Source organism: Ferrovibrio sp. GW821-FHT12F09 (assembly GCF_058806775.1).
This window is the reverse complement of record NZ_JBXAPZ010000002.1, coordinates 1416674-1474344: the sequence shown is the minus strand read 5'-3', so window position 1 is coordinate 1474344 and position 57671 is coordinate 1416674. Positions and strand designations below refer to the sequence as shown.

Annotated in this window: 48 protein-coding genes (1 of these 48 cut by a window edge); 30 read left to right on the top strand and 18 right to left on the bottom strand. The window is 57.2% G+C overall.

Annotated features, from left to right (window positions below):
• The first annotated feature begins 34 nt into the window (after positions 1 to 34).
• From AC1ROB_RS20165 to AC1ROB_RS20075, 19 genes are all read left to right on the top strand, one after another.
• Positions 35 to 892, top strand: a complete 858-nt coding sequence (locus AC1ROB_RS20165; RefSeq protein WP_492969311.1) for a glycoside hydrolase family protein — start codon at positions 35 to 37, stop codon at positions 890 to 892.
• Between the two features lie 145 nt (positions 893 to 1037).
• Positions 1038 to 2324 carry a glycosyltransferase gene (locus tag AC1ROB_RS20160; protein WP_492969312.1) on the top strand — a complete coding sequence of 429 codons (1287 nt, stop codon included), beginning with the start codon at positions 1038 to 1040 and terminating at the stop codon, positions 2322 to 2324.
• Between the two features lie 60 nt (positions 2325 to 2384).
• Positions 2385 to 3998 (top strand): radical SAM/SPASM domain-containing protein, encoded by a 1614-nt coding sequence (locus AC1ROB_RS20155; RefSeq protein WP_492969313.1) that lies wholly within the window; start codon positions 2385 to 2387, stop codon positions 3996 to 3998.
• A gap of 5 nt (positions 3999 to 4003) precedes the next feature.
• On the top strand, positions 4004 to 5224 hold the full coding sequence (locus AC1ROB_RS20150) for an ABC transporter ATP-binding protein (RefSeq protein WP_492969314.1): 1221 nt from the start codon (positions 4004 to 4006) through the stop codon (positions 5222 to 5224).
• Positions 5224 to 6420, top strand: coding sequence for an ABC transporter ATP-binding protein (locus AC1ROB_RS20145; RefSeq protein ID WP_492969315.1), 1197 nt, complete (start codon positions 5224 to 5226; stop codon positions 6418 to 6420). The genes AC1ROB_RS20150 and AC1ROB_RS20145 overlap by 1 nt, the downstream gene beginning before the upstream one ends.
• Before the next feature lie 62 nt (positions 6421 to 6482).
• Positions 6483 to 7196 (top strand): ABC transporter permease, encoded by a 714-nt coding sequence (locus AC1ROB_RS20140; RefSeq protein WP_492969316.1) that lies wholly within the window; start codon positions 6483 to 6485, stop codon positions 7194 to 7196.
• Positions 7196 to 8413: a hypothetical protein gene (locus tag AC1ROB_RS20135; RefSeq protein ID WP_492969317.1), complete on the top strand. Its 1218-nt coding sequence runs from the start codon at positions 7196 to 7198 to the stop codon at positions 8411 to 8413. Before AC1ROB_RS20140 ends, AC1ROB_RS20135 begins: the two co-directional genes overlap by 1 nt.
• A complete protein-coding gene (locus tag AC1ROB_RS20130) occupies positions 8397 to 10574 on the top strand; it encodes a methyltransferase domain-containing protein (RefSeq protein WP_492969318.1) in 2178 nt (725 codons plus the stop codon). Before AC1ROB_RS20135 ends, AC1ROB_RS20130 begins: the two co-directional genes overlap by 17 nt.
• 19 nt (positions 10575 to 10593) lie before the next feature.
• Entirely contained in the window at positions 10594 to 11724 is a 1131-nt protein-coding gene (locus AC1ROB_RS20125) for a DegT/DnrJ/EryC1/StrS family aminotransferase (RefSeq protein WP_492969319.1), read from the top strand.
• A gap of 15 nt (positions 11725 to 11739) precedes the next feature.
• The gene (locus AC1ROB_RS20120) at positions 11740 to 12636 is read left to right on the top strand and encodes a class I SAM-dependent methyltransferase (protein WP_492969320.1); all 897 of its coding nucleotides are present in this window, start codon (positions 11740 to 11742) and stop codon (positions 12634 to 12636) included.
• 16 nt (positions 12637 to 12652) lie between these two features.
• Positions 12653 to 14287 (top strand): glycosyltransferase family 4 protein, encoded by a 1635-nt coding sequence (locus AC1ROB_RS20115; protein WP_492969321.1) that lies wholly within the window; start codon positions 12653 to 12655, stop codon positions 14285 to 14287.
• Complete coding sequence (locus AC1ROB_RS20110; RefSeq protein WP_492969322.1) at positions 14288 to 14980, top strand: polysaccharide deacetylase family protein; 693 nt, start codon at positions 14288 to 14290, stop codon at positions 14978 to 14980. It begins immediately after the preceding gene.
• Entirely contained in the window at positions 14967 to 15938 is a 972-nt protein-coding gene (locus AC1ROB_RS20105; protein WP_492969323.1) for a methionyl-tRNA formyltransferase, read from the top strand. The genes AC1ROB_RS20110 and AC1ROB_RS20105 overlap by 14 nt, the downstream gene beginning before the upstream one ends.
• Before the next feature lie 11 nt (positions 15939 to 15949).
• Positions 15950 to 16867 (top strand): NAD-dependent epimerase/dehydratase family protein, encoded by a 918-nt coding sequence (locus AC1ROB_RS20100; RefSeq protein ID WP_492969324.1) that lies wholly within the window; start codon positions 15950 to 15952, stop codon positions 16865 to 16867.
• A gap of 197 nt (positions 16868 to 17064) precedes the next feature.
• A complete protein-coding gene (locus tag AC1ROB_RS20095; RefSeq protein WP_492969325.1) occupies positions 17065 to 18108 on the top strand; it encodes a glycosyltransferase family protein in 1044 nt (347 codons plus the stop codon).
• A gap of 6 nt (positions 18109 to 18114) precedes the next feature.
• Positions 18115 to 19212 carry a glycosyltransferase gene (locus tag AC1ROB_RS20090; RefSeq protein ID WP_492969326.1) on the top strand — a complete coding sequence of 366 codons (1098 nt, stop codon included), beginning with the start codon at positions 18115 to 18117 and terminating at the stop codon, positions 19210 to 19212.
• Positions 19213 to 19214: 2 nt separating this feature from the next.
• A complete protein-coding gene (gene asnB, locus AC1ROB_RS20085; protein ID WP_492969327.1) occupies positions 19215 to 21134 on the top strand; it encodes an asparagine synthase (glutamine-hydrolyzing) in 1920 nt (639 codons plus the stop codon).
• Positions 21134 to 22273, top strand: a complete 1140-nt coding sequence (locus AC1ROB_RS20080) for a glycosyltransferase family 4 protein (RefSeq protein WP_492969328.1) — start codon at positions 21134 to 21136, stop codon at positions 22271 to 22273. Before asnB ends, AC1ROB_RS20080 begins: the two co-directional genes overlap by 1 nt.
• 918 nt (positions 22274 to 23191) lie before the next feature.
• Entirely contained in the window at positions 23192 to 23593 is a 402-nt protein-coding gene (locus AC1ROB_RS20075; protein ID WP_492969329.1) for a RidA family protein, read from the top strand.
• A gap of 3 nt (positions 23594 to 23596) precedes the next feature.
• Here AC1ROB_RS20075 and AC1ROB_RS20070 read toward each other — a convergent pair whose 3' ends face one another.
• From AC1ROB_RS20070 to AC1ROB_RS20025, 10 genes are all read right to left on the bottom strand, one after another.
• On the bottom strand, positions 23597 to 24526 hold the full coding sequence (locus AC1ROB_RS20070; protein ID WP_492969330.1) for an ABC transporter permease: 930 nt from the start codon (positions 24524 to 24526) through the stop codon (positions 23597 to 23599).
• Position 24527: 1 nt separating this feature from the next.
• Positions 24528 to 25592, bottom strand: a complete 1065-nt coding sequence (locus AC1ROB_RS20065; protein ID WP_492969331.1) for an ABC transporter permease — start codon at positions 25590 to 25592, stop codon at positions 24528 to 24530.
• Positions 25589 to 27121 carry an ABC transporter ATP-binding protein gene (locus AC1ROB_RS20060; protein WP_492969332.1) on the bottom strand — a complete coding sequence of 511 codons (1533 nt, stop codon included), beginning with the start codon at positions 27119 to 27121 and terminating at the stop codon, positions 25589 to 25591. The genes AC1ROB_RS20065 and AC1ROB_RS20060 overlap by 4 nt, the downstream gene beginning before the upstream one ends.
• A 10-nt stretch (positions 27122 to 27131) precedes the next feature.
• The gene (locus tag AC1ROB_RS20055; protein ID WP_492969333.1) at positions 27132 to 28169 is read right to left on the bottom strand and encodes a BMP family protein; all 1038 of its coding nucleotides are present in this window, start codon (positions 28167 to 28169) and stop codon (positions 27132 to 27134) included.
• Between the two features lie 94 nt (positions 28170 to 28263).
• A complete protein-coding gene (gene atzD, locus AC1ROB_RS20050) occupies positions 28264 to 29391 on the bottom strand; it encodes a cyanuric acid amidohydrolase (RefSeq protein WP_492969334.1) in 1128 nt (375 codons plus the stop codon).
• Positions 29388 to 30422 (bottom strand): isopenicillin N synthase family dioxygenase, encoded by a 1035-nt coding sequence (locus AC1ROB_RS20045; RefSeq protein ID WP_492969335.1) that lies wholly within the window; start codon positions 30420 to 30422, stop codon positions 29388 to 29390. Before AC1ROB_RS20045 ends, atzD begins: the two co-directional genes overlap by 4 nt.
• A 107-nt stretch (positions 30423 to 30529) precedes the next feature.
• Positions 30530 to 31435, bottom strand: coding sequence for a LysR family transcriptional regulator (locus AC1ROB_RS20040; protein ID WP_492969336.1), 906 nt, complete (start codon positions 31433 to 31435; stop codon positions 30530 to 30532).
• A gap of 131 nt (positions 31436 to 31566) precedes the next feature.
• Positions 31567 to 33651 carry a response regulator gene (locus AC1ROB_RS20035; protein ID WP_492969337.1) on the bottom strand — a complete coding sequence of 695 codons (2085 nt, stop codon included), beginning with the start codon at positions 33649 to 33651 and terminating at the stop codon, positions 31567 to 31569.
• Positions 33652 to 33660: 9 nt separating this feature from the next.
• The gene (locus AC1ROB_RS20030; RefSeq protein ID WP_493031533.1) at positions 33661 to 39447 is read right to left on the bottom strand and encodes a hybrid sensor histidine kinase/response regulator; all 5787 of its coding nucleotides are present in this window, start codon (positions 39445 to 39447) and stop codon (positions 33661 to 33663) included.
• A 134-nt stretch (positions 39448 to 39581) separates the two neighbouring features.
• Positions 39582 to 39782 carry a hypothetical protein gene (locus tag AC1ROB_RS20025; protein WP_492969340.1) on the bottom strand — a complete coding sequence of 67 codons (201 nt, stop codon included), beginning with the start codon at positions 39780 to 39782 and terminating at the stop codon, positions 39582 to 39584.
• On the opposite strand from AC1ROB_RS20025, the gene AC1ROB_RS20020 reads away from it, so the two are divergent.
• The 9 genes from AC1ROB_RS20020 to pyk all read left to right on the top strand — a co-directional run bounded on the left by AC1ROB_RS20020 (position 39781) and on the right by pyk (position 48102).
• On the top strand, positions 39781 to 40203 hold the full coding sequence (locus AC1ROB_RS20020) for a response regulator transcription factor (protein ID WP_492969341.1): 423 nt from the start codon (positions 39781 to 39783) through the stop codon (positions 40201 to 40203). The two genes, AC1ROB_RS20025 and AC1ROB_RS20020, sit on opposite strands and share 2 nt — an antisense overlap.
• A 535-nt stretch (positions 40204 to 40738) precedes the next feature.
• Positions 40739 to 41080 carry an amino acid synthesis family protein gene (locus AC1ROB_RS20015; RefSeq protein ID WP_492969342.1) on the top strand — a complete coding sequence of 114 codons (342 nt, stop codon included), beginning with the start codon at positions 40739 to 40741 and terminating at the stop codon, positions 41078 to 41080.
• A 56-nt stretch (positions 41081 to 41136) separates the two neighbouring features.
• On the top strand, positions 41137 to 41322 hold the full coding sequence (locus AC1ROB_RS20010; protein ID WP_492969343.1) for an amino acid synthesis family protein: 186 nt from the start codon (positions 41137 to 41139) through the stop codon (positions 41320 to 41322).
• A gap of 680 nt (positions 41323 to 42002) precedes the next feature.
• The gene (locus AC1ROB_RS20005; protein WP_492969344.1) at positions 42003 to 42977 is read left to right on the top strand and encodes a Gfo/Idh/MocA family protein; all 975 of its coding nucleotides are present in this window, start codon (positions 42003 to 42005) and stop codon (positions 42975 to 42977) included.
• Between the two features lie 11 nt (positions 42978 to 42988).
• Positions 42989 to 43552 carry an acyltransferase gene (locus tag AC1ROB_RS20000; protein ID WP_492969345.1) on the top strand — a complete coding sequence of 188 codons (564 nt, stop codon included), beginning with the start codon at positions 42989 to 42991 and terminating at the stop codon, positions 43550 to 43552.
• Positions 43553 to 43792: 240 nt separating this feature from the next.
• Positions 43793 to 45028, top strand: a complete 1236-nt coding sequence (locus AC1ROB_RS19995; protein WP_492969346.1) for a cation:proton antiporter — start codon at positions 43793 to 43795, stop codon at positions 45026 to 45028.
• Positions 45029 to 45060: 32 nt separating this feature from the next.
• The gene (locus AC1ROB_RS19990) at positions 45061 to 45597 is read left to right on the top strand and encodes an adenylyl-sulfate kinase (protein WP_492969347.1); all 537 of its coding nucleotides are present in this window, start codon (positions 45061 to 45063) and stop codon (positions 45595 to 45597) included.
• Positions 45594 to 46670 (top strand): sulfate adenylyltransferase, encoded by a 1077-nt coding sequence (sat, locus tag AC1ROB_RS19985; protein WP_492969348.1) that lies wholly within the window; start codon positions 45594 to 45596, stop codon positions 46668 to 46670. Before AC1ROB_RS19990 ends, sat begins: the two co-directional genes overlap by 4 nt.
• Position 46671: 1 nt before the next feature.
• Positions 46672 to 48102, top strand: coding sequence for a pyruvate kinase (pyk, locus tag AC1ROB_RS19980; RefSeq protein WP_492969349.1), 1431 nt, complete (start codon positions 46672 to 46674; stop codon positions 48100 to 48102).
• Positions 48103 to 48261: 159 nt separating this feature from the next.
• Here the strand turns inward: pyk and AC1ROB_RS19975 are convergent, their stop codons facing one another.
• The 5 genes from AC1ROB_RS19975 to AC1ROB_RS19955 form a co-directional block, all read right to left on the bottom strand.
• Positions 48262 to 49326 carry a putative sugar O-methyltransferase gene (locus AC1ROB_RS19975; protein ID WP_492969350.1) on the bottom strand — a complete coding sequence of 355 codons (1065 nt, stop codon included), beginning with the start codon at positions 49324 to 49326 and terminating at the stop codon, positions 48262 to 48264.
• A gap of 105 nt (positions 49327 to 49431) precedes the next feature.
• Positions 49432 to 51117 (bottom strand): asparagine synthase-related protein, encoded by a 1686-nt coding sequence (locus AC1ROB_RS19970; protein WP_492969351.1) that lies wholly within the window; start codon positions 51115 to 51117, stop codon positions 49432 to 49434.
• Complete coding sequence (locus AC1ROB_RS19965) at positions 51095 to 51337, bottom strand: acyl carrier protein (RefSeq protein ID WP_492969352.1); 243 nt, start codon at positions 51335 to 51337, stop codon at positions 51095 to 51097. The genes AC1ROB_RS19970 and AC1ROB_RS19965 overlap by 23 nt, the downstream gene beginning before the upstream one ends.
• Positions 51338 to 51355: 18 nt before the next feature.
• On the bottom strand, positions 51356 to 52351 hold the full coding sequence (locus AC1ROB_RS19960) for a ketoacyl-ACP synthase III (protein WP_492969353.1): 996 nt from the start codon (positions 52349 to 52351) through the stop codon (positions 51356 to 51358).
• Between the two features lie 11 nt (positions 52352 to 52362).
• Entirely contained in the window at positions 52363 to 52992 is a 630-nt protein-coding gene (locus AC1ROB_RS19955; RefSeq protein ID WP_492969354.1) for a hypothetical protein, read from the bottom strand.
• A gap of 298 nt (positions 52993 to 53290) precedes the next feature.
• On the opposite strand from AC1ROB_RS19955, the gene AC1ROB_RS19950 reads away from it, so the two are divergent.
• Positions 53291 to 54031: a hypothetical protein gene (locus AC1ROB_RS19950; protein WP_492969355.1), complete on the top strand. Its 741-nt coding sequence runs from the start codon at positions 53291 to 53293 to the stop codon at positions 54029 to 54031.
• A gap of 17 nt (positions 54032 to 54048) precedes the next feature.
• Here AC1ROB_RS19950 and AC1ROB_RS19945 read toward each other — a convergent pair whose 3' ends face one another.
• The 3 genes from AC1ROB_RS19945 to AC1ROB_RS19935 all read right to left on the bottom strand — a co-directional run bounded on the left by AC1ROB_RS19945 (position 54049) and on the right by AC1ROB_RS19935 (position 57449).
• Entirely contained in the window at positions 54049 to 55407 is a 1359-nt protein-coding gene (locus AC1ROB_RS19945; RefSeq protein WP_492969356.1) for a DUF7033 domain-containing protein, read from the bottom strand.
• Positions 55408 to 55506: 99 nt separating this feature from the next.
• Positions 55507 to 56430, bottom strand: a complete 924-nt coding sequence (locus tag AC1ROB_RS19940) for an aldo/keto reductase (protein WP_492969357.1) — start codon at positions 56428 to 56430, stop codon at positions 55507 to 55509.
• Positions 56430 to 57449 carry an SDR family NAD(P)-dependent oxidoreductase gene (locus AC1ROB_RS19935; protein WP_492969358.1) on the bottom strand — a complete coding sequence of 340 codons (1020 nt, stop codon included), beginning with the start codon at positions 57447 to 57449 and terminating at the stop codon, positions 56430 to 56432. The genes AC1ROB_RS19940 and AC1ROB_RS19935 overlap by 1 nt, the downstream gene beginning before the upstream one ends.
• 95 nt (positions 57450 to 57544) lie before the next feature.
• Here AC1ROB_RS19935 and AC1ROB_RS19930 point away from each other — a divergent pair, with 95 nt between their 5' ends.
• Positions 57545 to 57671, top strand: partial view of a DegT/DnrJ/EryC1/StrS family aminotransferase gene (locus tag AC1ROB_RS19930; protein WP_492969359.1) — the start only. Its footprint extends 1046 nt past the window's final position; 127 of the gene's 1173 nt are visible here — the first part of the coding sequence; its start codon is at positions 57545 to 57547; the stop codon falls past the right edge of the window.

The following is a 57671-nucleotide window of genomic DNA, read 5'->3' as shown; positions in this document are numbered from 1 at the left end:
CCGGATATTCCATGCGGTAGGGCAGAAGGCCTGGATGGCATCGCATTCAGCCTGCCCGGTGGCGCTCCACCTACAGAGGGATCGGTATCGCCTCTACTTTGGAACGCGTGATTGTGGCAATCACCCGCGGATTGGCTGGGTAGAATTCGACCTTTCTGAACCCGAGAAGATGCTGGCTATAGCAGAATCGCCGGCGCTTGGTCGAGGAGCACCGGGCTTCTTTGATGACAACGGAGTCTACCCGGGTTGCATTCTTAGTGTCGACGGTGTCCTTCAGCTTTACTACATGGGCCGTTGCAATTTTGAATCACCACGCTACGGAATGGCGATCGGACTGGCGGAAAGCAGGGATGGGGGAGCGACATTCTCGCGAATTAGCAGCGCCCCGATATTAGATCGCGGCTTTCACGACCCATCTATGGTTTCAACACCCTGGGTAATGCGTAGCGCAGCTGAATGGCGGATGTGGTATTTATCCGGACTTGGCTGGGACGCCACCGGAACCAATTCTTCGTATCATATTAAATACGCATTTTCAGCAGACGGCGTTCAATGGCAACGCCAAGGCCACGTCGCGATTGATTTCCTCGACGGCGAAAACAATATTGCCAGTCCGACCGTAGTGCGCGATGACAGCGGTTGGCGTATGTGGTTTTGCACTATGACAAAGCAAGGATATCGCATTTGTATGGCTACATCTGACGACGGCAATATCTGGCAGCGGTCAGATGTAGGCGGTCTGGAGCCTGGAGGGGAGGAGTGGGAAAACGAAAGCGTCGCTTATCCGCATGCCTTCCTTCATGGTGATAATCTGTACATGCTCTATAGCGGCAACGACTTTGGCCGAGGGGGGATTGGCCTGGCTGTGTGGCAGGTGGGAAAGTCTTCGTGACGGAAAAAGCGATATTCGATGGCAGTATGCTCGGATCAGCAGGCCATACGGAATCTTTGCAGCTAGGATTCTCCGGATTTGAACCGATGCAAGTACATATGAATACGCTCGACACTCTTAAATGCACCTGGGGTTTCGACGAAGAATGAAGTTTGGTTTTTATGGCGGCATGGCAAACAACATGTATGTCATGGCTGGCATTATGGCGAGTTCTGGCCTGGATGTCTGTTTCATACGAGATTGTACGGATCGCTTCGCCTTCAGTCAGCCGGCTTGGCATGACGTCTGGGCTTCGCTGCCATATGCCGATGTCCCTGCATCTGGTGGTTGGTCATGGGCGCGGTGGAGTAAATGGGAGCAGGATAACGGCTGGATCGCGCCGGAATGGCTCTTGGATATTCGAAATTCGTCGTCAACGCGACCGTCTCATACGGTGCCTAATTTCGGTGCCGAGCATTGGCCCGAAATCATTGATGCGATGACGGATTGTGACGGCTTGGTTGTCTGCGGCGTTGAAGGTGCGATGTGCGCCGCTCTGTCGGGGCGTCCTTTTGTTATCATTCCCCATGGCGGGGATATCCGAATTGCGGCCGGTCTGGCTCGGTTTGGCAGATCTGCGAATCTCTACCAGCGTTGGTTCGGAACGCCAGAAGAGAAATTGATACGAAAGGCATACAAGCAAGCGGTGGCCGTCTGCACCAATGGGCCATTACGTCTTGGAGGGCACCTGGACCGTAACGGGCGAAGTTTTTCCGATCTGCTTCCGCTATCCCGTTTCATCAGGTTTGGCCTGCCTGTAGTTCAATACGAACGGCCCACGCATGGTGAGCGACGTGCATTGCTGGATAAGACACTGCAGCGGCTGAATCTACCACCCGTAACGGCCGATTTAGTGATCTTTGTACCTTCGCGTGTGGACTATCTTTGGAAAGGGCAGGACCGTTTGGCCGAGGCGTTAGCGACATTCGCGGCGAACGGTCGAATACATGCGATATTCTCAGGTTGGGGTGTTGACTTTGAAAGCCTGCGTCAGCTTATGGTGAATAGCCCTGCGACATTCTTGCCGTGTGCACTTTCGCATCCGGCGTTGATCGATTTCTACCGCAGCAGTGATCTAATTGTTGATCAGTTTATGTTGGGCCATTACGGCACAGCCGCAACCGAGGCCATGGCCTGTGGAGCGCCGGTTATGATGTGGTGTGATGAAACGGAATATCGGAAAAATGGCTGGTCGTTACCCCCAATTTTGAACTGCCGGACAGTAGATGACATCCGGCAAGGTTTACAAAGCGCGTTGAATAATGGTCTGGATTTGGAGTGTTTGGGTAGACAAAGTCAGTCTTGGGTGGCGGACCTGCATGGAGCGGCTACTGTCAGTGGGCAGTTACGCGATATTTTTGTGAATGCTCCCTACAATCGCCGACTACAGTAAAATCCGATGCTGATCTGTACTGTTGTTTAGCTATTCATCTCCGGCTGAGAGAGCACCGTTATGTATATTCTGCTGAACGCACAAGATTCATCCCCCGATCGTATTCGGTTGCGGGCACAGGCAGATGGCTATGAGTTCATGCACGCTCCTGGTATCCCGCTGGCGGAAGCGTTGACCCAGGTGCCCGAAAGTCGCCGACACGAGCCGACCATTGTCGTGGATTATCCTGTTGCCGATAGTCGCGACCTAGAGGTGATATTCAGTTTCGCTGCGCATGTTCGTGAGACGGTCGGGCAGTGGTATTATGCGCCGCGGCCGAACTCTTTTCTTGATGTCGAGCGCGCAAGTTTGGTGGGCTTTCACAAGGTTCCCAGCGCTCTATTCTCATCTGCACGGCCTGGCAGTCGTGCGATGCGGCTGTTGCGCGAAATATACAGAAGCGCGCCGGGCTGGAGCCAATCGGTTCTCTATGCGATCGGGAAACCTATTCTGGACCGATTACGGAGTATCAGAGATAAAAAGCTCGCCGCAAAACAGGCGGTGGCTTTCACGCAGATCTTAAATTCACCCGTTCCAACGGGTGAGGTCGACTCCATCACGCCCTCCGTGGCGGTCCCTTCCAATCTAAGGGTGTTGCCGGTTGTATGGCAGGAATGGCAGGCCCCGAAGTTTGCGGTCCGCCATGACTTACTTGATCGGCCTGCGCAGTTCTTTCCTCATCCCAAAGGCATTCACGTTATCGTTCTCAACAAATGTAATCTGAAGTGTGGAATGTGTCCTTATCATTCCCCCACTTATAAAGAAGTCCATAAAAGTGATTACTTCGACGACTATCGATCTATGAGCGCAGAGACGTTCGAGAAAATAGCTACCTATGCGGGGCAAAAACAGATTGCCTTGCAGTTCGGCCAGATCGAAGAGCCACTTATGCATAAGGGAATTGTGGACTTCTTGCGGATGGCCCGTGACAGGGGCGTGCCTTACATGCATATGACAACCAACGCTACACTGCTTACGCCGGAGAAATCAGACGCTCTGGTCGATAGTGGCTTAACGTCCCTTATGGTGAGTGTGGACGCGGCAAATGCCGAGACCTATCGGAAGATTCGCGGCGCGGATTTGGAGGAGCTTGAATCCAATCTCCGTTATTTCATTAAGAAATCCAAACCACGTGGGATCAAGGTCTGGGCATCTTTCATTTTGCAGCCGGATGCTATGGCAGAGCGTGAAGCCTTCATTGCGAAATGGCGCGAAATGGGCGTTGACTACATCACGTTTTATGCCTTGAGCGATCACGATCATGAAACCGGTGAGCCAATCGGCATGAAGCAAATGTACGATCACGGTGAGAAGCGATACCCCTGCGCGTCACCATGGACCCAATCGGTAGTGTTCCCAGATGGCGAGATTTCGCTATGCTGCCGAACAATGGGGCTATTAGGCTGGGAGGGCGTCGTTAGTGTTGGCACGCTTGCCAAGACGGACTTTTCCAGTATTTGGCAGGGTGAGCGTTACAGAAAAGTGCGCCAGGAGCTCTTGGATGAAGATTTTCAGGATTTCTCCGTCTGCAAGAATTGCAGTATTTGGTCGGCTTCGACTGTAATGACGGAGAGGGCCGATAACTACACTCGAACGTACAATGAAACCATGGAAACCTATGAGTTCCACCGTTAGGCATTATGAAATACTTTGCCAGAAAAGCGGCGACAGGTTCGGGCATCGCTATCTCGGTTGAGGGCGTTTCGAAGATATACTCGAAGGGGCGCAGTGCTTACTTGCCCCTAGTGTTCGGCGGCACTCCACAGTCAGGAATAGACGATATATGTGCGCTGCGGGACGTATCGTTTTCAGTGTCCAGTGGAGAGATAGTTGGTGTTATAGGCCGGAATGGTGCGGGCAAAAGCACGCTACTGCGGCTGCTGGCGGGTGTGGCCGTGCCAAGTGCAGGCCGGGTTGAATGTAATGGTCGAGTCGGTACACTTTTGAACATAGGCGCTGGATTATCTCTAAGGGAATCAGGGCGCCGGAATATTGAACTTCGACTTGATCTTCTGTGCGTCCCACATTCGCAACGAGATCATTTGGCAAAGGAAATTATAGAGTTCAGTGAACTTGGCCCCGTCATCGACATGGATGTTGGGGAATACTCGACCGGGATGCAAATGCGTCTTGGCTTCACTCTCGCAACGGTAGTGAGGCCAGATATATTGTTGATCGACGAAGCTTTGGCTGTTGGGGATGAGTTCTTCGCCGCAAAGTCTTTCAATCGCATTGCAGAAATGGCGCGTGCTGGCTGCACATGCATTATTGTCTCGCACGACTGGACGAAAACATTCAGGCTTTGCACCCGTATCCTCTGGTTTGATTCCGGTTGTCTCCGCCGCGACGGCACTGCGGCGGATTGCTTGTATCCTTTCCTCGAATCCTTGAATGCATTCCGTCTGACGCGGCAGGCGGAGATCCGAGAAGTGCGTCTCCTCGATGATTTCGGCAGGCCGGTGGATTGTCTGCGCAGTGGCGCGGCATTGACGGTTGAAGTCCGATATCGCAAGAGCGCAGATTTACCAGGATTTGCCGTAATACCCGGCGTTACGTCGGCGCATACGGGAGAGAGCGTTCTGTCGGCTTGGAGCTTGGATGACGGTGTCCAGTTCGGTGTTCGTGGGGCCGTCGAAGGAGTATTTCGGTTGAGATATCCCGAGCTCCCCCTTCAGACCGGACCTTACGATGTCTCGCTGATGCTTGTTGATCCGACACAAGGAGCTTACCCCGTCGAGTATCTTGATATCTGGGGACCGCTGGTAACGTCGTCTTGCAGAATTAATATGACTGGAGGAGATGCGGCATTGTCAGCGCCATCTTTAATCGCACTGTCACCGGAATGGAGTGTGTCGGCGTGATGGCAGCGTTAGCAATTGCAGCTGAGAATCTCTCAAAAATCTATCCTAAAAACTGGACCTACAGCGGCGTCATTGGTCGTGTGATGGGATATGAACGGGGCACAAAAGCCCTGCAAGACGTCAATTTCCATGTCCCAAAAGGGCAGATTGTTGGAGTGATCGGTCAAAATGGTGCCGGGAAAAGTACATTGTTGCGCATCCTTGCTGGGCACGCCAGGCCAAGTTCTGGCACAGTGACAATTAATGGCAAGGTTCTGGCCATTCTACAGATTGCCACCGGCCTGCAGGACGAATGGACCGGTCGGCAGAATATCGAATATATCGGCATATTGTATGGTATGGGGGCAAAGAAAGTTGTAGAGCGCAGCGCGGAGATTATTGCGTTTGCAGATTTGGACCGCTTCATAGACTATCCCGTGCGAACATACTCTGCTGGCATGAAGGCGAGATTAGCTTTTAGTCTGGTTACCAGTGCCGACTGCGACATTCTTTTGATAGATGAGACGTTGTCCGTGGGCGATGCTGGCTTTGTGCAGCGCTGCCGCGAGCGGATGCGATCACTCTGCACCAAGGGGTTGACTGTCGTAGTCGTATCTCACGGCATGTTGGCTATTCGAGAGTTATGTGACCGCGCGATATGGTTGGAAGGTGGAGCCATTGTCGCTGATGGCCCAGCTGACACCGTCACTGAGGCATACCGTTTAGCCATGATGGTTCGTGCTGAAGATGATGTTTCGCGTCGCTACAAGCATCGTCGGCGAGTATCCAAAAGCCCTGATCTCGAGATATCTGATTTACAGCTTCATGGTGATAATCGGCATTCGGTCAGCATCGTTTCTGTAGGCGAAAAATTTGTAGTGTCCACGCGTGTCGTATCGTCAGTGAATAGGAACGATGTTCGTGTCATTCTTGAATTTCTAAGGATTGATGGTGTGCTCGTCGCGCGCAGCATCTCGCCGGATCTGAGTCTCAAGGTAGGTGAAAATAATATTCGAGCCGACTTCGGCCCGATGCGACTGGGGCGGTTCGCTTATGAATGCCACGTGATGATGATTGGTGGGGCTGGAGATCTTCTGGCCGAGGCGGCGATTGTCGTCGCGGTGGACGATGTATCACACAGCTACAATTCGACATACTACCAACCAATTGAGTGGGGGGTGGTTGGTCTCATGGGCATGGAAGAGGGTAATACTTGATAACCGGAAACCTCTTTGCACTTTTGCGCTACCAAATCCGAACCGATATGGCTATGCGGTATATGGGTTCTTTGCTTGGTGCTTATTGGTCAATCATCAATCCCCTATTGCAGATCACAATTTATGTCTTCTTGATCTCAATGGTCTTGAAGGCGCGACTTGCTGGAACTTCGTCATCCTACGAATACGCTATTTTCTGTTTGGCGGGATTTGGCGGTTGGCTCTCATTCCAGGAAGCGTTGCTGTCCAGCTCTAGCAGTATTTTGCGGAATGCTGCGATTGTGAAGAATGTTTCGTTTCCCGCTGAGCTATTTCCGATTTCTTCAGTGCTTTGCTCCTTTGTTACAATCGGCACAACATATCTGGCGCTGGTTGCGCTCCGAGGTTTAGACGGGCAATGGCCTGGTTTAACTCTAATTGCATTACCTCTTGTTCTCGTTGTCCAACTACTTCTCGCACTTGGTTTCGGAATATTTTTGGCCATGCTGGGAGTATTTCTAAGGGATGTTGCACAGTTTCTGCCTGTTCTGTTGCAGTTACTGATGTTGGCTACGCCGATCGTGTATCAGCGCTCCGATGTTCCAGACGCGCTGCAGTTTTTGGTGCAATACAATCCTTTATATTACCTCATTGAGTCATACAGACGGATTCTTTTATATAATCTGTGGCCCGATTGGAGTGCGCTTATACTGCTTGCACTGATCGGGGCGCTGCTCAGCCTGTGCGCTTGGGTTGCTTTTCGTCGTGCCAGCGGCTATTTCGAGGCCGTGCTCTGATGCCTTTGGTTGACGCGATCGGAAGTCTGTGGGGCAAGATTGCTGGCAATTCTCTGCCTGAGCCTATGCAATTTCCGCCACCGTATCGTGGGATGCTGGCAATAAACTCGGATGTGGAGTTTACGAGCTGGCCGGCTCAGATAGATCTTATTGAAATCACGGCAGCCCATGGCCTTGAAGTTGGTTTCAGTTATTGGTGCTTCGGTGACGGTAACGTGACTTGGCGTTTATTCGATGACGATGATGGTCTCGCGCCATACGCCAATGCGGCCATGTCTCTCGCTCGAGCTGGTATTCTAGATACGGTGCACAGTTATGGCGGTGTCACTGATGGGCGAGGTTGCAGAATTGATCGCAAAAGAATTCAGCGTGCATTGGGCGTACTATCGGCGGCCGGTGTTCGGAGTCGAGTTTACAGTAATCACGGCACGGTCCTGGATATTCAAAATATTGGAGGTGATTGGGCAACTTATCAGGCAGGTGATATCGAGAGTGGCCCATGTTATCACCTTGATATAACTAGGGAATTTGGCGTCAGTTTTTTTTGGACGGATATAGACTACGAAAATGAGCGGTCTACTTTTTCAATAAAAGATAAAGCTGTTGCTCCGCTGCTTATCCCGCAGTTTGGCCGAGATGGCACACCGTTATTGCGTTTCCGTCGCTTTCGAGGTGCATTCCCGCGCGCGCCCTATGCAGGTAACTTTGGGGAGCAAATCGATCTTGCATTAATAGCCCCGATCGAAGGTTATTCGATTATCTATCAGCATCTCGGAGTTCATCGTAACGCGGATGGGAGTCCTTATCCGGCGCAGTCTCCGTACTTTAATGCGTCGGCGATTTCTGCATTGAAAAAATTGTCGCTTATGCAAACAGAAGGATGCGTTTTAGTAACGACAACAGAGAGGTTGCTCATGCATGCAGTCATCATGCAGGCCAAACCTTGGACGATATCTCGTGATGGAGATGTAATTTCGGTTAGATTCAAAAGGGAATTTCACCACCATAATGTTTTATTTGAAATTTCCCGTTTCGATTTACAAGGCTGGACGCTCCCAGTGGCGAATGGCGAACGAGTTTTTGTGTCGTTGAGCGGCATAACGTGGGAATTGCCTAGGTTCGTGGCCAAAGGGTGTGCTTATGCTGGTGAGCCATGGCATAAGTTAGACGTACTCGGTGAACTCGATAAAGCGAGGGCTCTTGACCGATCTAGATGAACGGTTGATGCGTTTCGTAGAGACCGGTCGCCTGACAGAAGCCGTTCGCGACTATGCTCGCTACGAATTCCAGCGCGGGGTCGAATATCATCGAGATTACATCGGCCGTCTTGGAATGTCTGGAGAGCGTGTTCTCGATGCGGGTTGCGGTGTTGGTAACTGGGCTCTCGCTCTAACCGATTTTTATCAACAGGTTACGGCATTAGAGTATAACGCTGACCGGTTGGAGTGTGCGCGCCAGGCCGCGGAAATCGCGAATAGAAAAATTGATTTCTTGTTAGGGTCAATTGAGACGCTTCCATTTCCCGATAATAGATTTGATGGGATTTTCTGTAATGGCGTGATTTTCTTGACTGATTTTCGTAAATCATTATCGGAGTTGAGCCGGGTGTTGATGCCCGGCGGTCTATTATATGTCTCCTTTGATGACTTCCCTTGGTGGAAACATCTAATTCATGATCGCGGAGTGCGTGAGCCTCATCTCATTCCTATGTCCTGTGAAGTTGTGCGAAATTGGCTGGGTGATGCACTAGATCGTCTCCCGAATGATGGTGATGCGGCCCGACAAACTCGCTTCACCGTAATGTTGGCAGTATTTCTTGATTTGCTGCGACACCAAGTACCCTCTGCCGAGGAGAATCCCTATTTCCGTCGGTGGCGGCATCGAATAACTACTCTATGGCAACTGCGTTTCTTGCTTCGCCCCTTTCTGGCCACCGCATCGGAGGCACTCAAGGCAGCTGAGAATCTTCATGTCATTGCAGATAGCGTTTCTAACCGACTACCCGATATCCTAACGGCATGTCGTTTGATCTATCGGCATGGTTCGCAAGCGCAACGCACTGCGATGGTTGCCGATCTCACCCTGGCTCTTCGTGGGCAACAGGTCCTGTCCGGGGTCCGCCGTGGCTATTGTATTACTAGTCGTGACATGCAGGAGGCGGTCGGAACAGCGGGGCTTGAATTAATTGGGACATCCTCCGAGGGGTTTCTCGTTTTATCGGCCCAGAAACCTGCGCCTCCGAGCATATATACATTCAATCAAGGCGTTTCTGAGCTCATCGCCAGAAAACCTAAGGCCAAATTGGAGCGTATCTCAGCTGATTACTTTCGCAGCAATAGTAGATCTGCAAGCGTTCGTTTCTCACATTTAACGGCCGCAACGCTTGTCGGCAATACTGGAACGCCTAATGGCCTGAATGCCGATCTTACTCGCCACTACAGGTCGGCCGCTCAAGCCATGAATGAGAGGGCTATTATTACGAACCTCGCAAGCGAGGTATCTAGTGGCTCGGTAAACAATGAAGAAGTGTTTCGATCTATTTTTCTTTTTGTTCAGGATGCATTGTTTCATCATCCTGTATTTCAAATAGCAGATGAAACTGGCAATGCTTATCTCAACAGTTTGCCGATTTTACTCTCTGGGGTTGGCCGCTGCGGCCATGTGGCAGTTGTTGCTCGTGATCTCTACCGTGCTCTTGGCTACGAAGCGCGAGTAACCCAATTACATAAGCATGTGTGTTGCGAGGTCCTGTTCGATGGACGATGGCGACTTGTCGATGCTGATGCATTCAAGGGTGGAGTTCATCCGATCAATAGACAAGGCTATTGGCCAACTTTAGAAGATTTGCAATCCAGTCCAACAGCTCTGGATGAAGTGCCCGCAATCGGTATACAGCTTTCGCCAAATGCGGCGTGGTCGCGAGGTGTCGCTGATCAGAAGATCACTGGCTATACCGAAATTGGCCTAGCATGGCAAAGGCCTTATACATCGTATTTATACTTTGGCGTGAACTCGGATATTCCGCCTGACCCGCCGCAATTGATCTGTAAGTTGCATTCTCGGAAGTTGAATGTAAGTGCGGACACGATTTCTTCAGCGGCGCAACGCATTAGAGTCGCGGTTGGCACGCAATCGCGCGGCTGGAGCTACTCCGACTACCCTGACGGCGCTTATTTGGGAGCCTGTGATGCTAGCGTGGCTAATGTGACTTTGACACCAGAGGAACTCAAACGAGGTGTTGCGCTAGATGCGCCGGACAAAACCCTTTACGTGAATGTTTGGGCACTTGATAGCTATCAGCTCAATCATCCAGCTATCTGGCTTTGGCCGGGAGAAGAAGTCCGTGTGTGTCCGCACAAGGCCCGCTTCGATGAATAATCGGCCATCCGGACAACACTTGCCTCTGACCACTCCCAGCTTTGATCAAGAGGAGGTGGATGCTGTTGCGCGAGTTCTCAAATCAGGTTGGGTAACACAAGGGCCTGTAACAAGGCAGTTTGAATCTCTGATCGCCAAGCGCCATGGAGTCGAGCATTCTCTCGCAACGACGTCTTGCACGGCGGCCCTGCATCTATCGGTTATGGCGCTTGGCTTGGGCCCAGGCGACGAAGTAATCGTTCCAGCCTTTACTTGGGTAACGTCAGCGCATTGTGTGGAATATGTTGGCGCCAAGGTGGTGTTTTCTGACGTTGACCCGGAGACATTTAATCTCTCCCCTACCGCATTTGAGGCGGCAATAACATCAAGAACAAAAGCCGTTATTGTCGTTCATCTTTTTGGCCTGTCAGCTGCGATGAATGAAATTATGTCAATCGCTGCGCGCCGCGGCATTTCTATAATCGAGGATGCCGCTTGCGCCATAGGCACTTCATACAAAGGCCGGGCGGTTGGTGGTTTCGGTGCATTAGGTTGCTTCTCTTTTCATCCGCGGAAAATTGTTACGACTGGCGAAGGAGGGGCGGTGACCACCAACGATGCAGAACTTGCAAGGCGAGTTAATTCTTTGCGAAATCATGGAGGGACGGGCATGCCCGCTGACGATCCAGAGGGGCGCTATCCCTATACAATGGGACTGTTTGACGTTTTAGGGTATAATCTTAGACTATCAGATATTCAGGCCGCTGTCGGTGTTGCCCAGTTTGCTAAACTTGATGCGCTACTTGCAGAGCGACGAGGGCGTGCATTGCGCTATCAAAGTTTATTGAATGAGATTGACGATGTGATTACGCCTCTGTCTGACGAAGGACACACTTATCAATCCTATGTGATCCGGATCAGAAGAGGCGGCCGAGACCGACGCAATGCCATTATGGCTGCCTTGTCGGGGCGAGGTATTCAGACAAGACCAGGAACCCATGCGGTGCATCGATTGGGATACTATGCTCGTAAGTACAGTATACGACCAACAGACTTTCCCAGCGCAACAGCTTGTGAAGATCAATCTATAACCTTACCCATTTTCCCTGGCATGACGGATTCAGATCAGGACTTGGTTATAGCAACGCTTAAAATTGCGTTATGTGCCTGATTTAAGGACTTTGGTATGAAGAACTTCCTCAAGTCTATTATTTTGAAAATGATTGCCCGTCTGAAGCGGAAGGTCCGGCACGAGTATACACAAGAGCATGTGACGTACCTTTTGAATGAAGTTAGCGAACTTCGTCAACATGTACGTTTCTTGTTGGCTGAATCGCCCCGATTTCAAAACCATATGGTGCAGACGCAGAGCAGCTTTGATACGCAATGGGATCTACTGCCTCAGGGCTTAAATCTTGCCTCCGATCAAGTCTTTCTCGATCAAGCGGCACAACTGATAGAAGCCTATACGGGCGAGACGGCTGAGTGGTTTCGCGGGAAGACTATTCTTGATGCTGGCTGCGGCAATGGCCGATGGTCGTATGTGTTTTCCAGGCTAGGGGGGAGGGTCACTGCTGTCGACCAATCTGAATATGGCCTGGAGAACGTTAGGAAGCTGTGTGAGGGGGATTCAAATTTTCGAGTGGTAAAAGCCAATCTTTTGGCTGATCTGCATTTTGAAAATAATTTTGATTTTGTCTGGTCATTCGGAGTTTTGCATCACACTGGCGATACATACCGCGCTTTTCGTAATATTGAGAAGTTAGTTAAGGAAGGCGGGAAGATCTTCCTGATGATCTATGGTGAGCCTTCGCGTCCGGATGAGTTTTCAGAGATAAACACCTATGTTCACCATCGACGGGCAACTGGAGCAATGTCATTCGCAGAGAAGATTGCCTACCTTGAGAAAATTTACCCGGCTCATCTCGTGCACGGCTACTTTGATGCCATAAGCCCGAAGATCAACGATCTATACAGGTTCGACGAACTACACGAATGGTTGGTTTCGGCGGGTTTCACTGACATACGGCGCACATTTGACAATCGGAATCTATTTATCGTTGCCACTCGGAGCGGTGGATGACTCTGCTTGATATATTTTGAATCTGACGGGTGGACGTCAAGTGCAAGAGCTTTGTTCTGCAATTAGTAGTGATGATCAGGATGATGATGCCCTGATTTTGAGTGACGATGTTCTGAGCACGAACGAGCGCCGGTGGTTGCAAGATTATCAGTGCCGACGAGGACGCGCCCTTCGCGTTTTGCACATTGGGAATATTGCGAACAACGGATACGTCAACGCAAAAATCATGCGTCGCTATGGAATTGAAGCAGACAGTCTTTGCATTGACTATTACCACATCATGGCTTCTCCGGAATGGGAGGACGTGGAGATACGTGGTGATGTTGGGAACCCAGATATGCCCGACTGGTGGGGTGTCGATCGCGGGAGATTTCAGAGACCAGAATGGTTTATCCAAGGGCCACGCAAATTTGCGTTGCGATATCTTGCTTCCCGTAACGAAGGCCATTGGATATCAAGCATGTTCTGGCGGGGGCTCTGTGATAGTTATCGTTGGGTTAAAGCACGTCGTGGTGCTACTGCGCAGGCCATTCGATATTTTTTTACGGCAATTCTATTTATATGGCTTGGGCTTCTGCGTATTCCGTTAATCGTCGGAAAAATAAGTCGACTGTGTGTCTGGACAGTAGCGCGGAGAAAAAAAAGTACAAATCCTTTGCATGATGGCCCGGAGTTTTGCAGCTGCACGGAAGCGCAGTTGGTTCAAGATATTTCTGCCTATGTACCGCCTTCTGTGATGTTGGATTGGCAAAGAGTTCTGTCTTATTACGATGTGATTCAGGGCTATGCGCTTGATGCTGTATACCCATATGCTCTGGGCTTTAAGAACTATACAGCATACGAACATGGTACGATTCGTGATATTCCCTTTCAAGGTGACCGACAGGGGCGCGTCTGTACCGCAGTATACCAATCTGCCGGTGAGGTTTTCATTACCAACAGTGATTGCCTCGTCTCTGCTGATCGCCTGGGAATTCCAAAAGAGAGACAACACCCTATTCCGCATGCCTTTGATTCGCAGAAAGTTTTCAGCTTCTTTAGGGAATGGAAAAACCGCGAGTTAGTGATGCGAACGCCCCCCACATTCTTGGCGCCAGCTCGTCATCATTGGGCGGAAGGATACCCAAGTTGGCGTAAGGGAAATGACGTGATTGTTCAAGCTGCCAAGATACTGGCTGATCGAGGAGTGCATTGTAAAATTACTTTAATCGCCTGGGGGCAAGAAGTTGAGAAAACACGAGGTTTGATTGATCGGCTTGGTCTGCAGGATATCTTCGATTGGGTTAATCCGATGGATAAGGCCAACCTATGGCGCGCCTATCTGCGATCTGTCGGGATCATTGATCAATTTGTCATGAAAGCCATCGGCTCTGTGACTTTTGAGGCAATGGCAATGGGGCGGCCGGTTTTGACTGCTCTTGATGCTGAAGTGGTGGAACGATTCTTTGGCGCCGAGCCACCATTGTATAATGTTGATACGCCTGAGGCTTTGGCGAATGCTATGGAGTCCATAATTAGGCTCCCTTGCAAAGCCGAAGAGCTTGGGCGTGCCGCGCAGGAGTGGGTAAGGCAATTCCACTCTTCCGAGCGTATTATTAGCCTCCATCTTCAAGCGTATCGCACGCTGCTCGATCGATTGTCAGGATGCTGAATGTCTCAGCCATTTTCGTTTAACTACTATCGCGTGATGTTGCAGACTGCCCAGCAACAGGGATATCGAATTTCATCATTTCCAAAATATGATGCGGGGTATAACAAGACAGTTATTCTGCGACACGATGTCGATTACACTTTAAATGGCGTTCTGGATTTAGCCAAAATTGAAAACGATCTAGGCGTTAGTGCATCCTATCTGTTTCGTGTGCACGCCCATGAGTATAATATTTTTTCCCCCCATGTTTACGTTCTTATACAGCGTATTCGCTCCCTTGGGCATGACGTCGGGCTGCATTTCGAGGCAGCCTCAGTTGGTCGAGCATTGGGCTTGGAGCCAGCCGAATTACTTCGGAAAGAAAAAGCGCTTCTGGAGTTGATTATCGGTGGCGATATCGTTACCGCATCAGAGCATCGCGACATTAGCCATGATGTTCATGGCACTCCAGCGTTTCGCGTCAAGCATAATGTTTACGATTTTGGTTTTATTTATTACGCTATGGACGAGCGTTATACAAAGGATATGAAATATATATCCGACTCTAATGGATACTGGCGTGAAGGTGACTTGATGCACCATCTCGATCTTCATAGTCGAATTCAAGTCTTGATCCATCCAGATTGGTGGTTTGAAAAGGATCTGTTGCTCAAGGGTAGTTATGTCCATGGATTCGGAAATGGCCGTGACTGAAAGAAGTGGCAAGATAAATGAGCCCAGCCGAATCCTTTTTATAACGTGCTGTGAAAACGGGCTATTTTGTCTTCAGCGCCTGGTATCCTCTAATCGGTCTGTCGTGGCCGTCGTTACCATTCCGCCACATCTAGGGGATAAATATAGTGTTTCGGGGTATGTCGATGTGCGTCCGTGGTGTGCACTCCAAGGCATACCTGTTGTTAGTCTTCACGATTATACGCTTACGGCGGATGATGTCAGTGACATCGATTTCGATCTCATTGTAGTAAATGGCTGGAATCGGCTTATATCCGAAGACTTAATTGCGCGCGCGTCGCGTGGGGGCATCGGTCTTCATGCGGGCCACCCGCCTATAGGTCATGGGCGAGCACCTCTCGTATGGAATATTCTCCTCGGGCATCAAGATATTGAAGTCTATGCCTTCGCTTTGGCGAGGGAAGCAGATAACGGTGCTATCTTAGCTCTGCGGCCCGTGCAAATAACAGCGTATGACAGCGTTCAGCTGCTGTACGAAAAAGTTATGTTGGTGGGGAGTGACCTGATACGGCAGGCGATAGATGTCGTTGAGGCCGGTCAAAGCGGCGTCATCCAAGATTCAAAATTTGCGCGATTTTATAAGAAACGAATTCCGGAAGATGGTTTGATCGATTTTTCTCTAACCGCGCAGGATTTGTATAATTTTATACGAGCGCAATCTAGCCCATATCCCGGGACTTTCTCGTATCTGGATGGTGTGAAGTGGGTCATACAAAAGGCAGTGCCGTTTGACGCATTTGCTTTCAGGGATCTGCCGCGTCAGCCTGGGCGTATTCTCGAAGTTCTGCCATCAGGCTTGGTGGTCATGACCGGCAGCTCGCCCATCTGGTTGCTTGAAGCGTGGGTAAATGGAGAGGCAGTGTCATTCCGTTCTTGCCTCGATAACAACCTGGTTGGCCGAGTGTTTGGACAAGCGTAATGAGTGATCCAATGCGTCTACTCATTACGGGTGCGACAGGCTTCCTCGGGCAGTCTTTTCTAAATGCTTTGCCAGCAAGTGCTGATCCGGTGGTTGTTGGCCGGCGCAAGCCAGTGGGATTTTCTGGGCGCTTCATACAGGCGGATATTTCACTTGCGCTACCACTTTCTGATATGCCGGATAAAGTGGACGCTGTGGTTCATTTGGCGCAATCGCTGCGGTATCGCGACTTTCCTGCCGGTGCCCCGGACATGTTCTCAGTCAATGTCGCGAGCACTGCTCAGCTTTTGCATTGGGCATACAATTCCGGTGCTCAATCATTCATTTATGCTTCGACTGGGAATGTCTATGCAGCCAGTGCAATGGCTGCCTCTGAAGGCGATAAACCTAATGTAGCTAGTGATTATTATGCTTCAACTAAACTCGCCGCAGAGTGTCTTGTGGACGCTTATGCTGGTCGAATGGCGACTTGCAATCTGCGTCTTTATGGCCTGTATGGCCCGGGTCAACGCCCGGACAAAATGATGGCCGGTCTGATTGAGAAAGTTCAAAATGGAAAACCCATTCGTATTCAAGGGACGGGCGGAGGGTATTTGACGCAGCCCACTTATGTTGATGACGTTGTTGCAGTTGTGCAGCGGGCACTGTCGGATCGATGGACTGGTTCAGTGAATGTTGCCGGCCCCGAGGCGGCAAGTGTTTACGAACTTGGTTTGCTAATTGGTGATGCTCTCGGAATCGCACCACGCTATGAGCGAGGCATGGGCGATCCGCAGCCCCCTCGAATCCCCGAGCTTTCGCTGTTGCTTTCCTTAATGCGAGATTGGAAATTTACGGACTTGGGCGATGGTATCCGTCGCACTCTTCTGGAGAGCGGAATTGCTATTTCGAATGCTCAAGCTAACTCGAGAAACGGTAAATACAGCTAATGCGAGGAGCACTTCGCCGCATTCTGGATGTCGTGCTCGGATTGGTCGGCTTGATCATAATTGTACCGACTTTACCTTTGGCATTTCTACGAACTCGCAAGATAACTGATAGGCCCCGGCTACTTTGGGGGGCTCTACCAATAAAGACATTGACTTATAGCTCTTTGGCTATGCGCAAGCGAGGTTACGAGAGTGACGTGTGGGTGCTTGAATTGTACCCAATTGTTTCAAGGAATGATTTCGATCGGATATGTGAGTGCTCTTTTCGACATAACAGTGTTATCGGCTATACCCTTAATGCGTTGATAGCGTTCTATGCTTTCTCCCAAGCGCTGCAAAGATATGATGTATTTCATTATTTTTTCGACGGAGGGCTGTTGCAGAGAACGGCTTTAAAACGTGCTGAGTATCTTTTTCTTAAGTTTGTGGGAAAGCGCCTTGTGCTTATGCCCTATGGAAGTGACAGTTTTGTCTATGACCAATTGCCCGATCACGGATGGCGTCAAGCGTTGATGCTGAATTACCCAGAAGCAGGTAGGAGAGCAGGAGATATTCAGTCATTTATACGCTGGGGTAGTCGATGGGCTGATTGTGTTATCGGATGTTTGGTTCATACGGTAAATTTACCACGTGTCGATGTATTGCCTTTGACGTGGTATCCAGTCGACACTGACGCTATTCAGCCAGTTCCGCCAAAAGTAGGTTTGGGCCCATGTGTCATTGCCCACGCCCCGAATCATCGAGGCCCTAAGGGAACTGCATTTCTCCTTGAAGCCATTGAGCGCTTGCGAAGAGATGGGCACCACGTAGATCTTTTACTTATTGAAGGTGTTCCTAATAGCGAAGCGTTGGCAACGATTGCGCGAGCAGATATTTTTGTTGATCAATTGATCTTTGGCTATGCGCTCGCCGCATTAGAAGGCATGGCGCTCGGCAAAGTCGTTATCACTGGTTACGACCCTCATGCTCCTGAGTATCGAGCGTTTCTAAGATACTCGTTTCTTGCAGAATGCCCGAGTATACCTGCTAGCCCAGAAACAATCTATTCAGTGCTGAGCAACCTTATAGCTCGAAGGGATGAGTGGCCGTCTATAGGCATTGCTAGCCGGGACTTCGTATTGCGTCGGCACTCCTACGAATTCTGTGCTGACTTATTCGAAGCAGTGTATCGCGGAATCTGGCGTGGAGAGAGCATTGATCTTCTAGGGCTCTACACCCCTGTATCAAAGGAGAAGTCGTAGTTTAATATGAGGATTCTGCACCTCCCCACGACGGTCGGTGGTCAGGCTTGGGGGCTGGCACAAGGGGAGCGGGCCATCGGCCTGGATTCTCAGGTTCTGTCCCTTTACGACAACTACATCCATTATCCGGCCGATTATGCGTATAATCTGGATAAGTGCGGCAAGATAGGGCGTCTGGCAGGGCATGTGCAGGCCTTCTTGCGTTTCCGTTCGGGCTTTGATGCCTATCATTTCAATTACGGGTCTTCGCTCATTCATTTCCTGAATCGGGGCATTCTGCTCTGGGACTTACCGTTTTATGACCGAAAAGCCCGCAAGGTCTTCACGTTTAATGGCTGCGACGCACGACAGAAATATCCGACCATGGCGCGGAACAAGATGCGGAATACGCCGGCGGCCTGCTTCGAAGTGGATTGTTACAGAGGGATGTGCAACAGCGGGGCGATGGATGGTTACCGCAGTCGCGCCATCGAGAAAATGGACAAGCACGCCGATCATGTCTTCGCAATGAATCCGGATTTGCTACATTTTCTGCCTGCGGGAAAGTCGACATTCCTGCCCTACGTTGTCGCAGGGTTTAATGCGATTGAGGAAAAGCCTGGCCCATTCTTCCATAATGACCGCATTCGGATCGTCCATGCGCCGACGCAGCGAGGCGCCAAGGGATCAAGCTACATTATCCGCGCTCTTGATGCGCTCAAGGCGGAAATGGGAGATCAGCTTGAGATCAGTATTGTCGAAGGCTTGTCTCACGACCGTGCCTTGGAGATGTACAGCAAAGCCGATCTGTTTATCGACCAGGCCCTGGTTGGCTGGTATGGCGGTGTCGCAGTGGAAGTCATGAAAATGGGTGTGCCTGTGGCCTGCTTTATCAATGACGACCACTTGCAGATGATTGATGCCCGGATGCGCGAAGAACTCCCGCTTCTGCGGGTCAATCCATTCACGCTTTTGGATGATCTGAAGGCCATTTTGCGAGCACGCGATCAATTGCCTGAGGCAGGCAGGAAAGCCAAGGCGTGGGTAGAGCGATGGCATGCCCCTGAACGCATTGCCGCGATCTCGGCAGCCGCCTATCGGGGCCAACCATTGCCGGCGCTGTAACTATGTGTGGTATTGCAGGCGTTATCTTGCCGCAGCGGAAGACCGTGGCGACAACAGTGATTGCTGGTCTTTCTGCCGCCCTGCGGCATCGCGGACCGGATGATCAAGGTTTTCTTGGCTGGCGGCGTGAAGACGCGAGGCCGACGCTCACTCGGGATGCATCGGCGCTGGCAGGCAGTGAAGTGGCCTTCATTCATCGTCGACTTTCGATCGTTGATCTGACCGAGACCGGTTGGCAGCCAATGACGACACCGGATGGGCGATATTCCATTATTTATAATGGCGAGATTTACAATCATCGTACCTTGCGCACGGCTCTCGAGGCAGAGGGTGTCTCTTTCGTATCTGAGTCCGATACTGAAGTTTTGCTGCAGGCCGTGTGTCGGTGGGGCCTGGAATCTGCCCTGTCGCGGCTGGTTGGCATGTTTGCTTTTGCTATTTTGGACGTCCGCGCTGGAACTGTAACGCTCGCGCGTGATCCATTCGGCATCAAGCCGTTGTCCTATGCCTGCTTCGATGGTGGTCTCGCTTTTGCGTCAGAGATTCCACCCTTGCTCGCATTACCCGGTATACGTCGGCTTGTGGACCCTCGGGCGCTTTACGACTATTTGCGCTTCGGTTTGACTGATCGCGGTGATGAGACTCTGTTCGCATCCGTGAAGCATCTTCCCGCGGCACATTATGCGGTCCTCGATGTGGATTGTCCGCAAAATATGCGACCTGTGCGATATTGGTCGCCGCGCGACGCCGCAGTATCGGATGTTTCATTTGATGAAGCGGCGACGCGACTGAAGCAGCTCTTTGATGAATCTGTCGGCCTTCATTTGCGAGCAGATGTTCCTGTTGGGGCACTGCTGTCAGGCGGGATTGATTCATCGTCAATTGTCATGACGATGCGACACTTCGATATGCGAGGCAGGCTGGACACATTCAGCTTTGTTGCGCCTGGCGATGCTCAGAACGAACAGGAATGGGTCAATGTCATTGCCCGTGAGGCACAGGCAAGGGAGCATAATGTCGCGATCTGCGCCACCGATTTGGGAGCAGACCTGGATGGTTTGATTCTGACCCAAGGAGAGCCTTTCGGCAGTCCGTCCGTCTATGCCCAGAATAGAGTGTATCAGACAGTTCGGGCGGCAGGCTTCAAGGTCGTTCTGGATGGGCAGGGAGCGGACGAGATCCTGGCTGGATACACGCCGTTTTTGGCCGCGCGTTTGGCCAGCCTGTTGCGGCGAGGGGACGTCGGGTCTGCCGTGCGTTTGCTGTCGGGCGGGCGGAGAACGGCCGGTGGTGCCATGGCAATGGCACTGCGGGCGAGCCGCTTCATCCTTCCCCAGGCAGTACAGCCCTATGCTAGGCGGTTGGTTGGAGAGGGATTGCTCCCAGGGTGGCTAGACGCAAGCTGGTTCATCAAGCGCGGGGTTACGGCAAGGGCTCCTCAAGAACCGGTTTCAGGTGATATCCTCCGGAATCAATTGCAACAAAGTCTTACGGATACGGTCTTGCCTGCATTATTGCGGTATCAGGATCGTAATTCTATGGCGCATTCCGTCGAGAGCCGCGTACCATTCTTGACAACGGCGCTTGTAGATTTTCTATATACCTTGCCTGAAAAGTTCCTCATATCTGACATAGGGGAAACGAAGTCGGTTTTCCGTACTGCAATGCAGGGGCGCGTGCCATTTTCGATTCTGAGGCGCCAGGACAAGATTGGTTTTGCAACGCCAACGCGGCAGTGGCTTGAAGGTATGGGGAGCATGTTGAATACAATTATTAAAAACGACATGCCACCTATGCTGAGAGGGGATGTACTGGAGGCGCAGCTTAAGGCCCGGACCGGCGGCGCGCTTGCCCCGCATCTATGGCGCGGCGTAAACGTGGCGCGTTGGGGCACGCTGTTCGAGGTGGAGTTTGCATCCTGATGTCGCTGCCTAGACTTATTTATGTATGCGCTGAACCGCATCGGCAAGGGCATGCTTCATATACGCATGTTCGCGAGATCATCGTTAACTTGCAGGCATTGGGGTGGAACATCGTCCTGCATTGCCCATCATACAGTGAACATGCGCTGCCAAACTTTATTACACGCGTTGTTGGCATTGCCAGCATCGTCGTGGCGACTTTGTTCACAAAGCGACCCGACATTTATTATTTGCGCTGGCATTTTGCCGCGTTCCCGATTGCTTTAATGGCATGGCTGCGGCGTATTCCTATCGTCATAGAAGTGAATGGGCCGGCCCAGGATCTCTTTATTGCATGGCCCCAGACCCGTCTTGTGCGACCGCTCTTTATTTGGCTGATGAATACTCAGTTGCGTTGGGCTGATGCTGTCATCGCCGTGACGGATGGGTTGTCTGTAATGTGCCGAAAAATTGTTGGTGGTGAGAAACCGGTCGTCATAATTCCCAATGGCGCCGATCCAGATCACTTCACGCCTGTTGCGGCGAATGTGGAGAACGAATTCACGCGTAATCTACCGGAAAAATTTCTGGTCTTTTTCGGGACGCTGGCGCCTTGGCAGGGAATCGAAACCATTTTGACTGCGTTGGACCATGAGTCATGGCCTAAGAATATTCCTGTGCTCTTCGTCGCTGACGGTTCAAGACGTGATTTGATCGAAGCTGCGGCCCGACGATCCGCCCGCGCCATATATTACGGACGCGTTCCTTACGACATTCTGCCGACGGTTGTGGCTCGTGCGGCGGGTTCCTTAGTCTGCTCAGAAGATACCGAAGGCCGCGCCGCGACAGGTCTTGCGCCGTTGAAGTTATTTGAAAGTATAGCGGCGGGTGTTCCGGTGATCGTTACTGATTTTCCATATCAATCAGATCTTGTTCGGAAAGAGGGCTGCGGGATCGTCATTCCACCATGCGATCCAAGTGCACTTGCTCATGCTGCTGGAGCGCTGATGAACGATGATAGCAAACGGGAAGCCATGGCGGCGCGCGCCCGAGTAGTGTCCGCGGATCATTCGTGGCGCCAGAGAGCTGTAGATACAGAGAAGCTTCTGAGACAAGTGTTTGCGGTTGAAACTCACCCAAAGGCGCCAGCGACAGAATAGCGTTCCGAGATTGTTGTGGAAATTTTCCTAAGTGATCGGGCGCTCGCCGGCGTTACCTGTTCCTCACCATAAGCCTGAACGAGAGCTGTGAGTGAGTCGGAGTGCCTATCGACGATCACGACCAGCTATCAGTATGGCGTCTTCGGCAACGCTGCGTAGGTCGGCATCGAAACCTGCCCTGTCCTGCGAAGACGATGGCGAATACATGCAGGCTGCTCGGTCGGCTGGAGGTTGCCTGTATGACGCCGCCAGCCCGGAAAAGAGCCTGAATAGCGTTCTGGCTAAAGTCAGGCAGTTTCACCGCCCGTGACAGGCGGAACCCGCCGGCGGCCACAACCGGGAGCGCTCACTGGGGGGATGGGCAAGCGAATCGGAATTTGGATGCGGGCCTGGGCCGGATCAACTCTGATACCTCGAAACACGGGATCAGACACTCGATACTGGACCTGGCCAGGGGGTAACCCAGTAGTGGAGGGTGGCAACTCGGGGGCGGGCGATTCTCAATAGTTGAGACCGAGCATGGCCGCCGAGAATGCGGACACGAGCAATAAGGGCATTGGGTTGAAGCCGCTCATCTATAATGCCAGCCCGGAATCTCTTGCTCCAGCGCGCGTATTGGCCTTTCGTGATGGTTCTGCTATGCTCCATTTGCTCCAATTTTGCTCCACTGCCGCATGCAAAGCGGTCGGTACCGGTGCAAGAGCATGCAGCTAAGTGGTTGAAGTTTTTGGAGGCAGGCCTCCAGTTGGCACAGGAAAACGGGCTGGGTTCCGGCTCATAACCTGAAGGTCAGAGGTTCAAATCCTCTCCCCGCAACCAACTTTAAAAACCCGCCGGCGCAGGCCTGGCGGGTTTTTTTGTTGTCTGCGGCATGCTCCTTGCAACTTTTCCGGCAGACCCATAACCGGAGCGACGCCCATGTTCACCCTGCATAATCCGCCCAACACCGCGCCGCTGCCCGGCCCGATCAGCTGGGGTGTGGAGATGCCAACGCCGCGACGCCTGCTTTATGTCTCGGGCCAAGTGGGCGAGGATTCTGCCGGCGCGGTCGGCGATGGCATCCTGCGGCAGGCCGAGCTGACCTGGGGGAATGTCGGCGCCGTGCTGCGCGCCGCCGGGATGACGCCGCAGAATATCGTGCGCACCGGGATCTATTTCACCAGCGGGGTGGAGATGACCGATGCACTGAAGGATGACCTCAACAATATCCGCGTCGGGTTTCTGGGGGCGCATCGCCCGGCTTCGACGATCCTGTTCGTGCCGCGGCTGATGAATCCGGCCTGGCTGATCGAGATCGATGCCATCGCCGCAGAATTCTGACGGCTACTTGGCCTCGCGGTCATAGGCGACACCGATCGCCGCCGGCAGTCGCGCGGCCCGCCCCATCAGTGCCAGCACGACGATGGCGATGATATAAGGCAGCATCTGCACGACATATGAGCTGATCGGCAGGCCGATGGTCTGGACCCTTAAATAAAGGGCCTCAGCCACACCGAAGACCAGGCAGGCCACCAAAGTGCCGAAGGGCATCCAGCGACCGACGATGATCGCGGCCAGCGCGAGATAACCGCGGCCCGAAGTCATTGCATCGGTGAAGGTGCCGATCTGCTGCAGCGCCAGCACAGCACCGCCAAGGCCGGCGATGGCGCCGCCGGCCAGCACGGCCCAGATGCGGATCGCCACCGGATCGGCGCCGATGGCATAGGCGGCCTGCGGGTTTTCACCCACGGCGCGCAGGGTCAGGCCTGCCTGGCTGCGCATCAGGAAGAAGAACATTGGCACGGTGATGAGCAGGGCCAGATAGGTAAGCGGCGGTTGCTGGAACAGCAGCGGCCCGACCCATGGCAGATCGGCGAGGCCGGGAATCGGCCAGGCCTGCAGCAACGGCACCTGGATCACCGGGGCCTGGCCGCGGCCGACGATGCTACGCAGCAGGAAACTGGTCAGGCCGATGGCAAAGATATTGGCGGCCAGGCCGGTCACCATCTGCTCGGCGCCGAAGCGCACGGTGACGATGGCGACCACGCCGGCCAGGCAGGCGCCGCAGGCCAGGCTGGCGACCAGGCCGAGCGCGGCATTGCCGGTGATGAAGGTGGCAATCGCGGCCCCGAAGGCGCCGGCCAGCATCATGCCTTCCAGTCCGACGGCAAAGACGCCGGCCCGTTCCGACAGAATGCCACCCAGGGCCGCGAACAGCAGCGGCGTGGCAATACGCAGCGCCGAGATCAGGAAATCGAGGGTTGCCGCATCCATGTCAGGCTTTCGGTTTGCGGCCGGCCGACGCCATGGCGGCCAGCACGAACAGCATGGTGAGCCCCTGGATCACGGTGACCAGCGACGACGGCACGCCGACCTGCCGCTGCATCGCCAGGGCACCGGTTTCCAGAAAACCGAAGAACAGTCCGGCCGGCACGACCGCCAGCGGGTTAAGCGCGCCGAGCAGGGCGATGGCCACGGCATTGAAGCCGAAGCCATGCGAGAAGCCTTCGATCAGGCGGTAGTGGATCCCGAGCACCTCAATGCCACCGGCAAGGCCAGCCAGTCCGCCAGCCAGCAGCATGACGGTGAAGGTGCTGGCAGTTGGCGAGAAGCCGGCATAGAGCGCGGCGGGCCGGCTGCTGCCGAACACACGCAGCCCGAAGCCGTAGCGGGTATGCCAGAGAAAGAGATGGGACAACACGGCGATCACCACCGCGATCAGGATGCCGTAATGCAGCTGCGTTCCCTGCAACAGTTTGGGCAGCCAGTAATCGGCCGGCAGCAGCGGGGATTGCGGGAAGCCGGCGCCATCCTCGCCCAGGCTGCCATGCAGGGCCGCGCCGACGATCAGCAGGGCGACGAAATTCAGCAGCAGCGTGACCAGAACTTCATGCACGCGGCGGCCGACATGAATGGCGGCAGCGAGGCCGGCCCAGGCCATGCCGCCGAGAATGCTGGCCAGCAGCGCCGAACCGATCGCCAGCACGGGATGGCCAAGCGGCAGCATGATGCCGACCCAGCTGGCGCAGAGCCCGCCGATGGCGATCTGGCCTTCGCCGCCGATATTGATGATCTTGGCGCGGAAGCACAGCGCAACGCCCAGTCCGGTGAGAATATAGGGTGTCGCCTTGTTAAAGCCGACGGCAATGCGATCGAACGAGCCAAATGCGCCGTTCAGCATGGCGCGAAAGGCCGTGAGTGGGTCCTTGCCGGAAAACATGATCAGAAGTCCGGTGCAGGCGAGCGCCAGCAGCACCGCCAGCGCGGCGCGGCTCAGCGAGGCCGGAATCTGGATGCGCCAGACCGGGCGTTTGGCGACAGGGGCGGCGGTTTCGCTCATGCCGCCTGCCCGACCGGGCCTGACGCATCTCCCAGGCTGCCAGCCATCATCAGGCCGATGCGACCGACATCCACGGCCTCGCGCGGCACCACGCCGACCAGATGGCCATCGAACAGCACGCCGATGCGGTCGCCGATCGACAGCACCTCGTCGAGTTCGGAGGAGATGTAGATCACGGCCGCCCCGCTGTCGCGCAGGGCCAGGATGCTGTCCATGACAAAGCGCGTGGCGCCGGGATCGAGGCCCCAGGTCGGCTGGTGGGCAATCAGCAGGCGCGGGCCGCGATCGATCTCGCGGGCGACGACGATCTTCTGCTGGTTGCCGCCCGACAGTTGCCGGGCCTGCAGGTCCGCACTCGGCGTGCGAATATCGAAAGCAGAGACCAGTCGCGCGGCGGCGGCGTCCAGACCGGCGCGGCTGAGCCATGGCCCGCGCGAAAACGGGGTCCGTGCGGAATCGCGCAGCATCAGATTCTCGGCAATGCTCATGCCCTGCACCAGGCTGGTCTGGGCCCGGTCGGCCGGCATATAGGCAATGCCGGCGGCCACGCGCGCGGCAATACCGGCCTGGCTGAGATCGGCGCCGTCCAGAAGGATACGGCCGGCCGTCAGGCGACGCAGGCCGGCGATCGCTTCGGCCAATTCCAGCTGGCCGTTGCCGTCGACCCCGGCGATGGCCAGGATTTCACCGGCGGCCACATCGATGTCGATATTCCGCAACGCGACGCCCTGGCCCGCCGCGGTGGCGATGCCATTGAGGCTCAGCAGGGTTGTGGCAGCGGCAGACGGCCGGCGTTGCAGCGGCGCGGCGATGTCGCGGCCAACCATCATGCGGGCCAGTGTGTCGCGGTCAGTGCCGGCAGCGGTGGTGCGACCGGCCACCTTGCCGTCGCGCAGCACCACGATATCGTCGCAGACCTCCATCACTTCGCCGAGCTTGTGCGAGATGAAGATGATCGATTTTCCCTCGTTGCGCAGGCGCTGCATGATCTGCAGAAGGGCGGAAACTTCGGGAGGACTGAGATTGGATGTGGGTTCATCGAGCACCAGGAGATCGGCGCCACGCAGCAGCGCCTTGAGAATCTCGACGCGCTGCCGTCGCCCCAGCGGCAGGTCGGCCACCATGGCGTCGGGGTCGAGATCGAGGCCGTAACGCGCGCTGGTTTCCTTCAGCAGGGCATGAATGGCATCGCGCCGCAACCAACGGCCGGCGGCCGGCCAGCCGAGCATGATATTCTCGGTAACCGTCATCGCCTCGATCAGCATGAAATGCTGGTGGATCATACCGATGCCGGCGGCGATGGCATCGCCCGGCGCATGGTCCGACAACTCCTTGCCTTTGAACAGAATGCTTCCGGCATCGGGCTTCACCATGCCGAACAGCACCTTCATCAATGTGCTCTTGCCGGAACCGTTCTCCCCGAGCAATCCAAGGATGGCGCCCGGGGGAACTGTCAGGGAAATGCCGTCGTTGGCACGCACGGGACCGTAGGTCTTGACGATCCCGTGCATGTCCAGGAGCGGCTTCATAGCCCGACTATTACTTGCCGCCGCGGGCGTCATCCTTGGTCGGCGCCAGCTTCATCTCGCCGGTGGCGAACATCTTCTTGTAGGTATCGAGTTCGGCCACCACGGCGGCTGGTACGGCCGGGTGATAGGCGCGCTCCGGCGTCTGCTGCAGGGCGGCGCCGCTGGTGGCCGGCGTGTTGTAGCCATACATGACCAGATCGCCCGACAGCTTGCCGGCCTTCACCGCGTCTGCCGTCGCGGCATACATGTCGGCCCATTTCTCGACCACGTTGGTGATCACGTTCTCGGGTGCAATGGCGGTATGGCCGAAGGACCGTCCGGTGGTGAAGACATTCTTCTCCTTGGCGGCCTGGATCAGGCCGGCCTGCGCGGCATTGAGCTTGCCGGCCACCACATCGGCACCGCCTGCAATCAACGAGAAGGCGGCTTCCTTGGCGGCCGCGGCATCCTCGATATCCTTGATGTAGATGATCGAAACCTCGATATCGGGCTTGATGCGCTTGGCGCAGAGGCGATAGGCGCCGACCTGTGCCACCATGTTGGGCAGGCCTTCCAGGGCATAGACGCCGGCGATCTTGCCAGTCTTGGTCATTCGCGCGCCCAGGACGCCGAGCTGGCAGCCGAAATGCGTGTTGTCGTAATCGATCGACATCACGTTCTTGCCCTGGCCGCCGCCACCGGCGCCGGCGACGAACTGGACTTCGGGGAATTCAGGACCAACGCGCTGGGCTGCCGACAGGAAGCGGCCGGAATGGCCGATCACGATCTTGTAGCCCTGGCGCGCATAATCACGCATCGCCTCGACATGGTCAGCCGCCGGCACGTTTTCCGAGTAGGCGGTCTGATATCCGCTATCCTTCATCTTCATCAGGCCGGCATAGCCCTGGGCGTTCCAGCTCTGGTCGTTGATGCTGCCAGGCAGCAGCATGGCGACCTTGGTCTGGGCGGCCGCGGGCTGGATCGCGAAAGCAAGGCCGGCCGCGGCAACCGCAAGCCCGGCAAGTTTCAGATGACGTTTCACGCCCATGTGTTGTTGCGTATTGACCATGGCAAGAACCTCCTTTGGTTCGGCAGCCGTTGCTGGGGGAGTCTGCCGCTGCGTCATTGCAGCGGTATCTGGTGCAATAACCGAGCCAGAAGCATCAGGCGCGCCGCGCGATCACGGCGATCGGACCGCCGCCATCGGGGCCCTGATGTTCGGCACCGCCGGAAATGAATAGATCGGTGCGGCCGATGGCGGCTGCGACCACGCCGCCGACCAGCGCGCGGGCATGCCGCGTGGCGTTGATATCGCTGTCGTCCCACATGATATGGCGATTGCCGCGAATACGGCCGCTGCGGGCCGGCTCGGCTTTTGCCAGCACAGCGCATAGGCGGCCTGCCTCGCTTTCGGGCAATTGCCCGTCAATGGAGAGTCCCGCGGCGCGCAGGGCGCGGCCGACTGCGGGAAAGTCGATGCCGTCTTCCATCACGGCATGGGCGATGATGCTGTCGCCGACCCAGGCCTCGCTGTTGCCCATGACAATCACTTCATTGCGGGTCAATTCGACACCCGCGGATGCGCTGGCACGGCCAGACCAAAGTGTCAGGTCCTGACCGATGGCGGCATCATGCAGTTTGGCGGCATCGACTTCGCCGAGCGCCAGCGCCACGCCGAGCGCGGATGCACCGCGGGACAGGCCCATCGAGGCATAAGTATCTTCGGTGGCCACATCCTGCCCGCGTGCATGCGCCTCGGCCATGCGTTCCGAGGTCAGCAAGGGACATTTCACCTGCACGTAATGCACGTCGTCGACGGCCGTTATGCCGGCCTGCTGCATGGCTTGCGTCACGGCATCGGCCGTGGCCTGCACCTGCGCCATACGGCCGATTTCCTCAGGCAGGAAACTACGCGTGAACGCCGTGCCGATGGCCATGGCCTTCTGTCCAGCGGAGGGTCGCTGGGCCGATTGCACGGAAAACACGATGTAATGCGGCGACAGGCCGCCTTCGGTGCCGCCCGACATCACCATGGCGACGCGTTCGCCGACTTCTTCAGGCGTGGATTCGAGCCGGCGAGCCAGCATCACCTGCAGTGCGAAAACCGCGTAGGCGCGGGTGAAATCGTTGACGCAGCCATTGCCCTCGGTCTTGCCCAGGATGGCGACCACGGCCTCCGGCGCCACCGCACCGCTATTAAAAAGTGCCTCGATCCCGCTCATGTCGCCCGGATGCTGCATGGCCACGCGGGTGACGCAGCATTCGAAAGCGGTATTGCTGAGCGCGTTCATACATGCACCGGAACTTTGGCGATTTCGCTTTCACGTCCCATGACATTGGCCTTGCCGATCTTGCCGAGCAGGTGATCACCGGATGTGGTCGGCCGGTATTTCGCCGGGGTACCGGCGTCCTGACAGGTCGGCAGGCAGGCGACTTCGGCGTCATAGTTTGGCTGATAGAAGAAGACCAGCGACATGCGGCGCGTCTGGTCCGAGGCGAGATCCCGCGGCGGATTGGCAACCCGATGCATGGTGGATACCCAGCGGTCGTTGGTCCACATCGCCATCAGGTCGCCGATATTGATAACGAAGTCGTTTGGCGCGGTGCGCACATCGACCCAGACACCCCTGGCAGTTCGGACCTGCAGGCCGCCGGCAACGTTCTCCTGCAGCAGGATGGTCAGGCTGCCATAGTCGGTATGGGCGCCGGCACGCAGCTGGCCGGGCAAGGGCTCATCGGGCTGCGCCGGATAAAGATTGGCCTGCAGATGACTGATATGACGGTCGATCTTGTTGGCGAAGAACGTCTCGGGCAGGCCAAGTGCGACGGCAAAACTCTCCATCAGCAGCGCAGCAAGCTGCTCCATCTGCCGGTAATACCGGGTCCAGGTTGAGCGGAAGTCGACAGGGCGCTGCGGCCACAGGTTGGGAGCGTAGTAGCTGGCTCTGGCGCGTTCGGCATAGGCATCCAGGCCCGGCTCCACATGGCCGATGCGGAAGGTCTCCTTCAGGTCCGGCGGAGCGGCTTCGCCCAGGGAGTAAGACAGGCTTTCATCGCCCACGGCGCGGAAGCCGCGGATGCCCTTCTGCCCGCGCGGCGGCGCGATCTTCAGCTTGTCGGCCAGCGGCTGGGTGAAGAAGCTGCGGGAAATACCACGCATCGCATCGAGATCGGCTTCTGCAACGCCATGACCGGTGATGATGAAAAAGCCGATCTCGCGGCAGGCGCGGTCGATCTCGGCGGCAACCTGGCGGCGGGCGGCGGCATCGCTCAGGCGAAACGGCGTGAAGTCGATCAGCGGTACGTAATCCAGAACTGCCATGACATGCCCCCGCAAGACCCGCAACGGCATTCAGTAAGCCGGGCACGAGTGATGCCGACAAGCAGCGTTTTCAGAGCAGACTGATCTGTTTTTAAGAGCGCTTCGGATCAGGCTTTGCGGCGCTGGCGGGCCGCCAGATCGGTTTTCAGGTTTTCCAGGAAAACGGCGGCGGCTACTGGCAGCTGACGGTTGCGCCCGATGCCGATCACCAGTCGTCCGCGCAAGGCGCGGTCAATCAGCGGAATGGCCACCAGGCCAGCGCCGCTGCGGGCGCCAATCTCGATCTGGAAGCAGATGGCCTGGCTGCGCGCCGCTACCGTCTGCATGACCGCCACCGAGTTGCCGGTGATCACGGGCCGCAGGGACAGTGACGATCCTTCCGTCGCCGTATCGAGCAGGCGGCGACCACCCAGGCTTTCGTCGCCCATCAGTATTGGATAGGGCAGGCAGTCGCTCAGCCGAAGCTTGTCGCGGCCGGTCAGCGGATGCCGCCGTGCCATCAGGGCCTGCAGGGCCTGGGGCACATCGGCAACCACGGCGAAGCTGCGGTCGGCGGGCGGGTTGAAGGCATAGCCGATATGGGCTTCCTCCCGAGCAATGGCGGACACCACTTGCTGACTGCCCACGACGTCAACGGTGAAGGTGACGCGGGGATGGCTGGCCTGGAAGGCGGCAATCTGCTCAGCCACGACGTCGGCAACCGCCTCGATGATGGCGAGATGGATATGGCCACGACGCAAACCGCGCAGTTCCTCGATCTGAGAGCGAGTCAGGTCGAAATCATGGGCGGTGCGGCGGATATGCGCGAGCAGGAGTTCGCCGGCACTGGTCAGCCGGACGCCGCGTGCCTGTCGCTCGAACAATGCCACGCCGAGGCTTTTCTCAAGGTCCAGCACATGGTGATTGACGGCGGAGGAGGCGATGTTGAGCGCCGCCGCGGCCTTGCGGATCGAGCCGACGCGGGCGACCGCTTCGAAATAGGCAAAGGCGCGGGGACGGGATTGCTGTTTCATATGCTGCACGGCCGGACAGGATGCGATCCCTCTAAACTATCCGTTCCGGCTCGCTGAACGCAGCAAAATAGGTCTGGCAGCCACCAGAGAAGGCGGTCATGCCGGTCCGGGCATTAGGGTAGGGGGAGCGATCAGGATTTTACGCGGATTGACTGCCGGATGGCCGCAGCCAGATCGGCATTTCGATAGGGCTTCTGCAGCAGGCGCCATTCGGATGCTCGCTCGGCCCCGGCCGTGACTCCCCCGGCATTCGCGGAGGTCAGCAGAATGGAGAGGCTGGGGCGCAGGGCAGCCACCTCGGCCGCCAGCTGGTAACCGTTCAGCGTGCCGGGCATGGCAACATCGGAGAATAGCAGGGTTACATCGCTTTGCTCCTTCAGGGTTGCGATGGCTTCCTCGCCGTTGCCGACTTCTAGCACGGCATAGCCAAGGTCCCGCAGGAAAGCGGACACGGCGGTGCGGACACCGGGATCGTCCTCGGCAAGCAGAATACGCTCGCCGGCCAGCGCCTTCGGCATATCGGTCGGGTCGATCGCTGCCGTCCCTTGCACGAGAGAATGTGGGGTCTGATGCAGGCGGGGCAGAAGAATCTGGATCGTCGTGCCCTTACCGACGGCACTGTTGAGCCTGATATGTCCGCCGGACTGCTGGACAAAACCATAGATGATACTGAGGCCCAGGCCGGTGCCCTTGCCATCTTCCTTCGCCGTGAAGAAGGGCTCGAAAACCTTGTCCATATGGGCCGGCGGAATACCGATTCCCGTATCAATAACGCTCAGTGAAACATAGTCGCCAGTCGGAATGTCACCGCCTGCGGCTGCCTTGACCACGACATTGCGGGTTTCCACGGTCAGATGCCCGCCCTCAGGCATGGCATCACGCGAATTGACCACCAGATTTATCAAGGCCGCTTCCATCTGGATGGGATCGGCATAGACAGCCCATAGATCGTTGCCGCGCATGACATCGAGGAATATCGTGTCGCCGATCAACCGGCGGAGTATGACTTCCGCGTCGCCGAGCAGGTCATTGAGGTCCAGGGGGCGCGGATCCAGCGCCTGGTGGCGGGCGAAAGACAGAAGCCGCTTGGTCAGGTCTGCGCACCGCAGGGCGCCGTTCAGCGCCAGGTCGATATTGCGCAAGAACGGGCCCTCGGAGTCCGCAATCCGGCGCATCCGGTCCAGACTGGAGATCACCACCGTCAGCATGTTGTTGAAGTCATGGGCAATGCCGCCGGTGAGGCGGCCGAGCGAGTCCATCTTCTGCCCGTGCACGACCTGCTGTTCGAGCATCCGGCGTTCGGAAACGTCAAGCAAACTGCCCACGATCTCGGACGGTGCACCGTCACCGCGCGCAACATAAACGGCATGATTGAGGAAGTATCGCGATGCGCCATCGGCACAGAGCCAGCGGTATTCGGTCACGCAGGTTCCGGTCTCCGACAGCTGCTCGAACTGTTGACGCACCAACGGCTGGTCATCGGGATGAATGCGGTCGAACCAGAATCCGGGCTCCAGGAAACGCGCCGAAGGAAAGCCCGATGGCCTCTGCACGGTTTCGCTGATGCGCAACGGCGCCATGAACGCGCGGTCGGCCGTCGTCGAGTATAGTGCAATCGGCAGGGAACGCAGGATCAGGGCCTGCCATTCCTCCGCCCGCTGCAGTGCGGTTTCGGCGGCTTCACGGCTGGCATTGGCCTGCAGGTTGGCCTGAAGCAGGCGCCGCTCTTGTTCCGCCTTGCGGCTGATCTCGCGGGTTTTCTTGTAGAGATCAACAAAGACAGACACCTTCGAGCGCAGAATGAAGGGTTCGATCGGCTTGAAGACGTAATCGACGGCGCCGGCCGTGTAGCCCTTGAATTCGTGGACTTCATTGCGGCTTACGGCGGTCAGGAAGATGATCGGTATGTGGCGGGACCGTTCACGATTGCGCACCAGGCCGGCTGTTTCATAGCCATCCATCCCTGGCATCAGAACGTCCATCAGGATCAGGGCGCAATCGTTGTGCAGGAGATAACGCAGCGCCTCCTCGCCCGAGCGGGCGAAAACCAGTTCCTCGCCCAATTCGTCCAGGATGACCTGCAGCGCAGTGAGATTGCGCTCGTCATCGTCGACGATCAGAATCCGGGCCTTGTCGAAGGCCGCAGCGCCGGACTCCGTGTCTGCCTGGCCCAGGCCCGGGGGTGCGACCTGAATGCTTGCTTGCTCGTGCATCATGTCACCGGGTCATTCGCCGGCCAGGACATGAATCTGGCTGCGCCGGATCCAGACGCGGATCAGGGAAACCAAGTGATCAACATCGACAGGCTTGGAAATGTAATCGGATGCACCCGCCTGTATGCACTTCTGGCGATCGCCTTTCATGGCCTTGGCGGTCACGGCAATGAGCGGCAGGCCGCGCAGCTGTTCATGCTGGCGGATGACGCCCATGGTCTGATACCCGTCCATGTCCGGCATCATGATATCGATCAGTGCGACGTCGATATCCGGATGGTCCAGCAGCGTCTGCACACCGTCCCGGCCGTTTTCTGCATAGATTACCTGGACCTCGTGCTGTTCAAGGACGCTGGTGAGCGAGAAGATATTGCGGATGTCGTCATCGACGATCAGGATTTTTTTGCCGCGCAGTGTCGGATCCTTCTGGTGCACCTGGCCGAGTAGATGGCGCTGATCCGCGGTCATGCTGCTGAGAGTCTGATGCAGGAACAGAGAGGTTTCTTCCAGCAGCTCGCCTTTGCTCTTGGCCTCCAGCAGAAGGGCGTCATTGCCTTTCTGCTGGGCCTGGCCAGAGGCGGGCAGGGGTTGGTCCGAATAGACGATCACTGGCATGCGGTCTTGCGTGTGAAGCGTACGATACTGCTGCACAAGCGCTGTGGTTTCGTCGTCATAGGAGCCGATATCCACCACAATGCAATCCGGGGTCATAGTCTCCAGGCAGGCAGCGAAGCCTGCCTTCGATGCAGCGACAGTGACGTCGATATCGCCGGTCTGCACCATCTTTGCTGTCGCTTCTGCATGAGCGGCATCCTGATCGAACAGCAGAAGCGCCCGGGTGCCGTACTTGGAGTAATGACTGACCTTGTCCAGCGCGGCCAGCAGCGTATCACGGTCGGCTGGCTTGCCGGTGAAACCGTAGGCCCCGAGCGACAGGCCGCTGGCCTGCAGCTCATCGCCCGAAATGACATGTACCGGGATGTGGCGCGTGGTGGGCTCGCGTTTCAGAAGATCGAGCAGGGCGAGGCCATCCATATCGGGGAGGCCAACATCAAGCGTGATGGCGCTGGGCTGATACCGCTTGGCCAGTGTCAGTACACCGGCTCCCGCCGTGGCTACGATGCCTTTGGCGCCTTTCTCGCGGACAACATCGAGCAGGATCGAGGCGAAGCTGTGGTCGTCTTCCACGATCAGCACCACAGGGTCGCCTGGCTTGATCTGGTCGCGATCGTCGCTGATTTCGATCGGGGCCAGCAAAGCAAGGCCAGCTTCGGCGCCGCTGTTTATATAGCGTGCCGGCGAGCGACTGAGCGCGGGCTGTTCGATGGCTGGCTCGAAATCCATCGGCAGGAACAAGGTGAACGTGCTTCCCGTGCCCGGCGTGCTGGCCACCTGGATTTCGCCATTGAGGAGGCGGGCGATCTCGCGGCTGATGGAAAGTCCCAGGCCTGTGCCGCCGTATTTTCGGCTTGTGGTGCCATCGGCCTGCTGGAAGGCTTCGAAGATCAGGCGCTGCTTCTCCTCCGGGATACCAATGCCGGTGTCTGTGACCGAGATGGCGAGCGCCGTGTTGCTCGCGGTGCCCCGCTTGTGGGTGACGGCCCAGGTGTGCGGGGCGACCTTCGCTTCCAGTGTGACGCTGCCTTCGTGTGTAAACTTGAAGGCATTCGACAGCAGATTCATGACGATCTGCTGCAGGCGCTTTTCATCGGTGCGGACTGTAGTGGGAAGATTCTCGAACTTGATGTTGAAGGCGAGCTTCCTGTCGTTGGCGATCTGCGTGAAGGTACGCTCCATATGAATCCGCAGATTTTCCAGGGGCAGGTCACTGACATCGAGAGTAACCGTGCCGGATTCGATCTTTGACAGGTCTAGAATGTCGTTGATCAGGGACAGAAGATCAGAGCCGGCGGCATGAATGGTGCGGCAGAAATCGGTCTGCTTCTCGGTCAGGTTACCGTCCGGATTGTCGGACAGCAACTTGCTGAGGATCAGTAGGCTGTTCAGAGGCGTGCGCAGTTCGTGCGACATGTTTGCCAGGAATTCCGACTTGTACTTTGAGGTCAGGGCAAGCTGCTCGGCTTTTTCTTCCACCGCGCTGCGCGCCATCTCGATTTCGATATTCTTGGCTTCGACCTGCTTTTTCTCGTTCGAAAGCAGGACGGCTTTTTCCTGCAGTTCCTCGTTGGTGCGACGCAATTCGTCCTGCTGGTTCTTGAGCAGTTCTTCCGATTCCCGCAGCGACTTCGCCTGCAACTCCAGGCGGTCATTCGTTGTCTTCAACTCTTCCTGCTGGCTCTGCAGTTCGCGGGTCAGTAGCTGGGATTGCTGCAGCAGGCCCTCTGTACGCATGGTGGCGGCGATGGTGTTCAGAACGATGCCAATGCTTTCCATGAGCTGATCGAGGAAGAGCTGGTGGGTATCGCTGAAGCTGCTGAAACTGGCCAGTTCGATGACCGCATTCACCTCGCCTTCGAACAGTACGGGCAGAACCAGGATGTTGGCGGGCGGTGCGTCGCCCAAAGCCGAACCGATGCGGAGATAGTGCTCTGGCGCCGTGGTTAGCAGCATGCGGCGCTTGTCGGCGGCGCACTGGCCGATCAGGCCTTCGCGCAAGCGGATTTTCGGCGCCAGAATGGCCTGTCGCTCGGCGGCATAGGACGCAACGAGATCCAGGTTGACGCCATCGTCATCATGATTGGTGACGTAGACCACGGCATATTGGGCATTCACCAGCGGTGCGAGTTCGGACAAGATCAGGTTGGTGACCGTGTTGAGGTCTCGTTCGCCCTGCAACATGCGCGAGAAGCGGGCCAGATTGGTCTTCAGCCAATCCTGCTCGGTGTTCTTAAGGGTCGTGTCCTTAAGATTTCGGATCATTTCGTTGATGTTGTCTTTCAGAACCGCGACTTCACCGAGGGCTTCCACGGTGATCGAGCGTGTCAGATCGCCCTTCGTCACGGCGGTTGCCACCTCTGCGATGGCGCGCACCTGGGTGGTCAGGTTGGCGGCAAGCTGGTTGACGTTATCGGTCAGGTCGCGCCACAGGCCGGCCGCACCAGGCACTTTGGCCTGGCCGCCCAGCTTGCCATCGATACCCACTTCGCGCGCCACGTTGGTCACCTGATCGGCGAAGGTGGCGAGCGTCTCGATCATGAAGTTGATGGTGTCGGCGAGGGCAGCGATTTCGCCCTTCGTTTCCACCTCCAGCTTGCGGGTCAGGTTGCCCTGGGCCACGGCAGTCACAACTTCGGCGATGCCACGCACCTGACCGGTCAGATTGGCGGCCATCATGTTGACATTGTCGGTGAGGTCCTTCCAGGTGCCATCGACACCTTCCACCTGCGCCTGGCCACCGAGCTTGCCCTCGGTGCCGACCTCGCGGGCCACGCGTGTCACTTCCGAGGCAAACGAGTTGAGCTGGTCCACCATGGTATTGATGGTGTTCTTGAGCTGGAGGATTTCGCCCTTAACGTCCACGGTGATCTTTTTGGACAGATCGCCCGTAGCGACAGCCGTGGTCACTTCGGCGATGTTGCGCACCTGGCCGGTCAGGTTGGCGGCCATCAGATTGACGTTGTCGGTAAGGTCCTTCCAGGTACCGGCGACACCTTCCACGCGAGCCTGGCCCCCCAGATTGCCCTCGGTGCCGACTTCGCGGGCCACGCGGGTCACTTCCGAGGCAAACGAGTTGAGCTGGTCCACCATGGTGTTGATGGTGTTCTTCAGTTCCAGGATTTCGCCCTTCACGTCCACGGTGATCTTTTTGGACAGATCGCCGTTGGCCACGGCCGTCGTCACGTCTGCGATGTTACGCACCTGGCCGGTCAGGTTGGCCGCCATCAAATTGACGTTGTCGGTGAGGTCCTTCCAGGTGCCGCCCACGCCCTTCACCTTGGCCTGCCCGCCGAGCTTGCCCTCGGTGCCGACCTCGCGGGCCACGCGGGTCACTTCCGAGGCAAACGAGTTGAGCTGATCCACCATGGTGTTGATGGTGTCTTTGAGCTGAAGGATTTCGCCCTTCACGTCCACGGTGATCTTTTTGGACAGATCGCCCTTCGCCACCGCGGTGGTGACCTCGGCGATATTGCGCACCTGGCCGGTCAGGTTGGTGGCCATGGCGTTGACGTTGTCGGTGAGATCCTTCCAGGTGCCGGCGACGCCCTCCACACGGGCCTGGCCGCCGAGCTTGCCCTCGGTGCCGACTTCGCGGGCCACGCGGGTCACTTCCGAGGCAAACGAGTTGAGCTGATCCACCATGGTGTTGATGGTGTCTTTGAGCTGGAGGATTTCGCCCTTCACGTCCACGGTGATCTTTTTCGACAGGTTGCCCTGTGCCACCGCGGTGGTGACCTCGGCGATGTTACGCACCTGGCCGGTCAGGTTGGTAGCCATGGCGTTGACGTTGTCGGTGAGATCCTTCCAGGTGCCGGCGACACCCTCCACGCGGGCCTGGCCGCCGAGCTTGCCCTCGGTGCCGACCTCGCGGGCCACGCGGGTCACTTCCGAGGCAAACGAGTTGAGCTGATCCATCATGGTGTTGATGGTGTTCTTCAGTTCCAGGATTTCGCCCTTCACGTCCACGGTAATCTTTTTCGACAGGTTGCCCTGTGCCACCGCGGTGGTGACTTCGGCGATGTTACGCACCTGGCCGGTCAGGTTGGTGGCCATGGCGTTGACGTTGTCGGTGAGATCCTTCCAGGTGCCGGCGACACCCTCCACGCGGGCCTGGCCGCCGAGCTTGCCCTCGGTGCCGACCTCGCGGGCCACACGGGTCACTTCCGAAGCAAACGAGTTGAGCTGATCCATCATGGTGTTGATGGTGTTCTTCAGTTCCAGGATTTCGCCCTTCACGTCCACGGTAATCTTTTTCGACAGGTTGCCCTGTGCCACCGCGGTGGTGACTTCGGCGATGTTACGCACCTGGCCGGTCAGGTTGGTGGCCATGGCGTTGACGTTGTCGGTGAGATCCTTCCAGGTGCCGGCGACGCCCTCCACACGGGCCTGGCCGCCGAGCTTGCCCTCGGTGCCGACTTCGCGGGCCACGCGGGTCACTTCCGAGGCAAACGAGCCGAGCTGGTCCACCATGGTGTTGATGGTGTTCTTGAGCTGAAGGATTTCGCCCTTCACGTCCACGGTGATCTTTTTGGACAGATCGCCCTTCGCCACCGCGGTGGTGACCTCGGCGATGTTACGCACCTGGCCGGTCAGGTTGGCGGCCATCAAGTTGACGTTGTCGGTGAGATCCTTCCAGGTGCCGGCGACGCCACGCACGCGGGCCTGGCCACCGAGCTTGCCCTCAGTGCCGACCTCGCGCGCCACACGGGTCACTTCCGAGGCGAAGGAGCTGAGCTGCCCCACCATCGTATTCACAGTTTTGCCAATGCGCAGGAATTCGCCGCGAAGCGGACGGCCATCGATTTCCAGCTGCATGGTTTGCGACAGATCGCCGCGCGCCACGCCACCGATCACGCGCGAGACTTCGACAGTGGGCTGTACCAGGTCGCCGATCATCGAATTGACTGAGGAGACGCAGGAATGCCAGCCACCGGTGGCGCCCGGCAGATCGCCACGCTGACTGATCTTTCCGTCCTTGCCGACTGCGGTACCCAGCCGTTCAAACTCGCTTGCCATCATGGCATTCATCTGGACGACGTCGTTGAAGGCCGCGGCAATCTCGCCGTCGATCCCGGTCAGATCCTCGGCCAGGCGCACGGAGAAATCTCCGCGGCGAAAGGCGCGCAGGGCTGCCAGAAGGTTGCGCGCTTGCGGGTTGGGCAGGGTTGCTGTTTGCGACATGTCAGTCATCCAGGTGGGATCGGGCGGTGGAATCCCGAACACAGGAAACACAAGCGTCGAAGGCGTTGCATACAGTCACAGACGCTGTCGCGGCTAAGCAAGAAAGATTTCTCATTCGAGGGGCCATGCAACTTTCAATCCTGGTGATCGTCGCGGATATAAGCGCGGCGCTTGTGCGTCATGACAAAGAAACCCAGGCGGTCATGGTTGGCGTTTTTGTGCACACAGGATGCGGCCGGTGGAGGAGAATTCGATTGATAGCGGTCAATAATCGGCAGATTGTCCTGTCGGAGCGCGAGCTCACTGCGAATGCGCATAACCGAGGTACGCGCCATGGCTCTTAAACGCATTCTTTTCATCGATGATGAAATGCTCCTCCGCATGGCCTTGGTGCCAGGCCTGGAAGAGGCGGGATACGTGGTCGACGAGGCGAGTACCGGAAAGCGCGCCTTGGAAATTTTCCGTGATCGGTACACGGAGGTTTTCTGTGCGGTCATCGATATCGGCCTGCCCGATTTGAAAGGCGACAGCCTGGTTGCGCAATTTCGTGCTCTGTCGCCCGGGCTGGGCGTGGTGCTGGCAACCGGATATGGCGATGTTGAACTGCGCAAAATTTTTGGCAGTGATCCGGGCGTGCATGTGATCGCCAAGCCGTATTTTACGGAAGAGTTGATTGCGGGGATCGAAGCTGTAGGGGCAATGCCGGGTCCGCCGCTGACCGCGGATGCCGAGGAAGCGGTCATCCGTCCGGCATGATGGCAGCGACGCGTGGCTGCCTGGCCGGCCATGCCAGTCCCGCGTTTTTCTTTAGCCCGCCTGTCTCTGGCCGGATACGTCATCCAAGCCTTCCCCCAAAAATCCGCGGAACTAGGAACGAGACTTGGCCGTAAGGGTTCCCAGGAAATTGGGAATTATTTTATGTATGTGATTCACATGAGGAATTCTGGCTCAACCCGGTCGGGTGACCCGCGGTCGAATGGGGCTAGGCTGTTGAGCCGCGCGGGGCAGCGGCCGGTCCGGCTAGGCACATCTGACCGGCCTTAACGTCTCCTGTCTCAAGATGCAACAAAACCCGCCGGCGAGAGCCTGGCGGGCTTTGTTGCGATCAATGATACGGCGACCGGCGAACTGGATCTTGGCTCGAATCCGCGCATGTCTTGCCTGATGCACGAACGGATCGCCGGCTCGGAGCTGGAGATTCTGCCGGGTCTGCGCCATTCGATTCTGGTCGAGGCCCCGGTCAGGTGGTGGCGCATCTGAAAACCTTCCTCAGCAAACATGGATTGATGTCATGACCTTCCGGATCAAGAAGATCGCTATTTACAAGGAACGCCTCCATGTCGAGGGTGGTCGTGACCTGTCGAAGCCGATCACCCTGGTCGGTGCCGCCGCCGTGATCGAAAATCCTTGGTTCGGCAGCTTTGTGGACGATCTGCGTCCGCATCAGCTCGATGGCTGTGCTCATATCGGCCGTGTGCTGTCCGAGGAAGTGCTGCGTGAAACCGACGGCGAGCCGCTGGAAGCCTATGGCAAGGCGGCCGTGGTCGGCCTGTCGGGTGAGATCGAGCATGCCGCGGCCATCATCCCCAACCTGCGTTTCGGCAATGAATATCGCAAGGCTGCGAATGCCTGAGCTTTCTGTCATTCGCCAACAAGTGCGGGCCAGCCGGATGCTCGATCCAGCTTCCGATGAAGCATCTGCACGAGATCGGCACCCGCTCGCATTTCATCACGCTGGAGATGTTTATCCCGGATGCGCCGAACGCCGACGAGATCGTTGTCGCCCTTGGCGGCTCGACCGGCGAGCGGCCGCATGCCCGCATAGGTGATCGCGAGCAGGATCGCAAGGAGCTGGGCAACGACGCTCTGGTCTGACCGGGCGAAGCTGTCGAAACCACCTCGGTCTTGTGGAGCGGCGAATGCTCTACGAGATCGGGCCCTCTGACCATCCGGATGATTTCGTAGTCAGGTTGGAAAATTCCTGACGTGACCGTGGGGTCGTCCTGCTGGGGCTTACCGCATGAAGGGATGCCGGCTTCCAGGCAGTTTGCCAAAGGCAAAGTGTTGGCACTGGGTGGGAGCGTCTCCAATAAGTCATTGTATTTTAATAATAAATAATATAATGGAGTGCACCGGACGGGCCGGTTCGGGCCCAATTTGAAGGGCTGGGGTTCAACCCCCCTTCAACCAAATGCAGAAACCTGCCGACAGAATCCTGGCATTTTTTGTTCTGTGAGTATCCAGGAGATCAGACGGTCCGGATCGCACTTCTTCGTTCACGGTGTGAACGAAGACTGTGATTTTCCCCTGAATTTTGTTACACTTGACTGCATTGCATGGCAGTCCTGCCAGCATGGTTTAGATGCGCTTGGCGATGGTTTCCCTCGGCTGTGCTAACGTTGGCGGCGGTCCATTGGATAATCTGGCCCGTCATCCGGATGCTTTTTGTAACGCGGGTGTCATGGCGCCGGTTTCCTGAAGCAGGAAGCCGTTAAGAATGAAACTGGGATTTTGTAGCTGAAGAGCTTTGCCGGAATCCCGATAGTGAAAGTGAGATGATGTCCTCGTCGGATAGTGGCAAGCGCTTCGCGTTAATTGGAGCGGCCGGTTATATCGCGCCCCGGCATATGCGTGCGGTCAAGGATACAGGTAATGCCCTGGTGGCGGCGTTTGATCCGAACGACAGTGTCGGTATTCTGGACAGTTATTTTCCGGATGCGAACTTCTTCGTGGAGTTCGAACGCTTTGACCGGCATATAGACAAGCTGCGCCGGCGCGGCGATGGCGTCGACTATATGGCGATCTGCTCGCCCAATTACCTGCATGATGCGCATATCCGTTTCGCACTGCGCTCGAGTGCGCATGCGATATGTGAAAAGCCGCTGGTTCTGAATCCATGGAACATCGACGGCTTGGCAGAGATTGAGCAGGACAGCAATCGCCGGATATACAATATCCTGCAGCTGCGCCTGCATCCTGCGATCCGCGCTTTGCGCGAGCAGGTTGCGGCTTTGCCCAAGGATAAAAGCGTTGATGTCGACCTGACTTATCTGACGTCACGCGGAAACTGGTATCATTCGAGCTGGAAGGGCGCAACGGAGAAGTCTGGTGGTATCGCAACGAATATCGGGGTGCATTTCTTCGATATGCTGGGCTGGGTTTTCGGCAAGCGGACCCGTTCTGTCATGCACCTGCACGAGGCTGATGTTGCGGCAGGTTTCCTGGAATACGAGCGTGCGCGAGTGCGCTGGTTCCTCTCGATTAATGCGGACCACCTGCCTCCTGCCGCTGTGGCTGCCGGAAAGCGGACTTACCGCTCGATCCTGATCGGAGGGCAGGAGTTGGAGTTCAGTGAAGGATTCACAGACCTTCATACCGACAGTTATAGAGATATTCTTGGCGGCGGCGGCTTCGGTCTCGAGGAGGCGCGGGCAGCCATCGAGGCGGTCTATGATATACGACAGGCGAAGATCTCCGCGCTGACGGGTGATTACCACCCGATCCTGAAAACGCTGAAGCTTCCAGTGTAAAGAGTAAGGGAATGAACTGGTTCAAGCATGATACCGCCATTGTCGACGAGGGGGCGCGCATCGGCGAAGGAACCCGCATATGGCACTGGACCCATGTATCCGGCGGCGCGATCATCGGGCAGGGCTGCTCGCTCGGACAGAATGTATTTATCGCCAACCGCGTGGTACTGGGTGATCGGGTCAAGATTCAGAACAACGTCTCGGTTTATGACGATATTGTTCTGGAGGACGGCGTCTTCTGCGGCCCATCCTGCGTCTTTACAAATGTGATCAACCCGCGCGCGGAGATTGAGCGTAAAAGCGAGTATCGCAAGACCGTGGTTCAGCGCGGCGCTACCATAGGCGCCAATGCGACCGTCGTTTGCGGGTATGTACTGGGGCGTTATTGCTTTATTGCTGCAGGGGCGGTGGTTACCCGCGATGTTCCACCCTATGCACTTATGGCAGGTGTAGCCGCGCGGCAGATAGGCTGGATGAGCAGGGCCGGTGGTCGCTTGGGCGATGATCTGATCTGCCCGATCGATGGCACCCGGTACCGGCTGACCGGTCCGGGCAGTCTGGAGGAAATCGGCTAGATCGGTTATCCCCGCGGCAGCCGGGTTGACCGATGTCTGTAATGCAGGGCTGGAGTGGCCGAATCCCTGGGATATCGTCGCGGCCAGTTTCACCAATGCGCGCCCTCTCAGGGGGGCATGGCCACTGCCGTTTACCCATTATTGGGATTTCTGACGTCTATTTAGTCTACCCCTGCCTTCTGAGGGGAGGGTTGGTGGCCTGTCTTCCAGCCAATTCCCAACTGTTGCAGGCTTCATCCTATGTCTGACCCCGAAGTCGCCCGCCTCTTCCTTGCGTTGCTAGCTTTGCTGTCGGTCGCCTTGGCCTGCGGGCAGTTATTCGAAAGTTGGCGCCTGCCGCGCGTTGCTGGGGAGATTGTCGGAGGGCTGCTGCTGGGCCCGACGTTGCTGGGGCGTGTGCTGCCAGACTGGTATCGCTGGCTGTTCTCGGATTTCCCAGCGCAGACAATGCTGCTCTCGGCCTTTTACTGGCTGGGCCTGATCCTGCTTATGTTCACGGCCGGCTTCCTGGTCAAGTCTAGACTCGATCGACATGAAGCCCGGCTGGCCGCCGCCTTGGTCGCCGGTGGGCTGGTTCTGCCGTTTCTGTTCGGCTGGCTGGTCGCACCGCTGGTTCCTGCCGCGCCTGGCGCAAACCCGCTCGCCTTCATCCTGGTCATCGCCATTGGCACCGCCATCACCTCAATTCCGGTGATTTCGCGCATCTTCATCGATCTCAAGCTTATGGACACTGCTCTCGCCCGTGTGGTGCTGATGGCTGCTACGGTCCAGGATCTGATCCTATGGGCCGTGCTCGCGGTCGCCGCCGCCGCCCAGCAGGGCCGTACGGCCACACCATTCGACTTCGGCCGCGAGATCGCCACAACAGCGATCTTTACCCTATTGGCTTTGCTGCTTGGCCCACTGGTCCTGCGTTGGGCCGGTCGAACCCTGCTGGCGCCCCGGCATGAGAATGCAGCACTCACCGGCTATGTTCTGCTGGTCTGTCTGGCGACGGTCGGTCTGGCCAGCCTGCTTGGCGTGAACATCATTTTCGGCGCGCTAATGGGTGGATTGATCATTGGTCGGTTCCGGGCTGAGGGCTTTCAAGAAGTCAAGCAGCGCATCCAGGGCATCGCCATGTGGTTCTTTGTTCCAATCTACTTTGCCCTGGTTGGTCTGAAGATCGACCTGCCGACGCAGTTCGATTTGATGCTCGTCGTATGTTTCTTAGTCGGCTCGTCATTGGTGAAGGTGGCGAGTGTATATCTTGTACTGCGACTGATCCGGCAAGGCAGTGCCAGTGCGCTTGATTACGGTATTATTATGAATACGCGCGGCGGGCCTGGCATCGTCTTGGCGAGTATCGCGCATGCGCTTGGCATTATCGCGGATTCGACAGCTGTCATGCTAATTATGGCATCGATCGTGACGGCGCTGATGAGCAGCGCCTGGCTGCGCTGGCGGCTGAGTCGTGGTATGATTTACGCGTCATAATGTCCCGGCATTCTTGAGGTGAGGAGAGTGGAATGGTGCTGTGGTTCACCGGATTGTCGGGTGCCGGGAAGACGACAATCTCGCAGGCCGTTTATGAGATGGCCAAGCCGAAAGTGCCTGCATTGGTGATGATTGATGGCGACATGGTGCGGGCTTTGTTTGGCGCTGGGCTTGGCTACGATGAGGCGTCACGCTTCCAGCAGATCAGCCGTATCCAGCGGCTGGCATTCATGTTGTCACAGCAGAATATCCCGGTGATTGTTGCCGCCTTGTACTGTCACCCCGACCTGATGCGCTGGAATCGCGAGAATCTATCAGATTATTTCGAGGTCTATATCGACGCGCCCTTGGCCTTGGTCGAGAAGCGGGATGCCAAGGGTATGTACGCCAGAGCACGCGCCGGTGAAACCCGGGATGTTGTCGGCATCGATGTGCCATGGCATGCACCGGTGGCGCCCGACATGGTCATCGACGCTGCAGCTGGTCTTGGCTCGGCAGCGGTCGCTACCAGTGTCGTAGATACGGTGCCGTGGCTGAGGGCAAAGATCAAGGGAGGCGAACAGGTGTGACAGACCAGGCCTCTATCGCGCTGAACCGCGACCAGTATCTCGAGCTCGAGAAGATCGGCCTGGGCGCCTTCTCTCCATTGACCGGATTCATGACGGAAGTCGAATTCCGATCCGTTGTCGAAACCATGCGGCTGCCATCTGGCGCGGTCTTTTCCTTACCGGTCGTTCTGGATATCGACGAAGATGACGCGCGTAGACTGCGCAACGAGGAGGTTATAGGCCTCAGTTATGGCGGCGCGATGATTGGCCGGATTTGGCCGGCGGATTTCTATCGTTGCGACCGACGGACTACAACGCAGCATGTCTTCGGGACAACCGATGAGGCTCATCCAGGTGTGGCGTATTTCCATAGCCTGAAGCCTGTTTTTGTTGGCGGGCGCATCGAGTTGCTGCAAAGAGCGCAATTTGATATTTCCGCGGATGAACTTACGCCGGAGGAAGCCCGGATAATATTCCGCGATCGCGGCTGGACGCGTGTCGTCGGTTTCCAGACCCGTAATGTGCCGCACCGGGCGCATGAATATCTGCAGCGCGTGGCGCTTGAACAGGTGGATGGTCTGTTTATCCAGCCCTTGGTGGGACGCAAGCGGCGCGGCGATTACACGCCGCAGGCCGTAATGAGTGGTTACCGCGCGCTTGTCGGGTCGTTTCTGCCGCAGGGCCGGGTCGTACTCGGGATCCTGTCTACACTTATGCGCTATGCCGGGCCGCGCGAAGCTGTGTTTCATGCCATGATCCGGCGCAACTATGGTTGCACCCATTTCATTGTCGGGCGGGACCATGCCGGCGTCGGCGACTGGTATGGACTTTACGACGCGCACGAACTGACTCGGCAGTTTGAAGGCGATCTCGGCATCGAGATTATGCGGTTGCATGGCCCGTTCTTCTGCCCGACCTGTGACGGCATCGCTACCGAGAAGACTTGCCCGCATGCCGGAAGCTCATCAGTGCGCCAGATCAGCGGTACCGATATGCGCCACATCCTGGTTGACGGCGAGCGACCCGACCCGCGGCTGATGCGACCTGAAATCGTCGACGCCCTGAAAGGCGTGCCGCTGTTTATCGAGGACTGATATGAACCGCACCCGTATCGTATGCACCATCGGACCTCGTACCCTGTCAGAAGACATGCTGCAGCAGCTGCATGAAGCGGGTATGATGATTGCGCGTCTGAACGGGTCCCATGCCGATCTGACTTGGCATCGCAACGCCATTTCGGAAATCCGACGCGTCCTGCCTGGCCTGCCCATCCTGCTAGACATCCCCGGGCGCAAAATCCGTACCGCCCAGCTTGCACAGGAGCCGCGTTTCAAGGCTGGCGATACCATTATTCTGACCAGCGATGCCGCCGATGACAGCGCCGGAAAAGTGCCGGTAAATTACCCCAATCTGCATACTGATCTGAAGCCCGGTAATATTATTCTCGCCGATGACGGTACTCTAAAATTCACAGTCATCTCGATCGAGGGGCGTGACATTCGTTGCCGGGCAGATACGGCAGGGCAGCTCAAAAGTCGCAAAGGCATCAATGTGCCATTTGTGACGCTGAACACGCCGCAGGTGACGCCGCGTGACGAGCAGATGATCGCTTTTGCCCGCGAAACCGGTGTCGATTTCATCGGGCTGAGTTTTGTAGAGTCGCCGGGCCATGTCGAAGCTTTTCGTAAGCTGATCGGCGGGTCGACACCACGCATTATCGCCAAGGTGGAGAACCAGGGCGGTATGAACAATGTCGATAGTATTTCTGCTGTTGCCGATGGAATCATGATCGATCGGGGCGATTTGTCGGTCGAGACCAGCCTCCACGATGTGGCGATCCGCCAGAAAAGAGTAATTTCTGCCGCACGGCAGTATGGCAAACCGGTCATCGTGGCGACAGAAATGCTGCACACGATGATTGAGAATCCGTTTCCCACCAAGGCCGAAGTCAGTGACATCACCAATGCCGTCCTTGACGGATGCGCGGCGACCATGCTGTCGGGCGAAACGGCTGTCGGAGCGTTTCCGATCGAGACAGTGGCGCTGATGCGACAGGTGACCAATGCGGCTGAGGACTTCGCTCAGGAGCAGATTGGAAAAGCCATTCTGCCGTTTGGCGAGACCGTTCCGCAGGCCATCGCTCAAGTTATCCCTGCGCTCAGTCGTTGCCTGCCGATCACTAAGATTGTTGCCATCACACGTTCGGGATTTGCTGCCCGCATGATCGCTGCCCAGCGACCACAGCAGCCAATTCTGGCGGTCAGCGACGACGCGGCCGCTGCCCGCAGCTTCAACCTTATCCCCGGAACCACCGGTGTGTTCAGTGCCGTGCCATTTCCGAAAACCAGTATGGATCATATCGGCCAAGTTCTGCATATGCTGTGGCAGCGGCAGTTTCTGGTAGGCGAGGACATGGTGATTGTCACCGGTGTGACCTATCCGCATACGGCCAGTCGTATGAACACGGTCCAGATTCACCGTGTTGCAGAATTACAGGCCCTGCTGGGTTGGCATCGGGGAAGCTGATTGATCTCTATCGCTAGTTCTGCGCATCGGGCAGATGCGCTAAAGCGGTATCCGAGACGCAACCATGCGGGTTTCGAACACCGCAACGGAACACCGCCCGGCTTGGTTGGTGATGTTTCCCGCTATGTTCAATTGCCCGTAAGGCGGGCGGGCATGCGGTCACACCCGTCTCAGCAGTAGCGCCTCATCGGCCGGGCGCTGCGATGCCACCGCCCATAAATCGCCAATAACGGTGCTTTGCGGGAATGCCGACCTGAACATCTCTTGCAGATCGTGCATCGCAATCGGTTTGCTTTGACCGCCGGCATTCACCTTGTGCCCTCCGGTGCGGCTGTGCAATTGAACGCCGCTTTTGGTCAGGCGCATGATGTCGCGGGCATAGTTCTGGCAGGTCGCTTCTTCCATTTCCTGGAAGGAGAAGGCGTTGAAGGTATAGTCAATGTCGCCCTGGATTTTCGGCAGCGTCCAGGCGGGAAGCGACCACAGCGTAGGCTTGTCGCCCAACGGTTCAATGACAATGGCCTCGCTGTTTCTGACGGCCGCATAATTGATCACACGCAGTGACGGGCTGCTTTCCAGGAAGCGGCTGCTGACATAGGCCACCGGCACGATATCGATATTTACAATGGTGCGCAGGTAAGGATTCAGAGCGATATGGGCCAGGCTGGAAAGGCCAAGCCCGGGGCCGATTTCCAGTATTGACGTCACGCCCTCCGGTTTGACCTGGCTGTAAAAGTCGGCGGCTCTGGTCAGGTACATCACCCAATGGGCGGTTACCGTGTTGCCGTTCCAGTCGAAGGCGTCGTCGGCGTCACCGTTGGCAATGCCATCGGGGATGCGCATCGTGGGAAAGCGCGCGGCCACGGCCGCCAGATGCTGGCGCGCCAATGCAATCTCGGCTTGGCGCAACTGCGCCGATGTTGCGCGCAGAAGTCTTTTGTATTCGGCCAGAATCGTTCTTACACCCGGCAGGCTTTCCAGACCGAGCCAGATCGCACGTTTCCAGGCGGCGCGTGGCAAGGTGGGGTGAGGGATGCCGCCAACTCCAAAGCCCTTCAGGATTGTCTGGTTGCGCCGAAAGCGGTTGAGCCCCGTGCGCTGCAGTTCAGCGGTGATGCGCGCCGCATAGGGCTGCCAATAAGGTGTCGGGCGATAAAGCTCTGAGGCCTGTTCGGAGTCATGCAATAGCATCGACAGAAGTGCGGTATCGTCAGTCACGTGCATGGCGGCGCTCGATTTTCTTACGGTTGGTGTTACTACAGGCTACAGTCTCTGGCTGGAACTTACTTACAGATTGTCGTCATTCTGACCAATTGCCTTGACGAGCAATTACAGGGGCTGGCCGTCAGGACCGCGCCCATGCCCGGCAAGATACTGTCGTCCCCGGAAGGACAGGGCGCTGCGGAATCCACGACGATCCAGTAGGACATCGGCATAAGGAACGGTGGCATAGGTGGCGAGGACATCAAGCCAGTAATAAAAAACCTGACGATCCAGGCGCTGCCAGGCCGCGCGGCCAAAGGGGAGAGAGGCGAGCTTCAGACCATTACGCAGCGCCCTGGCCCAGAATGGCAGATGCCAGCGTTGGGGCGGATTCAGCGGAATGCCCGACCACACGCCACCCCAGTTCTCGGCGATCAGGGTATCGCAATAAAGCCTCTGGGCCCGTTTGTGCATGGCCGGGACGGTTTCCCAGAAAGCGACATAATCGTTTTCCCACAGCGGCAACCGCCATGAATGGCCAAAGTATTCGTATACTCTCTGACCATTGATGACGAATTTGACCTGCCTTGCACTGTATTCAAGCGCTTCCCATGCAGCATACGTGGCCTCGGCCGGCAGGGATGACGGAACCCGGCGGTCGAGCCAGTCAGCGAGAATTCCACTCAGCCGCGCTCGATTTTCAGGAGTCTTCAAATCCTGCCAGAGGCTGAAATGCTTTGTCAGGAACTGTTCAATCAGTCTATCGCGGCGCTGTTGGGGGGTGCCGTCATGGCCCTGATCGTAAACCGGCAGGGGAACATGATTGCCGGAAATGAAATCGCCGGAATTACCATTGATAAACACTGCCGTTTCAGGGACGAGGCCTTGTCGCTTCAGCCCCTGAATGGCGGCAAAATCCTGGAAGAACGGAATGGCAGCTCCGGTGTCGGCACCGCGTAGATACGCTTGGAATTCTGCGCTGGTCAGAGCTTGGCGGGTCAGGTTCCGGTCGTAGGCAATGTAGTGCCATGGGAAGCCCAATTTTTCGGCGACGGCACGGGCGGCTTTGGCTTCTTCGTTGCCGGGTCGGCCATATGAATAACAAATAACATTGCGATAGCCGGCATGATGCAGGCCGCTGGCCACGAGGCGGGAGTCGAATCCGCCGGATAATGGCAGCATCACCGGCCTCTGATCCAGCGACCGCACCAGCTTGGCGAACAGGGCCTCGTGGGCGGCCGTCAGGCGCTCGGGCCATTCATCCGGCCGGATATTCGCCTCGACTCGCCAGGGTTGGTATGCGTACCACAGGCTCCGTTGCACTGACGCATCAGGCCGTGAAACCAAGGATTCGCCTGCGTTGAGGGCCCGTATATCCTGGTAAAGCGTGCGACCATCCAGCGTATAGCCGCTCATTGCCAGGGCGAGGCTGGCATCCGCGTCGGGTTTGTCCCCGGGGCGCAGCAGTGCAGTGATGTTGTCCGAGAGCTGCAGCAGTCGGTTGTCCGAATCGATACGAGCGATGATCGGTATGCTGCGGACCCGATCAACCACCGCCAGGGTGCCGGTTGCGGCAGTTACCACAAAAGCGAAATGTCCGTCGAGACTCAGCAGCAGTTTGTCGCGGCTGGCTCCGTTGTGCAGAAGCGGCGGCGGCAGGGCGCCAATGCGGTTTGCTGCGGCAATGCCCTCCAGCAATTCACCGTTCAGGAAGGCATGGCCGTTCCACCACACCGTGACGTCGCCGGAAGACCAGCATCGCCAGCCCCGCGTCTCGGTAAAACAAAGCTCAGCTGCGGGGGCGCCGGTCATCGACGTAATGCGCAAACTGCCCAAGGGTACGCAGATGATCAGAGCTCAGCTCTTCATCTGGAATTTTAACGCCGGTCCGTTCTTCCAGCGCGAAAAGGAACCCGATGAGATCGACAGAATCGATGCCAATATCGGCGATTGCCGTGTCTGGTGTCAGATCGGCAGCAATACCATAATCGTCGCGTAGGATGGCGTAGATGACGCCGAGAGCATCCTGCATTATCTGTCCTCTTTTCGATCAGCCATACAGCACGGTGGTGGCCCATGATAGGCCGACGCCGAATCCGCAGGCTACGGATCGTTTGCCACGTAACGCAGACACGCCTCCCATGGACTCGATTAACAAGGGGATGGTGCTGGAAACCGTGTTCGCCGTTTCTGCCATCTTGATGGGGACTTTGTCGAGCGGTTGGCGCAGGCTGCGGGCCAGGCCCTGAAGCATGAACCTGTTGGCCTGATGCAGCAGAAAGTAATCGATATCATCCATCGTCAGGTCGTTTTTGGCCAGGCAGGCGGCAATATCGATAGGCACGCGCTTGAGGGCGAAATTATATACGGCACGCCCGTTCATATAGAGAGCATCCGTCCCGGTGCAGGCCGCTGCGGGATGGCGGCTGCCGCCGGCCCGTACGATCAGGTCGTCTTTGCCCGAGCCGTCGGAGCCGAAGGTGAAGGCGCCCATTTTGATTCCTTCGCCGCGCTGTAGCAGCGTGGCGGTTGCGCCGTCGCCAAACAGCGGTGCCGTGTCGCGATCGGCAGGATTCATGACCTTGGAATAGGCTTCGCTGGTGATGACCAGGGCGCTGTTCATGCCGTGCATGGCCATCATCGCCTTGGCGATGCTGAGGGCGTATATATAGCCGGAGCAGCCCTGATTGATGTCAAAAGCTGCGGTGCTGACCGGAAGACCGAGGCGATCCTGTACGATATTGGCCGTCGTCGGCAGCTTGTAATCGGGATTCTGGGTGCACAGGACCAGAAGTTCGATGCCGGCGCGCTCAAACCCGGTCTGTGAGAACAGGCGTTCGGCCGCTTGGACCGCCATGTCGGATACGGCCTCATCGGCTGCTGCGCGGTGACGGCCAATGATTCCCACCTTGTCGCGCAGGAAGGCTTCGTCGAAGCCATAATCCTGGACCAGCTTGGCATTATCGATGACAGCGCCAGGCAGATAGCCAGCGACAGCGGAAATGCCGATATCATGCAGTGCAGGTGGGTTATCCGAAATCGACATGAACAGGCCTGTCAGAAAAGGTAGCAGAGTTTTATGGAGCCCGAATAAGCCGGAGATGTCAGGGTGGACAGCGTGTAGCGTTTGTCATCAACGCTGCGTTCGCCCTGGCTGCGGATTGTCAGGTCGAGAGATGGCGTGTCGCCGGCGAGTTGGACAGGCAGGTCCTGGACGTAAACAAGCCGGATGCCGGCGGGGTCAATCGCGCGCTTTTGCAGGGTCTCGACATGCAGCCGCTTATTCGTCTCGATTATGCCATTCAGCAGGTCGGTAAAGCTTGATGGCCGTTTCAGCTTCGCCTCGCCGGAGAAGTTGTCGGTCAGCCGGCAGTCTTGCAGCAGCGATGGGATATCTGGTTCACGCCGGGTAATGACGGTCTCACCCTCGACGAAAGAAGCATGCCCGAACGAGCCATCGGCGCGCAGGAAGTCAAGTTTTGCGATGGCATCGACCTGCCGATCCAGGCTCCACATTCCGTCGCAACGCACCTCGCGGGTGATGCGGAACTGTTTTATGCTGGCAATATCGAAGGCGGTTTCGGGGGTGGCCTTGCGCAGCCGCTCGAACCAGAACAGGAGATCGGCGCCCCGGATATAGGGGCGTGATCCGACATAAGACAGTTGTGTTTCGCCAAGCAGGCGCATGGGGTTCTACTGGTCTTTACGGGGATGATACGGATTGAGCGGAAGCGAGTTTGATCTGCGGGAGACTGAACCCGGCGACGTTGCCGGGCTCAACGATCTTTACCATCGCATCGCTGGCATTCGGCGCAGTGAGGCGCAATGGCAGTGGGAATGGCGCGATGGTCCCTGGGGTGCCGCACCGAGCTGGGTCGTGGTTGAAACTGCGACGAACCGTGTGGTCGGCCATCATGGTGTCGTTCCGCAGCGGTTGCTGCTGCCTGATGGCCGTGTTGTCACAGCCTGCCGGACCGAGAACACCATGGTCGATCCGGATTTCCGCAAGCGCTTTCTGTATGTTGCCTACGAAGCCCGCCTGCTGCAAACCATCCTGCAGCGCTTCGATCTGGTGATGACGACGGCCGGGAAGGGCGCGCAGGCGGCATTGCGCAAACGGCTTGGCTATCGCGCTGTCGGCCGCTGGCGAACCGTGCCGCTGTACGGCCATCCGCTTTATCGCCTCGCCTCGCGTCTGCCGGGCGCAATCCTGGAGTGGCTGCCCGGGCAGGCTGGAGTTTCTGGCTGGGATATTGAAGGGTCCGGAGATCTTACGCGCATAGCGGCGCTGTGCGCGCGTGCTCCTGTGCAGGCCGTAACGGTAGAGCGCAGTGCAGCTTTTCTGCGCTGGCGCTTCGTGGATCACCCCTATCACCGTTATCATCTGGCGATACTCCGGGAGGAAGGCCGGGATGTCGGCTATATCGCCTGGAAGCGGCAGCGACGCGGTGCTGCTGCCGATCTTGTCATCGATGACATGGTGATGCTGTCGGGTGAAGCGGATCGCTATCGGCAGGCCCTGCGCATCTTCGTGGCGGCACAACGCGGTGCTGTGCGTCTGGTGCTGCGAAGCCTGGATACCGGTGGCCCGCTCAGCCAGGTGATGGCCCGGGCCGCTCCCGCGGTTTTCGCCGCTCCGGATGCCACCGAACTGCTGGTCCGCTGGCGCGACGATATGCCGGCCATGGCATGGGATGTCACGCCGGCTGTTTCCCAAGGTATCTGAGCGCGCCAGCATCGCGGTCAGGCAGCCTGCGTCAGCAGGGCTTCGTAGAAGTGGCGGACTGGCCCATCAGCCTGTCCGGTGTGATACAGAAGCACCAGCGTGCCGCCGTGACGCCGGCAGGTGTCGATGCTCGGCTGGCAGGCTGCGACAGCGGCTTCGGGGGACAGGTTGCGGTATTTGCCGCCCATCAGGCCGAATTCCATGATGGCCGTGCTGGCCTGACGAAGCTGCAACGTTTTCCGCTGCGACAGCGAGTAGCTGGGGACCTCGCGACAGGTGCCATTCCGGAAACCTTCAGCCTCGGGATAGGCCAGCGTGTAGTCCCGGGCCATGCCTGCAGCATCCCAGATATCCGGGGTGGTTTCGGCCGCATAGCAAAGCATGTGCTGCCGCCCTTCCGTCAGCGGCTGCTCCAGCACGTCTTCCAATCCGGCGCGCTGGCGCTGCCAGAGTGCGGTATCGGTCGCAGTGCCATGTCCGGGATGAAACCCCAGGCGATGGCCGCGGCTGGCGATTTCGTGGCCAACCCTGCGAAGCAGGGTGGCCATGGTGATCACATAGGGACTGTCAAAGGAATTGCGGCTGGGGCCCATGAAGTAGAAATGCGAGGTCGCACCGTGCCGCTCCGACAATGTCAGAAGATCCTGCACCGAGCGCCACGGTTCGGCACTGCCGTAGGCAGCCAGGCGACGCCAGGCCGCCATTGGCGCGCGGCGTTTCAGCAGATCGCCGGCCGCGTAGCGCAGGGGTTCAAGCAGGTAGTGATAACTGCGCAGCCGGTCTACGTCGTGGGTGATCTTGACATTGTAGCGGGTAAGGCTCGCCGGTGCCGTCCGGCCGGTTACCAGCCGGGCGATCGCGGCGAGGGCCTCGTCCACCACGGCACGGCCGTAGACGCCGTTGCGATAGCAGAAATCGGCCTCGATCGGAAAACGGCCGTAGCGATCCTTGCCGGTATGGTCGCGCTCCTCCAGGCGGCTGACCACCAGGAAGGCGAGACCGATCGCGTCGAACTGCCGGGCGTCCCAGTCCTGTGCCGGTGTGGTCGGCAGAAGCTGGCGCGTCTGTTGCTCGAGCAGGGCATGGTTCAGATGCAAACCGTCCGATGCTGCGGTGGCCACTGTTCCGAACAGGCCGCCGGGTATCGTCAGCGCGCCCTCGGGCGCATTGGGACCATAATGCAGGCAGGTGGTCGCATCCGCGGCTTCTACGATGCCATGGGCTTCCGCCAGCAGGCCGCAGACATGCCTGATCTCTGGCAGGTAGGCCTCTAATTCAGAAGCGACCGACAGACGATAGGCCGCGATCGGGTGGATCGGGTTGCGGCCAGAGGCTGCTTGAGGCGGCGTATATCGGGTGGGCGTGCCGATGTTCATCGTGTGAACATAGCAGTGGTTTTTACGCCTGGGAAGTGGGGCGTCCGTCGCCCGGCAGGTCTGAAATCGGCGGCGCAGCAGTATAAAGCATTGTATTCACTACTTCTTCCACAGCCGCGGATCGGCAATGCCGGGGGGTAACTGGCGGGCTGCCTGCACAGCCCGCGCGATGATCGCCTCGGGTGGCAGACCGGTCTGGAAAATCCGCATGGCCTCCGTCACCTGGGCAGGCGTATCGCAGCCGATAATGAGGCCGTCGAGTTCGGGGATGCTGGCCGCAGTGCCGAGAGCGAGCGCCGCGAGGCTGTAACCGCTTTCGGCAGAAATCCGGCGCAGGTCGTGCAGCACCGGTGCGGCGGCTGCTAGATGCGGCGGGAGCATTGCAGGATCGAGAAAAAGCAGACCCTGTGTGTATAGGCTGCGCGCATAGATACGAACACCTTTGCGGTGGGCCCGGTGCAGAACGCCGCTCTCCGGAAAGCGCGTGTCGAGAAGCCCGAAGGGGATTTGCAGCAGGCCTAGTCCGTCAATGGCAAGCAGGGCATCGGCATCGGCCGGATCGTAGACCGATCCTCCAAAGGCAAGAATCCATCCTTCGCTGACAAGATTGCGAAGCGCCTCGGCGATTGCCGGGCGCAGGATATCCCGGCCGTTGTGAGCCAGCAGGCCGTCAATGCAGGTCTTGTTCAGAAGTTGGCGGGATTCGGTGCAAGACGAGCGAATGGCGGCGACCGCAGCGGAATCGTCCATATCCGCCAGCTTCGGGAATTTGGAGACGACTTCGTAGTCGTCAGCGCGGCGCTTGTGCAGCCAGGCGCCCAGTCGCGTTTCGGCCAGACCGTAGGCCCGCGCCGTATCGAAACTTCGAATGCCGACACTGGCGGCTGCATCGAAGAGAGCCGCCACTGATGTCTCGTCAGGCAGGCCAGCGCCGGCAAGCCCGTAAGCCATGCCGGTCTGTACCGTGCCGAGGCAGAGAAAGGGGCGTTGCGGGGGCCATGTCATTGCGGCGATGCCTGACACTATGTGGCGTATTCGGCGCTCTTGCGGACCTTGTTTGCCGAGAGCCGGGCACGCCAGTACGCGATGGTGCTGCTCAGGCCCTGTTCGAAGGATGTCGCCGGCGTCCAGCCCGTCAGGCGATGTAACTTGCCGAAATCAGCCAGCAAAAGATGCACTTCGGATTTCTCCGGGCGTTTGCGCAGCGACTCTTGCTCAACTGGCTTTTGCGTTCCGGCAATGCGCTGGATCAGGTCGATGGTATCGCCGATCGTATGGGTCTCGCCCGAACCGCAATTATAGGGGCTGCCGAATTCGATGTCGCTGGCCGCACCAACATGCAGGAAGGCGCTAACCGTATTATCGACAAAATTAAAGTCCCGTTTCGGCGTGATATCGCCGATCCGCACAGTCGTGCAGGCGGGGTCGAGGACCTGGCGGATCACAGTGGGAATAACCGCACGCTCGCTCTGCCTCGGCCCGAACGTATTGAACGGACGCAGTGTGGCAATCGGCAGGTCGAAGGACCGCGCAAACGCTTCTGCCATCATATCGGCTGCGATCTTGGATGCGGAATAAGGCGACTGACCCTGAAGCGGATGGCTTTCTGTCATTGGCGTCGTCAGCGCCGTGCCATAGGTTTCGCTGGTCGAGGTGTGGATAATACGGATCGGTTTGGTGACGCGCCCTGCTTCAAAGATGTTAACCGAGCCGGTGATGTTGGTGTCGATATAGGATTGCGGCGACTGATACGAGAATGGGATCGCGATCAACGCCGCAAGATGGAACACGTATTCCTGCCCGGCCATCAGGCGTTGCACGAAGCCGGGATCGCGGATGTCGCCACGGACAATTTGGACCTTGCCCTTCAATTCATCGGGCAGATCGTCGAGCCAGCCGCAACTGTCAAACGAGTTGTACTGGGCCAGAGCTGTGACCCGGGCGCCGAGGCGGGCCAGGGCCTCGGTCAGGTGCGATCCGATGAAGCCATCTCCGCCGGTCACGAGGACGGTTTTGCCAGCGTAGAACTGCTTGATTTCCATGTCTTCGGGCTCGGTTATTGCGGCGGGTGGAACTTGACAGGGCGTCATATTACTCAATATTGTTCACGACGTGAACGATCACTGTGAGGCGGTTTTTGCACCAGCCTTGCGGTAGCCGTGGCGGAACCGCCCAACCTTCACTCAACCGAAATAACCTTATGATATCGTTAAGTTCTCCAGCTCTCACGGCCCTGGAAGCGGATTCCCTGGTCCGCTGTGTCA

Coding starts and splice junctions, on each gene's coding strand:
- AC1ROB_RS20165 (WP_492969311.1), top strand. CDS start 35: ATGGCATCGCATTCAGCCTGCCCGGTGGCGCTCCACCTACAGAGGGAT.
- AC1ROB_RS20160 (WP_492969312.1), top strand. CDS start 1,038: ATGAAGTTTGGTTTTTATGGCGGCATGGCAAACAACATGTATGTCATG.
- AC1ROB_RS20155 (WP_492969313.1), top strand. CDS start 2,385: ATGTATATTCTGCTGAACGCACAAGATTCATCCCCCGATCGTATTCGG.
- AC1ROB_RS20150 (WP_492969314.1), top strand. CDS start 4,004: ATGAAATACTTTGCCAGAAAAGCGGCGACAGGTTCGGGCATCGCTATC.
- AC1ROB_RS20145 (WP_492969315.1), top strand. CDS start 5,224: ATGGCAGCGTTAGCAATTGCAGCTGAGAATCTCTCAAAAATCTATCCT.
- AC1ROB_RS20140 (WP_492969316.1), top strand. CDS start 6,483: ATGGGTTCTTTGCTTGGTGCTTATTGGTCAATCATCAATCCCCTATTG.
- AC1ROB_RS20135 (WP_492969317.1), top strand. CDS start 7,196: ATGCCTTTGGTTGACGCGATCGGAAGTCTGTGGGGCAAGATTGCTGGC.
- AC1ROB_RS20120 (WP_492969320.1), top strand. CDS start 11,740: ATGAAGAACTTCCTCAAGTCTATTATTTTGAAAATGATTGCCCGTCTG.
- AC1ROB_RS20110 (WP_492969322.1), top strand. CDS start 14,288: ATGTCTCAGCCATTTTCGTTTAACTACTATCGCGTGATGTTGCAGACT.
- AC1ROB_RS20105 (WP_492969323.1), top strand. CDS start 14,967: ATGGCCGTGACTGAAAGAAGTGGCAAGATAAATGAGCCCAGCCGAATC.
- AC1ROB_RS20100 (WP_492969324.1), top strand. CDS start 15,950: ATGCGTCTACTCATTACGGGTGCGACAGGCTTCCTCGGGCAGTCTTTT.
- AC1ROB_RS20090 (WP_492969326.1), top strand. CDS start 18,115: ATGAGGATTCTGCACCTCCCCACGACGGTCGGTGGTCAGGCTTGGGGG.
- asnB (WP_492969327.1), top strand. CDS start 19,215: ATGTGTGGTATTGCAGGCGTTATCTTGCCGCAGCGGAAGACCGTGGCG.
- AC1ROB_RS20080 (WP_492969328.1), top strand. CDS start 21,134: ATGTCGCTGCCTAGACTTATTTATGTATGCGCTGAACCGCATCGGCAA.
- AC1ROB_RS20075 (WP_492969329.1), top strand. CDS start 23,192: ATGTTCACCCTGCATAATCCGCCCAACACCGCGCCGCTGCCCGGCCCG.
- AC1ROB_RS20070 (WP_492969330.1), bottom strand. CDS start 24,526: ATGGATGCGGCAACCCTCGATTTCCTGATCTCGGCGCTGCGTATTGCC.
- AC1ROB_RS20065 (WP_492969331.1), bottom strand. CDS start 25,592: ATGAGCGAAACCGCCGCCCCTGTCGCCAAACGCCCGGTCTGGCGCATC.
- AC1ROB_RS20060 (WP_492969332.1), bottom strand. CDS start 27,121: ATGAAGCCGCTCCTGGACATGCACGGGATCGTCAAGACCTACGGTCCC.
- AC1ROB_RS20055 (WP_492969333.1), bottom strand. CDS start 28,169: ATGGTCAATACGCAACAACACATGGGCGTGAAACGTCATCTGAAACTT.
- atzD (WP_492969334.1), bottom strand. CDS start 29,391: ATGAACGCGCTCAGCAATACCGCTTTCGAATGCTGCGTCACCCGCGTG.
- AC1ROB_RS20045 (WP_492969335.1), bottom strand. CDS start 30,422: ATGGCAGTTCTGGATTACGTACCGCTGATCGACTTCACGCCGTTTCGC.
- AC1ROB_RS20040 (WP_492969336.1), bottom strand. CDS start 31,435: ATGAAACAGCAATCCCGTCCCCGCGCCTTTGCCTATTTCGAAGCGGTC.
- AC1ROB_RS20035 (WP_492969337.1), bottom strand. CDS start 33,651: ATGATGCACGAGCAAGCAAGCATTCAGGTCGCACCCCCGGGCCTGGGC.
- AC1ROB_RS20030 (WP_493031533.1), bottom strand. CDS start 39,447: ATGTCGCAAACAGCAACCCTGCCCAACCCGCAAGCGCGCAACCTTCTG.
- AC1ROB_RS20020 (WP_492969341.1), top strand. CDS start 39,781: ATGGCTCTTAAACGCATTCTTTTCATCGATGATGAAATGCTCCTCCGC.
- AC1ROB_RS20025 (WP_492969340.1), bottom strand. CDS start 39,782: ATGGCGCGTACCTCGGTTATGCGCATTCGCAGTGAGCTCGCGCTCCGA.
- AC1ROB_RS20015 (WP_492969342.1), top strand. CDS start 40,739: ATGACCTTCCGGATCAAGAAGATCGCTATTTACAAGGAACGCCTCCAT.
- AC1ROB_RS20010 (WP_492969343.1), top strand. CDS start 41,137: ATGAAGCATCTGCACGAGATCGGCACCCGCTCGCATTTCATCACGCTG.
- AC1ROB_RS20005 (WP_492969344.1), top strand. CDS start 42,003: ATGATGTCCTCGTCGGATAGTGGCAAGCGCTTCGCGTTAATTGGAGCG.
- AC1ROB_RS20000 (WP_492969345.1), top strand. CDS start 42,989: ATGAACTGGTTCAAGCATGATACCGCCATTGTCGACGAGGGGGCGCGC.
- AC1ROB_RS19995 (WP_492969346.1), top strand. CDS start 43,793: ATGTCTGACCCCGAAGTCGCCCGCCTCTTCCTTGCGTTGCTAGCTTTG.
- AC1ROB_RS19990 (WP_492969347.1), top strand. CDS start 45,061: ATGGTGCTGTGGTTCACCGGATTGTCGGGTGCCGGGAAGACGACAATC.
- pyk (WP_492969349.1), top strand. CDS start 46,672: ATGAACCGCACCCGTATCGTATGCACCATCGGACCTCGTACCCTGTCA.
- AC1ROB_RS19975 (WP_492969350.1), bottom strand. CDS start 49,326: ATGCACGTGACTGACGATACCGCACTTCTGTCGATGCTATTGCATGAC.
- AC1ROB_RS19970 (WP_492969351.1), bottom strand. CDS start 51,117: ATGACCGGCGCCCCCGCAGCTGAGCTTTGTTTTACCGAGACGCGGGGC.
- AC1ROB_RS19965 (WP_492969352.1), bottom strand. CDS start 51,337: ATGCAGGATGCTCTCGGCGTCATCTACGCCATCCTACGCGACGATTAT.
- AC1ROB_RS19960 (WP_492969353.1), bottom strand. CDS start 52,351: ATGTCGATTTCGGATAACCCACCTGCACTGCATGATATCGGCATTTCC.
- AC1ROB_RS19955 (WP_492969354.1), bottom strand. CDS start 52,992: ATGCGCCTGCTTGGCGAAACACAACTGTCTTATGTCGGATCACGCCCC.
- AC1ROB_RS19950 (WP_492969355.1), top strand. CDS start 53,291: ATGGTCGATCCGGATTTCCGCAAGCGCTTTCTGTATGTTGCCTACGAA.
- AC1ROB_RS19945 (WP_492969356.1), bottom strand. CDS start 55,407: ATGAACATCGGCACGCCCACCCGATATACGCCGCCTCAAGCAGCCTCT.
- AC1ROB_RS19935 (WP_492969358.1), bottom strand. CDS start 57,449: ATGGAAATCAAGCAGTTCTACGCTGGCAAAACCGTCCTCGTGACCGGC.